The sequence below is a fragment of the Streptomyces sp. NPDC048255 genome (assembly GCF_040652415.1).
Taxonomy (GTDB): domain Bacteria; phylum Actinomycetota; class Actinomycetes; order Streptomycetales; family Streptomycetaceae; genus Streptomyces.
In genome coordinates, this window is sequence record NZ_JBEZMA010000014.1 from 103,478 (window position 1) to 156,309 (window position 52,832).

The 52,832-nt window shown below is 73.1% G+C and carries 50 protein-coding genes and 1 tRNA gene; 30 read left to right on the forward strand and 21 right to left on the reverse strand.

Features of this window, described 5'->3' with window-relative positions:
* Positions 1–352 precede the first annotated feature (352 nt).
* The 6 genes from AB0D94_RS14545 (at position 353) to AB0D94_RS14570 (ending at position 9,274) form a co-directional block, all read left to right on the forward strand.
* The gene (locus AB0D94_RS14545) at positions 353–1,663 is read left to right on the forward strand and encodes a hypothetical protein (protein ID WP_362051129.1); all 1,311 of its coding nucleotides are present in this window, start codon (positions 353–355) and stop codon (positions 1,661–1,663) included.
* Between the two features lie 35 nt (positions 1,664–1,698).
* The gene (locus tag AB0D94_RS14550; protein ID WP_362051017.1) at positions 1,699–2,319 is read left to right on the forward strand and encodes a TetR/AcrR family transcriptional regulator; all 621 of its coding nucleotides are present in this window, start codon (positions 1,699–1,701) and stop codon (positions 2,317–2,319) included.
* Between the two features lie 263 nt (positions 2,320–2,582).
* A complete protein-coding gene (locus AB0D94_RS14555) occupies positions 2,583–4,877 on the forward strand; it encodes a molybdopterin oxidoreductase family protein (RefSeq protein ID WP_362051132.1) in 2,295 nt (764 codons plus the stop codon).
* Between the two features lie 73 nt (positions 4,878–4,950).
* Positions 4,951–6,453 (forward strand): citrate:proton symporter, encoded by a 1,503-nt coding sequence (locus tag AB0D94_RS14560; protein ID WP_362051019.1) that lies wholly within the window; start codon positions 4,951–4,953, stop codon positions 6,451–6,453.
* A 97-nt stretch (positions 6,454–6,550) separates the two neighbouring features.
* The gene (locus tag AB0D94_RS14565; RefSeq protein ID WP_362051021.1) at positions 6,551–7,963 is read left to right on the forward strand and encodes an aldehyde dehydrogenase family protein; all 1,413 of its coding nucleotides are present in this window, start codon (positions 6,551–6,553) and stop codon (positions 7,961–7,963) included.
* A 231-nt stretch (positions 7,964–8,194) separates the two neighbouring features.
* Positions 8,195–9,274 carry a Zn-dependent alcohol dehydrogenase gene (locus AB0D94_RS14570; RefSeq protein ID WP_362051023.1) on the forward strand — a complete coding sequence of 360 codons (1,080 nt, stop codon included), beginning with the start codon at positions 8,195–8,197 and terminating at the stop codon, positions 9,272–9,274.
* Between the two features lie 145 nt (positions 9,275–9,419).
* Here AB0D94_RS14570 and AB0D94_RS14575 read toward each other — a convergent pair whose 3' ends face one another.
* Positions 9,420–10,118 carry a TetR/AcrR family transcriptional regulator gene (locus tag AB0D94_RS14575; protein WP_362051025.1) on the reverse strand — a complete coding sequence of 233 codons (699 nt, stop codon included), beginning with the start codon at positions 10,116–10,118 and terminating at the stop codon, positions 9,420–9,422.
* A gap of 87 nt (positions 10,119–10,205) precedes the next feature.
* Here AB0D94_RS14575 and AB0D94_RS14580 point away from each other — a divergent pair, with 87 nt between their 5' ends.
* The 3 genes from AB0D94_RS14580 (at position 10,206) to AB0D94_RS14590 (ending at position 12,518) form a co-directional block, all read left to right on the forward strand.
* Positions 10,206–11,357 (forward strand): acyl-CoA dehydrogenase family protein, encoded by a 1,152-nt coding sequence (locus tag AB0D94_RS14580; RefSeq protein WP_362051027.1) that lies wholly within the window; start codon positions 10,206–10,208, stop codon positions 11,355–11,357.
* Positions 11,358–11,496: 139 nt separating this feature from the next.
* Positions 11,497–11,802 (forward strand): YiaA/YiaB family inner membrane protein, encoded by a 306-nt coding sequence (locus AB0D94_RS14585; protein ID WP_266937623.1) that lies wholly within the window; start codon positions 11,497–11,499, stop codon positions 11,800–11,802.
* Between the two features lie 59 nt (positions 11,803–11,861).
* Positions 11,862–12,518 (forward strand): TetR/AcrR family transcriptional regulator, encoded by a 657-nt coding sequence (locus AB0D94_RS14590; RefSeq protein WP_362051030.1) that lies wholly within the window; start codon positions 11,862–11,864, stop codon positions 12,516–12,518.
* On the opposite strand, the gene AB0D94_RS14595 is transcribed toward AB0D94_RS14590, so the two are convergent.
* Positions 12,519–12,980, reverse strand: coding sequence for a MaoC family dehydratase (locus AB0D94_RS14595; RefSeq protein ID WP_362051032.1), 462 nt, complete (start codon positions 12,978–12,980; stop codon positions 12,519–12,521). It lies immediately after the preceding gene.
* A gap of 150 nt (positions 12,981–13,130) precedes the next feature.
* Between AB0D94_RS14595 and soxR the strand changes: the two genes are divergently transcribed.
* On the forward strand, positions 13,131–13,574 hold the full coding sequence (gene soxR, locus AB0D94_RS14600) for a redox-sensitive transcriptional activator SoxR (RefSeq protein WP_362051034.1): 444 nt from the start codon (positions 13,131–13,133) through the stop codon (positions 13,572–13,574).
* On the opposite strand, the gene AB0D94_RS14605 is transcribed toward soxR, so the two are convergent.
* From AB0D94_RS14605 to AB0D94_RS14620, 4 genes are all read right to left on the reverse strand, one after another.
* Complete coding sequence (locus tag AB0D94_RS14605) at positions 13,555–14,367, reverse strand: 3-keto-5-aminohexanoate cleavage protein (RefSeq protein WP_362051036.1); 813 nt, start codon at positions 14,365–14,367, stop codon at positions 13,555–13,557. The genes soxR and AB0D94_RS14605 overlap by 20 nt on opposite strands.
* Positions 14,368–14,429: 62 nt before the next feature.
* Positions 14,430–15,077, reverse strand: coding sequence for a hypothetical protein (locus AB0D94_RS14610; RefSeq protein WP_362051038.1), 648 nt, complete (start codon positions 15,075–15,077; stop codon positions 14,430–14,432).
* A 97-nt stretch (positions 15,078–15,174) separates the two neighbouring features.
* Complete coding sequence (locus AB0D94_RS14615) at positions 15,175–16,515, reverse strand: serine-threonine protein kinase (protein ID WP_362051040.1); 1,341 nt, start codon at positions 16,513–16,515, stop codon at positions 15,175–15,177.
* A gap of 237 nt (positions 16,516–16,752) precedes the next feature.
* The gene (locus tag AB0D94_RS14620) at positions 16,753–18,048 is read right to left on the reverse strand and encodes a DUF1343 domain-containing protein (RefSeq protein ID WP_362051042.1); all 1,296 of its coding nucleotides are present in this window, start codon (positions 18,046–18,048) and stop codon (positions 16,753–16,755) included.
* A gap of 102 nt (positions 18,049–18,150) precedes the next feature.
* Here AB0D94_RS14620 and AB0D94_RS14625 point away from each other — a divergent pair, with 102 nt between their 5' ends.
* Genes AB0D94_RS14625 through AB0D94_RS14635 form a run of 3 tightly spaced genes read left to right on the forward strand, consistent with a single transcriptional unit; the run spans position 18,151 to position 21,559 of the window.
* Positions 18,151–18,924 (forward strand): SDR family NAD(P)-dependent oxidoreductase, encoded by a 774-nt coding sequence (locus AB0D94_RS14625; RefSeq protein ID WP_362051044.1) that lies wholly within the window; start codon positions 18,151–18,153, stop codon positions 18,922–18,924.
* Positions 18,921–20,894, forward strand: a complete 1,974-nt coding sequence (locus AB0D94_RS14630) for an AMP-binding protein (protein WP_362051046.1) — start codon at positions 18,921–18,923, stop codon at positions 20,892–20,894. The genes AB0D94_RS14625 and AB0D94_RS14630 overlap by 4 nt, the downstream gene beginning before the upstream one ends.
* Before the next feature lie 59 nt (positions 20,895–20,953).
* Positions 20,954–21,559, forward strand: a complete 606-nt coding sequence (locus AB0D94_RS14635; RefSeq protein WP_031146825.1) for a TetR/AcrR family transcriptional regulator — start codon at positions 20,954–20,956, stop codon at positions 21,557–21,559.
* Positions 21,560–21,641: 82 nt separating this feature from the next.
* On the opposite strand, the gene AB0D94_RS14640 is transcribed toward AB0D94_RS14635, so the two are convergent.
* The 8 genes from AB0D94_RS14640 to AB0D94_RS14675 form a co-directional block, all read right to left on the reverse strand.
* The gene (locus tag AB0D94_RS14640; RefSeq protein WP_362051049.1) at positions 21,642–22,280 is read right to left on the reverse strand and encodes an acetate uptake transporter; all 639 of its coding nucleotides are present in this window, start codon (positions 22,278–22,280) and stop codon (positions 21,642–21,644) included.
* Positions 22,281–22,523: 243 nt separating this feature from the next.
* Complete coding sequence (locus AB0D94_RS14645; RefSeq protein WP_362051051.1) at positions 22,524–23,744, reverse strand: acyl-CoA dehydrogenase family protein; 1,221 nt, start codon at positions 23,742–23,744, stop codon at positions 22,524–22,526.
* A gap of 12 nt (positions 23,745–23,756) precedes the next feature.
* A complete protein-coding gene (locus tag AB0D94_RS14650; RefSeq protein WP_362051054.1) occupies positions 23,757–24,791 on the reverse strand; it encodes a phosphotransferase family protein in 1,035 nt (344 codons plus the stop codon).
* 142 nt (positions 24,792–24,933) lie between these two features.
* A complete protein-coding gene (locus AB0D94_RS14655) occupies positions 24,934–25,845 on the reverse strand; it encodes an MBL fold metallo-hydrolase (RefSeq protein ID WP_362051056.1) in 912 nt (303 codons plus the stop codon).
* Between the two features lie 359 nt (positions 25,846–26,204).
* Positions 26,205–26,501, reverse strand: a complete 297-nt coding sequence (locus tag AB0D94_RS14660; RefSeq protein WP_362051058.1) for a hypothetical protein — start codon at positions 26,499–26,501, stop codon at positions 26,205–26,207.
* A 145-nt stretch (positions 26,502–26,646) separates the two neighbouring features.
* A complete protein-coding gene (locus tag AB0D94_RS14665) occupies positions 26,647–26,970 on the reverse strand; it encodes a DUF202 domain-containing protein (protein WP_362051060.1) in 324 nt (107 codons plus the stop codon).
* The gene (locus tag AB0D94_RS14670) at positions 26,967–27,365 is read right to left on the reverse strand and encodes a DUF202 domain-containing protein (RefSeq protein ID WP_362051063.1); all 399 of its coding nucleotides are present in this window, start codon (positions 27,363–27,365) and stop codon (positions 26,967–26,969) included. Before AB0D94_RS14670 ends, AB0D94_RS14665 begins: the two co-directional genes overlap by 4 nt.
* Before the next feature lie 9 nt (positions 27,366–27,374).
* Complete coding sequence (locus tag AB0D94_RS14675; protein WP_362051065.1) at positions 27,375–27,896, reverse strand: NUDIX domain-containing protein; 522 nt, start codon at positions 27,894–27,896, stop codon at positions 27,375–27,377.
* Positions 27,897–27,979: 83 nt separating this feature from the next.
* Between AB0D94_RS14675 and AB0D94_RS14680 the strand changes: the two genes are divergently transcribed.
* On the forward strand, positions 27,980–29,635 hold the full coding sequence (locus AB0D94_RS14680) for an FAD-binding dehydrogenase (protein ID WP_362051068.1): 1,656 nt from the start codon (positions 27,980–27,982) through the stop codon (positions 29,633–29,635).
* 151 nt (positions 29,636–29,786) lie between these two features.
* On the opposite strand, the gene AB0D94_RS14685 is transcribed toward AB0D94_RS14680, so the two are convergent.
* The gene (locus AB0D94_RS14685; protein ID WP_362051070.1) at positions 29,787–30,212 is read right to left on the reverse strand and encodes an ASCH domain-containing protein; all 426 of its coding nucleotides are present in this window, start codon (positions 30,210–30,212) and stop codon (positions 29,787–29,789) included.
* A 290-nt stretch (positions 30,213–30,502) separates the two neighbouring features.
* Here AB0D94_RS14685 and AB0D94_RS14690 point away from each other — a divergent pair, with 290 nt between their 5' ends.
* From AB0D94_RS14690 to AB0D94_RS14715, 6 genes are all read left to right on the forward strand, one after another.
* Positions 30,503–31,450 carry a hypothetical protein gene (locus AB0D94_RS14690; protein ID WP_362051072.1) on the forward strand — a complete coding sequence of 316 codons (948 nt, stop codon included), beginning with the start codon at positions 30,503–30,505 and terminating at the stop codon, positions 31,448–31,450.
* Positions 31,451–31,519: 69 nt separating this feature from the next.
* Complete coding sequence (locus tag AB0D94_RS14695) at positions 31,520–33,064, forward strand: APC family permease (protein WP_362051074.1); 1,545 nt, start codon at positions 31,520–31,522, stop codon at positions 33,062–33,064.
* A gap of 211 nt (positions 33,065–33,275) precedes the next feature.
* Positions 33,276–34,715, forward strand: coding sequence for an amino acid permease (locus AB0D94_RS14700; RefSeq protein ID WP_362051076.1), 1,440 nt, complete (start codon positions 33,276–33,278; stop codon positions 34,713–34,715).
* Positions 34,716–34,898: 183 nt separating this feature from the next.
* Complete coding sequence (locus tag AB0D94_RS14705) at positions 34,899–35,615, forward strand: TSUP family transporter (RefSeq protein ID WP_362051078.1); 717 nt, start codon at positions 34,899–34,901, stop codon at positions 35,613–35,615.
* Positions 35,616–35,652: 37 nt separating this feature from the next.
* On the forward strand, positions 35,653–35,931 hold the full coding sequence (locus AB0D94_RS14710) for a hypothetical protein (protein ID WP_362051080.1): 279 nt from the start codon (positions 35,653–35,655) through the stop codon (positions 35,929–35,931).
* A 41-nt stretch (positions 35,932–35,972) separates the two neighbouring features.
* A complete protein-coding gene (locus tag AB0D94_RS14715) occupies positions 35,973–37,190 on the forward strand; it encodes a hypothetical protein (RefSeq protein ID WP_362051082.1) in 1,218 nt (405 codons plus the stop codon).
* 78 nt (positions 37,191–37,268) lie between these two features.
* Here AB0D94_RS14715 and AB0D94_RS14720 read toward each other — a convergent pair whose 3' ends face one another.
* Both AB0D94_RS14720 and AB0D94_RS14725 read right to left on the reverse strand, forming a co-directional pair.
* Positions 37,269–38,501, reverse strand: a complete 1,233-nt coding sequence (locus tag AB0D94_RS14720) for an MFS transporter (RefSeq protein ID WP_362051084.1) — start codon at positions 38,499–38,501, stop codon at positions 37,269–37,271.
* Between the two features lie 56 nt (positions 38,502–38,557).
* Positions 38,558–38,645, reverse strand: a tRNA-Leu gene (locus AB0D94_RS14725).
* A gap of 168 nt (positions 38,646–38,813) precedes the next feature.
* On the opposite strand from AB0D94_RS14725, the gene AB0D94_RS14730 reads away from it, so the two are divergent.
* The 3 genes from AB0D94_RS14730 (at position 38,814) to AB0D94_RS14740 (ending at position 41,491) form a co-directional block, all read left to right on the forward strand.
* Complete coding sequence (locus AB0D94_RS14730) at positions 38,814–40,139, forward strand: M20/M25/M40 family metallo-hydrolase (RefSeq protein ID WP_362051086.1); 1,326 nt, start codon at positions 38,814–38,816, stop codon at positions 40,137–40,139.
* A 130-nt stretch (positions 40,140–40,269) separates the two neighbouring features.
* Complete coding sequence (chpH, locus tag AB0D94_RS14735; RefSeq protein WP_266937666.1) at positions 40,270–40,503, forward strand: chaplin ChpH; 234 nt, start codon at positions 40,270–40,272, stop codon at positions 40,501–40,503.
* 157 nt (positions 40,504–40,660) lie between these two features.
* On the forward strand, positions 40,661–41,491 hold the full coding sequence (locus tag AB0D94_RS14740) for a chaplin (RefSeq protein ID WP_362051091.1): 831 nt from the start codon (positions 40,661–40,663) through the stop codon (positions 41,489–41,491).
* A 42-nt stretch (positions 41,492–41,533) separates the two neighbouring features.
* On the opposite strand, the gene AB0D94_RS14745 is transcribed toward AB0D94_RS14740, so the two are convergent.
* Positions 41,534–41,722: a DUF5703 family protein gene (locus AB0D94_RS14745; protein ID WP_031146791.1), complete on the reverse strand. Its 189-nt coding sequence runs from the start codon at positions 41,720–41,722 to the stop codon at positions 41,534–41,536.
* A 47-nt stretch (positions 41,723–41,769) separates the two neighbouring features.
* Between AB0D94_RS14745 and AB0D94_RS14750 the strand changes: the two genes are divergently transcribed.
* Positions 41,770–42,474: a hypothetical protein gene (locus tag AB0D94_RS14750; RefSeq protein WP_362051093.1), complete on the forward strand. Its 705-nt coding sequence runs from the start codon at positions 41,770–41,772 to the stop codon at positions 42,472–42,474.
* Between the two features lie 52 nt (positions 42,475–42,526).
* Here AB0D94_RS14750 and AB0D94_RS14755 read toward each other — a convergent pair whose 3' ends face one another.
* Both AB0D94_RS14755 and AB0D94_RS14760 read right to left on the reverse strand, forming a co-directional pair.
* Complete coding sequence (locus tag AB0D94_RS14755; RefSeq protein ID WP_362051094.1) at positions 42,527–44,884, reverse strand: helix-hairpin-helix domain-containing protein; 2,358 nt, start codon at positions 44,882–44,884, stop codon at positions 42,527–42,529.
* Positions 44,881–45,864 (reverse strand): aldo/keto reductase, encoded by a 984-nt coding sequence (locus AB0D94_RS14760; protein WP_362051096.1) that lies wholly within the window; start codon positions 45,862–45,864, stop codon positions 44,881–44,883. The genes AB0D94_RS14755 and AB0D94_RS14760 overlap by 4 nt, the downstream gene beginning before the upstream one ends.
* Before the next feature lie 101 nt (positions 45,865–45,965).
* Between AB0D94_RS14760 and AB0D94_RS14765 the strand changes: the two genes are divergently transcribed.
* Together AB0D94_RS14765 and AB0D94_RS14770 are read left to right on the forward strand one after the other, a co-directional pair.
* Positions 45,966–47,015 carry an LLM class F420-dependent oxidoreductase gene (locus AB0D94_RS14765; protein ID WP_362051098.1) on the forward strand — a complete coding sequence of 350 codons (1,050 nt, stop codon included), beginning with the start codon at positions 45,966–45,968 and terminating at the stop codon, positions 47,013–47,015.
* Between the two features lie 215 nt (positions 47,016–47,230).
* Positions 47,231–48,019: a ferritin-like domain-containing protein gene (locus AB0D94_RS14770; protein WP_362051100.1), complete on the forward strand. Its 789-nt coding sequence runs from the start codon at positions 47,231–47,233 to the stop codon at positions 48,017–48,019.
* 60 nt (positions 48,020–48,079) lie between these two features.
* On the opposite strand, the gene AB0D94_RS14775 is transcribed toward AB0D94_RS14770, so the two are convergent.
* A complete protein-coding gene (locus tag AB0D94_RS14775; RefSeq protein WP_362051102.1) occupies positions 48,080–49,072 on the reverse strand; it encodes a magnesium and cobalt transport protein CorA in 993 nt (330 codons plus the stop codon).
* Between the two features lie 151 nt (positions 49,073–49,223).
* Here AB0D94_RS14775 and AB0D94_RS14780 point away from each other — a divergent pair, with 151 nt between their 5' ends.
* The 4 genes from AB0D94_RS14780 to mshC all read left to right on the forward strand — a co-directional run bounded on the left by AB0D94_RS14780 (position 49,224) and on the right by mshC (position 52,754).
* Positions 49,224–49,925 carry a histidine phosphatase family protein gene (locus AB0D94_RS14780; RefSeq protein ID WP_362051104.1) on the forward strand — a complete coding sequence of 234 codons (702 nt, stop codon included), beginning with the start codon at positions 49,224–49,226 and terminating at the stop codon, positions 49,923–49,925.
* A 92-nt stretch (positions 49,926–50,017) separates the two neighbouring features.
* Positions 50,018–50,608: a DUF3090 domain-containing protein gene (locus tag AB0D94_RS14785; protein ID WP_362051106.1), complete on the forward strand. Its 591-nt coding sequence runs from the start codon at positions 50,018–50,020 to the stop codon at positions 50,606–50,608.
* Positions 50,572–51,414, forward strand: a complete 843-nt coding sequence (locus AB0D94_RS14790; protein WP_362051108.1) for an SCO1664 family protein — start codon at positions 50,572–50,574, stop codon at positions 51,412–51,414. Before AB0D94_RS14785 ends, AB0D94_RS14790 begins: the two co-directional genes overlap by 37 nt.
* 110 nt (positions 51,415–51,524) lie before the next feature.
* Positions 51,525–52,754 carry a cysteine--1-D-myo-inosityl 2-amino-2-deoxy-alpha-D-glucopyranoside ligase gene (mshC, locus tag AB0D94_RS14795; protein WP_362051110.1) on the forward strand — a complete coding sequence of 410 codons (1,230 nt, stop codon included), beginning with the start codon at positions 51,525–51,527 and terminating at the stop codon, positions 52,752–52,754.
* Positions 52,755–52,832: the final 78 nt, after the last annotated feature.

The window sequence follows — 52,832 nt, forward strand, 5'->3', positions numbered from 1 at the left end:
CGACCCAGACCCAGACCCAGACCCCGGCCCCGGCCCCGGCTCCGACCCCGGCTCCGATCCCGCCCCCGGAGGCGGCCAGGCTCACGACCCCGGCTCCAGCCAGGCCCCCGCTCGCGCCCGCGACCCCGACCGCAGGCACGCCCCTGCCTCCGGCAGCCTCCGGCAGCCCTGCGTCCCTGGTGCGGGCGGCCGTGCCTCGTGTCGGCCTCGGGCGGCGGCCGCCCGGGCTCGGGCCCGAGTCCGGGACGCCGGCTCGAGGCCGCCGTGAGACACCGCCCCTGGCGGGCCGGTGGTGAGCCCGATCGGGCTCGGTCCCGCTTCCGGCGTCGGCGGTGGCGGCGGAGGCCAGGGCGTGGTCCCGTACCCGGCCGAACCGCTCACCGCACTCGCGCATGGGATCGGGTCCCAGCACGATCTGCCGATCTCTCCCTTCTATGCCTTCGCAGGTGCCTTCACCGCACTGTTCGTCTCCTTCCTCGCCCTCGGACTGCTCTGGTCCACCTCCCGCTTCCGCGGCGACCGCTCCGGGATCGCCCTGCCCGCCGCCCTCCAGCGGGCCGCCGACAATCCCGCCACCCGCACCGGCCTGCGCGGGCTCGGCCTCGCGGCCGCGCTGCTGCTCCTCCTGTACCTCCTCCTCGGTCCCGACGACCCCGCGCGCAACCCCGCTCCCGGCGCCGTCTACGTCCTCTTCTGGGTCGGACTCGTCCCCGCCTCCCTCCTCCTCGGCCCCGTCTGGGGCCTACTCAACCCGCTCCGCACCCTGCACCGCCTGCTCGCCCGGGTCCTGCCTCGCCGCAGCCCCCAGCGCGCCCACCGCCCCCTCCCCGCCCGGCTGGGGCAGTGGCCCGCCGCCGCCGGACTGTTCGCCTTCACCTGGCTCGAACTCGCCGCTCCTGATCCCGCATCCACCACCACCCTCCTCATCGCCCTCGTCACCTACGCCACCGTCCAACTGCTGCTCGCCGCCCGCTTCGGCGAGAGCTGGTTCGCCGACGGAGACGCCTTCGAGGCGTACAGCGCGCTCCTGGCCCGGCTGGCCCCGCTCGGCCGGCGCAGCGACGGCCGCCTGGTCCTCCGTAACCCCTTCCACGGACTCGACGCGACGCCCGAGCGGCCCGGACTCGTCGCCACCGTCTGCGTCCTGCTCGGCTCGACCGCCTACGACGGCTTCTCCGACAACCCTTCGTGGATCAACGCCATACAGACCTCCCCCCTCGGCCGCACCCCCACGGCCACGCTCGGACTCCTCGGCTCCGTCGCCCTCGTCGCCGCTCTGTACTGCCTCTGCGCGGCAGCCACCCGCCTCGTGTGCGGCCCGCACCCCGGCCCGCTCACCGCCTTCGCGCACTCACTGGTGCCCATCGCACTCGGCTATCTGATCGCCCACTACTTCTCCCTCCTGGTAGTCGAAGGACCACGCACAGTAAGCATGGCACTCGGCACTGACAACGCCCCCGAGCCCGTGCCACCACTGGGTCCCGGCGCCCTCGCCGCCCTCCAGGTCATCGCCGTCGTCACCGGTCACGTCCTCGGTGTCATCGCGGCACACGACCGCTCCGTACGCCTCTTCCCGCCCGCCAGAGCAGTGGCCGGCCAACTGCCCCTGCTCGCGCTGATGATCACCTACACCATCGGGGGGCTGAGCCTCCTGCTGAACTGAGGCCCCCGCCGACGACGGAAGCGAAGAGCGGCATGATGGACCCCGTGCCCCCCGCCCACCCCATGCGCCGAACGCCCATCCAGCAGCGCAGCGCCGACCGGCTCGCCCGGATCCTCGACGCCTGCGCCGAGCTGCTGGACGAGACCGGGTACGAGAACCTCAGCACCCGCGCCGTCGCCCTGCGCGCCGGTGTGCCGATCGGCTCGGTCTACCGGTTCTTCGGCAACAAGCGGTCCATGGCCATCGCCCTGGCCCACCGCAACCTCGAGCGCTACGCCGACGGCATCGCGGGCCGGCTCGCCGGCCTCCCGGCCACCGACTGGCGGCCGGTCGTGGATGCGGTGCTGGACGAGTACCTGGCCATGAAGCGCAGCGTCCCCGGCTTCGCGCTCGTCGACTTCGGGGTGCCCGCGCCGCCGCCCGAAGGCCCCGCGGCCGACCCCAACCACCTGGTCGCCGCCCGCCTCACCGGGCTGCTGTGCGGGCACCTCGGCCTCACGCCGGACGCCGCCCTGGAACGCGCCGTCCTGGTGGCGGTCGAGGCCACGGACGCGCTGATCCAGCTGGCCTTCCGGTCCGATCCGGCCGGGGATCCGGGCATCGTCGCCGAGACCCGCGCGATGATGCAGGCCTACCTCGCGCGCGTCCTGGACTGAAGCCGCGCCGCCTCCCTCGGCTGCGCCGATGCCCCCGGCCCGGCAGCCCCGGCCCGCCCGCCTCGGACCGTCTGCCCTGGACCGGTCAGAACCATCCGCCCCGCACCGCTCGCCACCTCGCCCCGCACCCCAGAACCGCCCCACCCCTGAACCGCCGCACCCCGGAACGTGGTCGCGCACGCCCCTCCCCGACGTCCCTACCGGTCGGTATGCTCAGTGCGCCCCGCATGCCCGTGCCGCAGCCTGCCGCCCTGGAGCGCCCCATGCCCCGCACCGCCCTGCGCATCTGCCCCCTCTGCGAGGCCACCTGCGGTCTCACCCTCACCATCGAAGGCACCGCCGTGACCGGCGCCCGCGGTGACCGCGAGGACGTCTTCAGCCACGGCTTCATCTGCCCCAAGGGCGCCGCCTTCGGAGCGGTCGACTCCGACCCCGACCGGCTGCGGACGCCGCTCGTCCGCCGGGACGGCCGACTCCAGGAGGCCACCTGGGAGGAGGCGTACGAGGCCATCGCCGCCGCCGTCCCCGCCCTCGTGCGGGAGTACGGTGCCCAGTCGGCCGGCGTCGTCCTCGGGAACCCGAACGTCCACACCATGGCCGGGGCCCTCTACCCGCCGCTGCTCCTCAAGGCCCTCGGCACCCGCAACCTCTTCACCGCCAGCACGCTCGACCAGATGCCCAAGCACGTGTCCAGCGGGCTGCTCTTCGGAGACCCCTTCGCCATCCCGGTACCCGACCTGGACCGCACCGACTTCCTGCTCCTCCTCGGGGCCAACCCGTTGGAGTCCAACGGCTCCTTGTGCACCGCCCCCGACTTCCCCGGCCGGCTCAAGGCCCTGCGCGCCCGCGGCGGCACCCTGGTCGTCGTGGACCCGCGCCGCACCCGCACCGCCCGCCTCGCGGACCGCCACCTCGCCCCGCGCCCCGGGAGCGACGCCCTGCTCCTCGCCGCCCTCGCGCACACCTTGCTCGCCGAGAAGCTCGCAGCCCCCGGCGTACTGGAGGAACAGAGTGAAGGACTCGGGGAACTCGCCGCCGCCCTCGGGAGTTTCACTCCTGAGGCCGTAGCCCCCGCCTGCGACCTCCCGGCCGACGAGATCCGTGTCCTCGCCCGCGAGCTCGCGGCCGCGCCCACCGCCGCCGTCTACGGGCGGATCGGCAGCTGCACCGTCGAGTACGGCACGCTCGCCAGCTGGCTGGTCGACGTACTGAACATCCTCACCGGCAACCTCGACCGACCCGGGGGAGTGCTCTTCCCGCTCCCGGCCACCGGTTCCCGGCCACGCCCGGCCGGACCCGGCAAGGGGTTCGCCCTCGGGCGCTGGCACAGCCGGGTCAGCGGCCACCCCGAGGCCAAGAGCGAGCTGCCCATCACCGCCCTGGCCGAGGAGATCGAGACCCCGGGTGAGGGGCGGATCCGCGCCCTGATCGCCATCGCCGCGAACCCCGTGCTGTCCGCCCCCGACGGTCGGCGCCTCGACGCGGCCCTGGCCGGGCTGGACTTCATGGTCAGCATCGATCCGTACCTCAACGAGACCTCGCGCCACGCCCACGTCGTGCTGCCCCCGCCGCCGCCCTCGCGGAGCGCGCACTTCGACTTCGCCTTCAACGCCTTCGCCGTCCGAAACCAGGCGCGCTACACCCGCTCCGCCGTCCCGCTCGAAGCGGGCCTGCTCGACGAGTGCGAGATCCACGCGCGTCTCGTCCTCGCCGTCTCCGGCATGCACGGATCGGCCGGCCCGGCCGACGTGGACGAACTGGCCGTCCAGGCCATGCTCGCCAGGGAGACCGCCGACCCGCACTCCCCGCTGCACGGCCGCGATCCGGCGGACCTCGCCGGCCTGTTGACCGGCGAGAGCGGCCCCGAGCGCCGGCTCGACCTGATGCTCCGACTCGGGCCGTACGGAGACCAGTTCGGCCTCGCCGGCGCCGACGCCGACGCCGGCGCCGACGCCGGCGCCGACGCCGGCGCCGATGCCAGCGTCGGGGACGCGGCCGAGCTCAGCCTGGAGCGGTTGCTGGCGCACCCGCACGGCATCGACCTGGGCCCGCTGCGGCCCCGGCTCCCGGGCGTGCTGAGGACGCGCAGCGGCAGGATCGAGCTGCTCCCGGACCCGATCGCGGCCGAGCTCCCCAGGCTGCGCGCGGCGCTCGCCGACCGCCCCGCCGCCCTGGTGCTCGTGGGCCGCCGCCATCTGCGGTCCAACAACAGCTGGTTGCACAACGTCCCGGCCCTCGTCGGAGGTTCCAACCGGTGCACCCTCCAGGTCCACCCGGAGGACGCGAGCCGCCTGGGCCTCGCCGACGGAGGCCGCGCGCGTGTCACCGCGGAGGGCGGCAGTCTGGACGTTCCCGTCGAGGTCACCGATGCCGTCCGCGCCGGCGTGGTGAGCCTCCCGCACGGCTGGGGCCACGACCGCGCCGGGTCCCGGCTCTCCGTGGCCTCGGCCCAGCCCGGCGTCAACGTCAACCAGCTGCTCGACGGCACCCGGCTCGACCCGCTCTCCGGCACCGCGGTGCTCAACGGATTCCCCGTCGAACTGGCACCACTGCCCTGAGCTGGGGTTTTGCTCGTATTGCTCACGCGTAGACGTCTTGTTGGCCCCCGGAGGAGGCACCTACGTTCCCTGCATGCTGACCTTCCTCGGCTTCGCCATGATCGCGACCTTCCTGGTCCTGATCATGATGAAGAAAATGTCGCCCATCGCGGCGCTCGTCCTCATCCCCGCACTCTTCTGCGTGTTCGCCGGGCAGGGGGCGCACCTCGGCGACTACGTCATCGACGGCGTGGGCAAGCTCGCCCCGACCGCCGCCATGCTGATGTTCGCCATCGTCTACTTCGGCGTGATGATCGACGTCGGCCTCTTCGACCCGATCGTGCGGGGCATCCTGCGCTTCTGCAAGGCCGACCCGATGCGCGTCGTGGTCGGCACGGCCGTCCTCGCCGCGATCGTCTCGCTCGACGGGGACGGCTCGACCACCTTCATGATCACGGTCTCGGCCATGTACCCGCTGTACAAGCGGCTCGGCCTGAGCCTGGTCGTGATGACGGGTGTCGCCGCCACCGCCAACGGCGTCATGAACACCCTGCCCTGGGGCGGTCCGACGGCTCGCGCCGCCACCGCGCTCAAGCTCGACGCCGCCGACATCTTCGTCCCGATGATCCCGGCCCTCGCGGCGGGTCTGCTCTTCGTGTTCGTCCTCGCCTACGTCCTCGGGCTGAAGGAGCGCCGTCGGGTCGGGGTCCTGGCGCTGCCCGGCGAGAAGGAGCAGGCGGAGCAGGACGCGGAGAAGAGCACGGAGACGAGCGCTGAGGAGGCTCCGGCCACCGAGGAACGCCTGGTCGCGGCCGTACCCGGAGCCGGGGCAGGCGCCGGTGCGAGCGCGGCCGGCAGCCGCCCCGCCGCCTCCGCCGGGGCCGCGGTCGGCCCGGGATCCGGTACCGACCCGCAGGGGGACGCCGACGCCACCCCCCAGTACGCTGAGGACGGCTTCCAGGGCCTCGACCCCCACCGGCCCACGCTGCGCCCGCGCCTCTACTGGTTCAACGCGGGCCTCACAGTCGCCCTCCTCACCGCGATGATCATGGAGCTGCTGCCCATCCCGGTGCTGTTCCTGCTCGGCGCCGCCCTCGCCCTCACCGTGAACTTCCCCCACATGCCCGACCAGAAGGCCCGGATCGCCGCCCACGCCGACAACGTTCTCAACGTCGCCGGCATGGTCTTCGCCGCCGCCGTCTTCACGGGCGTCCTCTCCGGCACCGGCATGGTCAAGCACATGGCCGACTGGCTCGTCGGTGCCATCCCCGAGGGCATGGGCCCGCACATGGCGCTCGTCACCGGCCTGCTGAGCCTGCCGCTCACCTACTTCATGTCGAACGACGGCTTCTACTTCGGCGTGCTGCCCGTCCTGGCCGAGGCCGGCGCCGCCCACGGCGTGTCTCCGCTCGAGATCGCCCGCGCCTCCCTCGTCGGGCAGGCCCTGCACATGTCCAGTCCGCTGGTTCCGGCCGTCTACGTCCTCGTCGGCATGGCCAAGGTCGAGTTCGGCGACCACACCCGTTTCACCGTGAAATGGGCGGCCCTGACCTCCCTGGTGGTGCTCGGAGCAGGGATGCTTTTCGGCATCATCTGAGCCCCGCGACCCTGGCGGGCCGAAAACTACCGACGCTAGTTTGTAGGGTGTCCGCGAGGTCAGGTCTACGCGCTGGTGCGTGCTCGGGAGGATTGCCATGAAGGCCCACGACGGGATGTACATCGGCGGCGAGTGGCGGCCCGCCGTCGGACGCGACCGGATCGAGGTCGTCAATCCGGCGGACGAGCAGGTCATCGCCGGTGTCCCGGCGGGCACCGCCGAGGACGTGGACGCGGCCGTACGCGCGGCCCGTGCGGCCCTCCCCGGCTGGGCGGCCGTGCCCGCGGCCGAGCGGGCCGCCCTGATCCGGGCCCTGCGCGACGTGCTGGTCACGCGCAAGAGCGAGATCGCCGAGACCATCACCGCCGAACTCGGCTCCCCGCTGGGCTTCTCGGAGATGATCCACGTCGGGGCGCCGATCGCGGTCGCCTCCTCCTACGCCGAACTGGCGGCCTCCTACGCCTTCGAGGAGCGGATCGGCAACTCCACCGTGCTGCTGGAGCCGGTCGGCGTGGTCGCGGCCATCACGCCCTGGAACTACCCGCTGCACCAAGTCGTTGCAAAGGTGGCGCCCGCTCTCGCCGCCGGTTGCACCCTCGTCCTCAAGCCGGCCGAGGACACCCCGCTGACCGCACAGCTCTTCGCCGAAGCCGTGCACGAGGCGGGCATCCCGGCCGGAGTCTTCAACCTGGTGACCGGGACCGGCCCGGTCGCCGGCCAGGCCCTGGCCGCGCACGAAGGCGTCGACCTCGTCTCCTTCACCGGCTCGACCGCTGTCGGCAAGCAGATCGGCGCCACCGCCGGCGCCGCCGTCAAGCGGGTCGCCCTCGAGCTGGGCGGTAAATCGGCCAATGTCATCCTGCCCGGCGCCGACCTCGCCAAGGCCGTCGCGGCGGGAGTGGGCCACGTCATGAACAACTCCGGCCAGAGCTGCAACGCGCTGACGCGCATGCTCGTTCACCGGGACCAGTACGAGGAGGCCGTCTCGCTCGCGGCCGCCGCCGTCGCCGGCTACCCCAGTGGCGACCCCACCGATCCGGGCACCCGCCTCGGCCCGGTCGTCAACGCCAAGCAGCGCGACCGCGTCCGCGGATACATCACCAAGGGCATCGAGGAAGGCGCGCGCCTGGTCGCGGGCGGCCCCGACGCACCGCACGAGCGGGGGTACTTCATCGCCCCGACCGTGTTCGCCGACGTCACACCCGACATGACCATCGCCCAGGAGGAGATCTTCGGCCCCGTGCTGTCGATCCTCCCGTACGAGGACGAGGAGGAGGCCCTGCGCATCGCCAACGGCACGGTCTACGGCCTGGGCGGCGCCGTCTGGGCCGCGGACGAGGAGACGGCCGCGGCCTTCGCCCGCCGCATGGACACCGGGCAGGTGGACATCAACGGCGGCCGCTTCAACGTGCTCGCGCCCTTCGGTGGCTACAAGCAGTCGGGCGTCGGCCGCGAGCTGGGCCCGCACGGTCTGGCCGAGTACCTCCAGACCAAGTCCCTCCAGTTCTGAGCCCTGCCGCCCTGAGCCCTGCCGCTCTGAGCCCTGCGGTTCTGAGCCCTCCAGTTCTGGGCCCTGCCGCTCCGAGCCCTGCGGTTCTGAGCCCTCCAGTTCTGGGCCCTGCCGCTCGGAGCCCCTGGGGTTCTGGGCCCTGTCGCACCAGGCACCGCCGGTCCCCCGGCAGTGCCGCAGCCCCCGCAGTGCCCCCTGCCTGCTGAGCATCGGAAAACGGAGACGACGACCATGGTCCGCGCCGCCATCCTCCCCGCCGTCGGAGCCCCGCTGGAGATACGGGAGATCGTGCTGCCCGATCCCGGCCCCGGGCAGGTCCGGGTGCGGCTCGCTGCCGCCGGGGTCTGCCACTCCGACCTCTCCCTCACCGACGGCACCATGAGGGTCCCCGTCCCCGCCGTCCTCGGCCACGAGGGCGCGGGTACGGTCATGGCCGTCGGGGAGGGCGTCACCCATGTCGCCCCCGGCGACGGGGTGGTGCTCAACTGGGCCCCGTCCTGCGGGGAGTGCCACCACTGCTCCATCGGCGAGGTCTGGCTCTGTGCCAAGGCCCTCAGCGGGGTCGGGGCCGTCTACGCCCACGACGCGCAGGGCACCGAGCTGCACCCCGGGCTCAATGTGGCGGCCTTCGCGGAGGAGACCGTCGTCGCGGCCAACTGCGTGCTGCCCGCGCCCGCCGGGATCCCGCTCGCCGAGGCGGCTCTGCTCGGCTGCGCCGTCCTCACCGGCTACGGAGCCGTCCACCACAGCGCCCAGGTCCGCCCCGGCGAGTCCGTGGCCGTCTTCGGCGTCGGCGGGGTGGGCCTCGCGGCGCTTCAGGCCGCCCGGATCGCGCAGGCGGGCCCGATCGTGGCCGTCGACGTCTCCCCGGCGAAGGAGGAGCTGGCGCGGGCGGCCGGGGCCACCGAGTTCGTGCTCGCCTCCGACACCACCGCCAAGCAGATCCGTGCGCTCACCGGCGGGCAGGGCGCGGACGTCGCCGTCGAATGCGCCGGCCGGGCGGCGAGCATCCGCGGAGCCTGGGAGTCCACCCGGCGGGGCGGCCGCACCACGGTCGTGGGCATCGGCGGCAAGGAGCAGCAGGTCACCTTCCACGCCCTGGAGATCTTCCACTTCGCCCGCACCCTCACCGGCTGCGTCTACGGCAACAGCGACCCCGCCCGCGATCTCCCGGTCATCGCCGAGCACGTCCGCGCCGGCCGCCTCGACCTCGGCGCCCTGGTCACCGACCGCATCACCCTCGACGGCATCCCGGCCGCCTTCGAGGCCATGCTCGCGGGCAAGGGCGGCCGCTCTCTGATCGTGTTCTGAGCGGCGCCGGGGGAGCACCCGCCGCCCCCGCTGCCCGCAGCCGCGCCCCTGTACCGGTACCGTCCCGCACCCGTACCGTCCGCGCCAGTACCCGTACTGTCCCGCGCCCGGATCCGTACCCGCCCCGGATCCGTACCCGCACCCGCTACGCGGGCCCGCGCAGGGCCTCGTACTGGAGGGCCAGGCCGTCCAGGAGCGCCGTCAGGCCCGTCTCGAAGGCGCCGTCGTCCACCTCGCGCCGGCGTTCGGCCAGCAGGTGGGCCTGGCCCAAGTGGGGGTAGGCCGACAGGTCGTAGGCCGTCTCGTCGTCCACGAAACCCCCGGCGAAGGAACCCACCGCCGCGCCCAGGATGAAGTACCGCATCAGCGCGCCGATCCGGGTCGCGTGGGCCGGCGGCCACCCGGCGGCCGTCATCGCGCCGAACACCGCGTCCGCGACCCGCAGTCCGGCCGGCCGCCGCCCCGGCCCCCGCGCCAGTACGGGCACGATGTTCGGATGGTCGGACAGGGCCTCCCGGTAGGAGTGCGCCCAGTCGTGCAGGGCCGTACGCCAGTCCCCGCCGCCTCCGCCTCCGCCTCCGCCCCCGACCCCGCCCGCGGCCCCCGGCCCGGAGGCCGGCGCCTCGAACATCGACAAGTCGACCCGCGCGCTCACCGCGTCCGCCACCGCGTCCAGGATCTCGTCCTTGGTGCGGAAGTGGTTGTACAGCGAAGGCCCGCTGACCCCGAGCGCGGCCGCCAGCCTGCGCGTCGACACCGCCTCCAGCCCCTCCGCGTCCACCAGCGCGCCCGCAGCCTCGACGATGCGGGCTCGGCTGAGGAGGGGCTTGCGCGGTCTGGCCATGCGCCACATAGTAGGGCCTGCCCGCCGTAAACTACCGGTGCTAGTTAAAGGCGCCGGACCCCGCCACGAAGACCCCGGAGGTGCCCGGTGAACCTGGAGCTGAGCGAGGAACAGGCCGCCGTCCGCCGGCTCGCCCGCGAGTTCACCCAGCGCGAGGTCACCCCGTACGCCGCCGAGTGGGACCGCGCCGAGAGCGTGGACCGGGCCATCGTCAAGAAGCTCGGCGACCTGGGCTTCCTCGGCCTGACCGTCCCCGAGGAGTACGGCGGCTCCGGCGGCGACCACCTCTCCTACGTCCTGGTCACCGAGGAGCTCGGCCGGGGCGACTCCGCCGTGCGCGGCATCGTCTCCGTCTCCCTCGGCCTCGTCGCCAAGACCATCGCCGCCTGGGGCACCGAGGAGCAGAAGAACGCCTGGCTGCCCCGCCTGTGCTCCGGCGACGCGCTCGGCTGCTTCGGCCTGACCGAGCCCGGCACCGGCTCCGACGCCGGGAACCTGACCACCCGCGCCGTGCGCGAGGGGGACTCGTACGTCCTCGGCGGCAGCAAGATGTTCATCACCAACGGCACCTGGGCCGACGTGGTGCTGCTCTTCGCCCGCACCGGCGAGGAGCCCGGCCACCGCGGAGTCTCCGCCTTCCTCGTCCCCACCGACACGCCCGGCCTCACCCGCCGCGAGATCCACGGCAAACTCGGCCTGCGCGGCCAGGCCACCGCCGAACTCGTCCTCGACGAGGTCCGCGTCCCCGCCTCCGCGATGCTCGGTCCCGAGGGCAAGGGCTTCTCGGTGGCCATGTCGGCCCTGGCCAAGGGCCGGATGTCGGTCGCCGCCGGCTGCGTCGGCATCGCCCAGGCGGCGCTGGACGCGGCCGTCTCCTACGCCGCCCAGCGCGAGCAGTTCGGCAGGCCCATCGCCCACCACCAGCTGGTCCAGGAGCTGATCGCCGACATCTCCGTGGACGTGGACGCCGCCCGGCTGCTGACCTGGCGGGTCGCCGACCTCATCGACCGCGGCCTGCCCTTCGCCACAGAGTCCTCCACCGCCAAGCTCTTCGCCTCCGAGGCCGCCGTGCGCGCCGCGAGCAACGCCCTCCAGGTGCACGGCGGCTACGGCTACATCGACGAGTACCCGGCCGGCAAGCTGCTGCGCGACGCCCGCGTGATGACCCTGTACGAGGGCACCAGCCAGATCCAGAAGCTGCTCATCGGGCGCGCCCGTACCGGGGTTTCGGCCTTCTGAGGCTGAGGCTGAGGCGGGGCCGGGCCGGGGCCGGAGCCTGGGCCGGCAGGGGGCCGGGGCCGGTCGGGCACGGGGGCTGAGTACGCACCTGAGTACGCGAGCGGATGTGGCCCCGGTCACCCCGCCCGATGCTGGGCCCATGAACGAGACACCGGTCAAGCAGCAGAGCACAGGGGCGTACTACGGCCAGGCCGTTGCCTCTTTCGGTATCGCCCTCGGCTCCGTGGCCCTGGGGATCTACAACCTGGAGGTGGACGGCTGGGTCCGGGCCTTCCTCGGCATCGCCGTCCTCTACCTCACCACCTCGGCCTTCACCCTGGCCAAGGTGATCCGCGACCGCCAGGAGGTCACCCAGATCGTCAGCCGGGTGGACCAGGCCCGGATGGAGAAGATGATGGCGGAGTACGACCCCTTCGCCCCGAAGCAGCCCGCCCGCGAACACTAAGCGCTTGCTCACCCTCCGGTAGGGTGTCACTCCCACACGGTGAAGAGGGTGAGTGAGCGATGGACAGCGCGGAGGAGACGGCCGGCGGCTATCAGCCCTGGTCGGAGGTCATCCCCGACGCGGCGCGGCGGCTGCTGGTCGCCGCCGTCGAGGCCTTCGCCGAGCGCGGATACCACGCCACCACCACACGTGACATCGCGGGGCGGGCCGGGATGAGCCCGGCCGCCCTCTACATCCACTACAAGACCAAGGAAGAGCTGCTCCACCGGATCAGCCGGATCGGCCACGACAAGGCGCTGGAGATCCTGACGACGGCGGCCGAAGGCCCGGGTTCCGCCGCCGAGCGGCTCGATGCCGCCGTGAAGTCCTTCGTACGGTGGCACGCGGCACATCACACCACCGCGCGGGTGGTCCAGTACGAGCTCGATGCTCTCGCTCCGGAGCACCGCTCCGAGATCGTGGCACTGCGCCGCCGGAGTGACGCCGCCGTGCGCGGCATCCTCGCCGACGGGGTCGCGGCGGGGGAGTTCGACGTGCCCGACGTGCCCGGCACCACCCTCGCCGTGCTGTCGCTCTGCATCGACGTGGCCCGCTGGTTCAACGCGGCCGGACAGCGCACGCCCGACGAGGTCGGCGCGCTCTACGCCGACCTCGTGCTCCGCATGGTGGGCGCGCCGGGCACGGCGGCCCCGGCGCGCCCGGCGCGGGAACGGTAGCTAGAAGTAGTAGCGGGACACCGACTCGGCCACGCACACCGGCTTGTCGCCGCCCTCGCGCTCCACCGTGACCGTGGCCGTGACCTGCACGCCGCCGCCCGCCTCGGTCACCTCCGTGATCACGGCGGTGGAGCGCAGCCGCGACCCGACCGGCACCGGGGCCGGGAAGCGCACCTTGTTCGTCCCGTAGTTGATGCCCATCTTCATGCCCTCGACCCGCATGATCTGCGGTACCAGACTGGGCAGGAGGGACAGGGTCAGGTAGCCGTGCGCGATCGTGGTCCCGAAGGGTCCGTCCGCCGCCCGCTCCGGGTCCACGTGGATCCACTGGTGGTCGCCGGTGGCGTCCGCGAAGAGGTCGATCCGCTTCTGGTCCACCTCCAGCCACCCGCTGGGCCCGAGCGCCTCCCCGATCCCGGCGCGCAGTTCCTCTTCGGACGTGAAGACCCTCGGCTCGGCCATGCCTGCTCCTGCTTCTCGCGGACGACTCACGACGACTGTGACGGACGACTGATGAGCGACTGACGGACGACTTGATGAGCGAATAAGCGCTTGCTCAGCATGCTGGGACCGCATGTGTATGTCAACGGACCTCCGACTACCCTCGGCGGGGTGCCGCAGATTCCCGAGAACATCCACGAACTCACCGTCGGCCAGCTGTCCGCCCGTAGCGGCGCAGCCGTCTCCGCGCTCCACTTCTACGAGGCCAAGGGCCTGATCAGCAGCCGCCGCACCTCCGGGAACCAGCGCCGCTACAGCCGCGACGCGCTGCGCCGGGTGGCCTTCGTACGCGCCGCGCAGCGCGTGGGCATCCCGCTGGCCAGCATCCGCGAAGCACTCGCCCAGCTCCCCGAGGAGCGCACCCCCAACCGCGAGGACTGGGCCCGGCTCTCCGAGGCCTGGCGCGCCGAGCTCGACCAGCGGATCCAGCAACTCGGGCGCCTGCGGGACCATCTGACGGACTGCATCGGATGCGGCTGCCTCTCGCTGGAGAACTGCGCCCTGTCCAACCCGGACGACGTCTTCGGCGAGAAGCTCACCGGTTCGCGGCTGTAGGCCGTGTCGTCGAAATGGGCCGTGTCGTCGAAGTGGGCCGGGCCGTCGAAGTGACGCCGGAGGGGGCCGTCCGCTCCCAGACCGTCCGCGCGGCCGCCACCAGTTCGGCGTTCGAGGGCGCCGGACGCCCGTCCGGCAGGTGCAGCACGTCCCCTACGCCGATCCGCGTGCCCGTCCCGCACCGCGCGGCCAGCCGCAGCACCGGCCAGGCGGCGGCCTCCCGCCCGTACAGCAGCACCGGCACCGGCGGCAGCCCGCGCAGCCCGGCCACCAGCGCCGGATCGGCCGACGCGAGCTCGGCCACGAGCCGGACCCGCCCGGGTGTGCGTACGGGCCAGGCGAGGAACCGCGCCATCGGCTCCGCCCCGGCCCGCCCGCCCAGCGGAACGACCGCGTCCACCGCGATGCCGCGCGCCAGCAGGGCCTGCGCCAGTTCCTCGGCCCCCGGTTCGGCGAAGTGCACCGCCGCCCGGTCGGGCAGCACCGTCCAGGACCGCACCCGCGCCAGCCGCCCCGCCGGATCGGGTTCGGCGCCGATGCTCGCGCACACCGCCAGGGGTACGCCGACCCCGGCGCCCCGCACCGCCTCCAGCAGGGGGCCGACCACGCGGGGGGAGAGGCTCTCGCGCCCGCACGGGGTCCGCGGGTGCACCAGTACCTCCCCGGCCCCGGCGGCCACCGCCCCCAGCGCCGCATCCGCCAAGGCGTCGGGGGACATGGGCACGGCCGGGCCGTCGGCGGCGGTCCGCGAGCCGTTCAGCGACACCTGAGGCCGCTGTGACAGCGGGGGCACCTGAGGCACCTGAGGCCGCTGCGACACGCGCGACACGCGCGACACCTCAGGCAGCGCATGGTTCATGCCGCCCCCGCCGAGGGCGTGTCCACCAGCGCCGGTCTCGGCACCACGATCCCGCAGCCCGTGCAGAGCGGCCCGTCCCAGGCCCACGCCCCCTCCCAGGGCCCGGCCAGCTGCCGCCCGGCCCCGCCGCGCTGCCCGGCCCCGCCGCGCTGCCCGGCCCCGCCGCGCTGCCCGGCCGGCGGTGCGGGCCAGTGCAGTTCCCGGTCCCCGCAGACCGGGCACACCGTCCCCGGCGCCGATTCCAGCGCCTTCACCAGCCGCCTCAGCACCTCGCCCAGCGCCCCCTCCGGCCGCACCCCGGGGTCCGCGCACCGCACCACCGCGTCCCCGCTCCCGCCCCACGCCCACTCCGGCCGGCGCAGCCCGTGGTGCTTCTCGCGCCGCCGCCGCTCCGCGAACTGGCGCTCGTACTCCAGCCAGACCGCCCGCGCCTCCTCCAGCTCCTCCAGCGCGGCGACCAGCCGCAGCGGGTCCGCCCCCCGGTCCTCGGGGGCGATCCCGTGCCGGTCGCACAGGTGCCACCAGGTGGCCCGGTGCCCGTACGGGGCGAACCGCTCCAGGCAGCGGCGCAGGGAATGGCGCCGCAGGGCCCGGTCGTTGCGCGCATCACGCACCTGGTAGGCCAGACTCCGGAATCCCGCCATGACATGTCACCGCCTCCGCCGATGTGCCCAACATGCCCGGCCCGGTGCGGGCGCATGCGGGGGCGGTCGAGGCGTACGGGTGGCACGTGGCCGGAACTCAGCGCCCCAGGCGCCCCGCGGAAACCACCACCCTGGCCAGCTCCTCGTGGCAGATGTCGCTGTGCGCCCCCGACGGCGCGCCGCCGCGCCGCACCACGGATCCCGCGTCCACGCTGACGCATCCGGCCGGGGGCAGCCCCTCGCGCAGGGCCGCGTCCAGGCTCAGCCGGGGCGCGCCCGGCACCGCCCGTACCCCGTCGTGCCCGATCGCGCCCCACCGCTCGTCGAAGCCCAGCAGTCCGGCCGAATCCCCCGCCATCCGGGAGGCCAGCGGGTAGAACACCTTCAGCGCCGAGTCGTGCGGGGAGTGACAGGCCACCACCGGCCCGTCGACCTTGCGCTGGAGGCCGGGCAGCGCGCCGCCCCGGCCCTTGTCGTGCGGCAGCCGGTCGGCGAACGCGTAGTGGGAGAAGGCGCCTTGGAGCAGGGTCAGGGACTTCACGAAGCGGGCACCGTCCGGCACGGCGCGCAGCGAGAACGACACCACCCTGGCCCCGAAGCTGTGCCCGAGCAGATGGACGCGCAGGGCCGGGCGCGCGGCCGCCAGCCCCGCCAGTACCGGACCGAGCCCGCGCTCGCCGACCACCCCCGCCCGCTTCTTCATCCGGTAGTACGTGGCCTGCCGCAGGAGCTCCTTGGCGCCGCCCCACAGGGCGCGCAGCCCGCCGCCCACCAGGCCGGCCCCGAGGGCCGAGGGGTCCTGCCCGACGGCGCTCCCGGGCAGTGCGGCGCCCGTTTCGACGAGCGCGCGGGTGAAGGCCCGGCACACCTCCAGCACGTCCTCCGTGAAGATCAGGGGCACGGCCGGCGGCGCCACCGCGGTGACCGTGTTCACCCCGGCCAACTCCCGTACGAGTGCGCCGAACTCGATGAAGGCGGCCTCCGACTCCGGCCTTTCCTCCAGCAGTTCGGCCACCCGGTCCAGCTCCGCCTGCCGCCCCGGCCAGAACTCGCCGAGCGCCCGCCGGGTGCCGTGGTCCAGCGCCGTCCCGAAGCCGGGCTCCGCGAGCGCCCCCGAGGGCTCGAAGTCCGGGATCGGCTCGTCCGCGAACCGAATCGAGGGCCATACGACACCCACGTACCCCAGCCGTACCCCTGGCCCCACCAACCCCGGGAACGGGGCGAAGAACCGGTCGTACAGCCGGGTCGAGGTGCCCCGGTCGCTGTTCCAGCCGTGCGCGAAGACCAGCAGGTCGGTGGCCTCCATCCGGGCCACCGCGCCCTGCCCGGCCGGATCCGCGTCCCCCTCCGCGTCGAAGACCAGCTCCGCGTACGGACCGACGCCGATCCCGGCTGCCGCCCAGGCGCCCATCCCGTTCCCGGCACCGCTGTTCGCCATGACGTCCCCCTCCACGCCGTGCCTCAGGTGCGGTCCAGCATCCTGCGCCACCGCCCATCCGGCTAGGCCCTGTCCGGGCGATCTTCGCGGGCCCGCGCCGCCTGGCACGGCACCTCGCCGCGTTGTCGGACCGCGCGAGTACGGCCGAGTACGAGCTGCGATCCTCCGCCTTGCGATGCACCGCACCAGACGACGCGGGCTGATCCACGAAGATCGCCCGGACAGGACCTAGGGGTGTCACCGGTACAGCAGGTACTGCTCCCGCACCGCCGCGAACCGGGCGAGGCCCGCCGCCCAGTCGCCGACCACCTCCTCCACCCCGGCCCCCGCGTCGATCGTCTTCCGCACCCGGTCCGAGCCGGTCAGCCGGTCGATCCAGTGGTCCGTGCGCCAGCCGAAGCCGCTCCAGGTCCGCCGCGCGGTCACCAGCAGCCCGATTCCGGCGCGCACCGGATCGAAGGCCTCCCGGTCGTGCACGATCAGCCGCACCCCGCCGCAGACCTTGCCCACGTGCTTGGAGAAAGTCGGCGTGAAGTACGCCTCCCGGAACCACACACCGGGCAGCTCCAGCGCGTTCGCCGCCTCCGCCCACTTCCGGTCGATGCCCTCCGCGCCGAGCACCTCGAAGGGGGTGGTCGTCCCGCGCCCCTCGGACAGGTTCGTCCCCTCGAAGAGGCAGGTCCCCGCGTACGCGAGGGCGGTGTCCGGGGTCGGCATGTTCGGGCTGGGCGGCACCCAGGGCAGCCCCGTCTCCCCGAAGAACGACTCCCGCCGCCACCCGCTCATCGCCACGGTCCGCAGCCTGACCGGCCCCTTGGGCACTGATCCGTCGGTCAGGAACTCGCCGTTGAAGAGCAGGGCCAGCTCCGCCGCCGTCATCCCGTGGGCGAGGGCGATCGGCTCCCGGCCCACGAAGCTCGCGTACGGCCGCTCCAGTACGGGTCCGGCAGCCGCGCGGCCGCCCACCGGGTTCGGGCGGTCCAGCACCACCACCGCCTTGCCCGCGAGCGAGGCCGCGCGCATGCAGTCGTAGAGGGTCCAGATGTAGGTGTAGAAGCGCGCCCCGACGTCCTGGATGTCGAAGACGACGGTGTCGATCCCGGCCGCGGTGAACACGTCGGCGAGCCGCTGCCCGCTCTTGTCGTACGTGTCGTAGACGGGCAGGCCGGTCGCCGGATCGCGGGACGCGCCCTCGGAGTCGCCCGCCTGGGCCGTCCCGCGGAAGCCGTGCTCGGGGCCGAACACCGCGACCAGGTCGACCCGTTCGTCCGCGTGCAGTACGTCGACCAGGTGCTGGGCGTCGGCGGTGATGCCGGTGGGGTTGGTGACCACCCCGACCTTCTGCCCCGCGAGTACGCCGTACCCGTCCGCGGCGAGCTGCTCGAACCCCGTACGCACCCGGTCCGCGCGGCCCGCCGCCGCTCCCGGAGGCGCGGCGGCGGCCGCCGGTCCCACCCCTCCCGCCGTTCCCAGGGCGCCCGCGGCTCCCACGGCCCCCGCCAGTCCCAGTACCCCGCGTCGCGACAGAGTCATCCGGCCACGCTAGACGTCAGGCCCCTTCCGCCCGGACATACCGACTGGTTAGTCTGCCCGCCATCGGTACATGAGCCAGGCCGGCATCCGGCCGGACGAAAGGTGATTCCCGTGAGCGCGTACCAGGACCAGCGAGTCGTCGTCACCGGTGCGGGCGGCGGCATCGGCGCCGCCCTCGCGCAGCGGTTCGCCGCCGAGGGCGCCACCGTGGTGGTCAACGACATCGACGCCGCCAGGGCCGCCGCGGTGGCGGGCGCCATCGGGGTCCGGGCGATCCCCGTGCCGGGCGACGCCTCCGAGATCGTCGCCGAGGCCCGCGAGGCCCTCGGCGGCGGGATCGACATCTACTGCGCCAACGCCGGACTCGCCTCGGGCGGGGACGCGTTCGCCGACGAGGCCGTCTGGGAGGCGGCCTGGGAGACCAACGTCATGGCGCACGTCCGGGCGGCGCGGCTGCTGCTGCCGGACTGGCTGGAGCGGGGGGAGGGCCGCTTCGTGTCCACCGTCTCCGCCGCCGGGCTGCTGACGATGATCGGAGCGGCCCCGTACAGTGTCACCAAGCACGGTGCGCTCGCCTTCGCGGAGTGGCTCTCGCTGACCTACCGCCACCGCGGGGTCCAGGTGCACGCCATCTGTCCGCAGGGAGTGCGCACCGACATGCTGACCGCCGCGGGCTCGGCGGGCGAACTCGTCCTCGCGCCGACCGCGATCGAGCCGGAAGCGGTCGCGGACGCGCTGTTCGACGGCATGGAGAAGGGCCGGTTCTTGATCCTCCCGCACCCCGAGGTCGCGGACTTCTACGCCGCCCGCGCCACCGAGCCTGACCGCTGGCTGAGCGGTATGAACCACCTCCAGCAGAAGTGGGAGACCAGGTGACGCCCGGCGCCCGCCCGATTCCCGCCGCCGAGGCCGCCGAGGCGCTCCGGACGGCCCAGGCGCCCCGGACTGCCGAGGACTCCGGGACGGCCGAGGCTTCTCGGACCGTCGAGTCCCGGACTGCCGAGGCCCCCCGGACCGTCGAGGCTTCCCGGTACGCCGCGCGGCCCTGGCTCGGGCGGCTCAGCGAGGCTCAGCGGGCGCCCGTCGCAGCGCCGCCGTCCGTGCTGCACGCCTTCCGCGAGGCCGTGGCCCGGGCCCCCGGGCGGACCGCCCTGGCGTACTTCGACGGCCGGATCTCCTACGCCGAGGCCGAGGCCCTCTCCGACTCCGTCGCCGGGCACCTGGCCGCGCACGGGATCCGCCGCGGGGACCGGGTCGCCGTGATGCTGCAGAACACCCCGCAGTTCGTGCTCGCCGTGCTGGCCGCCTGGAAGGCCGGGGCAGCGGTCGTCCCGGTCAACCCGATGTACAAGACCGCCGAGGCCGGACACGTCCTGCGCGACTCGGGGGCCGCCGCGCTGGTCTGCGAGGGCCGCGCCTGGACGGCGTACTTGCGCGAGGCCGCGCAGGGCAGCGCCGTACGGACCGTCCTGACCGCCTCCGAGCTGGACTTCCAGACCCGCAACGACCCGCGCCTGCTCGCCGCCCTCGCGGCCGGGCCCGCCCCGGGGCCCGTACCCGCGCCCCGGCCCGACCTGGCGCCCGCGCCGGCGCCCGAGCCCGGCCCCGCTGCCCGGCCCGCCCTCGCGTCCGAGCCCGCGCCGGCGCCCGTATCCGAGCCCGCCGCCGCGCCGCAGCCGGCACCCGCCCCGGCCGGACCGGGTGCGGCGGGTGCCGGGCAGGCCGTCGCCGACCTCACGGCCGTGGCCCGCCGCGGCGACCGGGCACCGGACGACCCCCGCCTCACCGCCGCCGACACCGCCCTCATCAGCTACACCTCCGGCACCAGCGGCACCCCCAAGGGCGCGATGAACCCGCACGGCGCCCTCACGTACAACGCCGCCCGCCAGGTCGCCGGCCACCCCCTCGCCGAGGGCGCCGGCTACTTCGCCCTCGCCCCCCTCTTCCACATCACCGGCATGGTCTGCGAGCTCGCCGCCTGCTTCGTCAACGCGGGCACCCTCGTCCTCGCCCACCGCTTCGACGCGGGGCTCGTCCTCGACGCCTTCCTCGAACACCGCCCCGCGTACGCCATCGGCCCGGCCACCGCCTTCATGGCCCTCGCCGCCCACCCCGAGGCCACCCGGGACCACTTCGCCTCCTTCCAGGTGCTCTCCTCGGGCGGCGCCCCGCTCCCGCCCGCACTCGTCGAGCGCCTCCGCGCCGCCTTCGGCTTCTACCTCCGCAACGGATACGGCCTCACCGAGTGCACCGCCCCCTGCGCCTCCGTCCCCGCGCACCTCGAAGCACCCGTCGACCCCGCCTCCGGCACCCTCTCCGTCGGCGTCCCCGGCGCCGAGACCGTCGTCCGCATCCTCGACGAGCACGGCGCCGAGGTCCCCTTCGGCGAGACCGGCGAGATCGCCGTACGCGGCCCCCAGGTGGTGCCGGGCTACTGGGGCCTGCCCGCCGACACGGCCAAGGCCTTCCCGGACGGCGAGCTGCGCACCGGGGACGTCGGGTTCATGGACACGGACGGCTGGCTCTACGTAGTCGACCGCAAGAAGGACATGATCAACGCATCCGGCTTCAAGGTCTGGCCGCGCGAGGTCGAGGACGTGCTCTACACCCACCCCGCGGTCCGCGAGGCGGCCGTGGTCGGCGTCCCGGACCCCTACCGGGGGGAGAGCGTGAAGGCCTACGTCAGCCTCCGCCCCGGCGCCTCGGCCGAACCGGCGGAGCTGTCCGCCCACTGCGCCGCGCGCCTCGCCGCGTACAAGTACCCGCGCCGAGTGGAGATCCTGCCTGTCCTTCCGAAGACGACCAGTGGCAAGATCCTCCGACGGGAACTGCGCGACCGCGGCTGAAAACATTCGGACGGACGCACAGTCGGCGACTCGATGAAATGGAAGGGAAGGCCAGCGCCATGGCGGCCAGAACCACGGTGCCCGAGGGCACGCACGAAGCCCCGGTGCCGCAGCGGCTGCTGGCCGTGGCCACCCGGCTGTTCGCCGAGCGCGGCTACGACCGCACCTCGGTCCAGGAGATCGTCGAGGCGGCCGGGGTCACCAAGGGCGCGCTCTACCACTACTTCGGGTCCAAGGACGACCTGCTGCACGAGGTGTACGCGCGCATGCTGCGCCTCCAGCAGCAGCGCCTGGACGCGGTGGCCGACTCCGACGCGCCCGTCGAGGAGCGGCTGCGCACGGCGGCCGCCGACGTGGTCGTCACCACCATCGAGAACCTCGACGACGCGATGATCTTCTTCCGGTCGATGCACCAGCTCAGCCCGGAGAAGTTCAAGCAGGTCCGGGCCGAGCGGCGGCGCTACCACGAGCGCTTCCGGGCGCTGGTCGAGGAAGGCCAGCGCACCGGGGTGTTCTCCACCGCGACCCCCGCCGACCTGGTGGTGGACTACCACTTCGGGTCGGTGCACCACCTGTCCACCTGGTACCGCACGGACGGCCCGCTCACGCCGCAGCAGGTCGCCGATCACCTGGCCGACCTGCTGCTGCGCGCACTGCGCCCGTAGCCCGCAAGGCCGCAGGCCAGGAAGCCAACAAGCCCGCAGCCCGCGGCCGCCCGTGCCCCTGGCCAGGCGGCCCGTACGGTCCTCAGCCCAGCGGAAGGACCTTGCGGCCCCAGGTCTCCTCGGTCACCACGGCGAAGGAGATGTACCAGGCGATGCCCGCGCAGAGCAGGCCGAGCCAGCCGCCGACGTGGCCGAGGGCGGTGACCTGGGACAGGTCGCCCAGCGCCAGGAACAGGAAGGTCAGCGCCAGCACGGCGAAGAGCAGCCGGTGCGCGAGGTCCAGCTTCATGGCGGCGACGGACATGTACGCGGTGAAGACGAACCAGGCCACGAGGAACCAGCCGGTGGCGATGTGCGCCTGGTCGGCGGGCAGCGTCGGGACGACGAACTTCACGTAGCCCGCGAAGGACATCCAGAACGCGCCGTACGAGACGAACGCCGTGGTCCCGAAGGTGTTGCCGCGGCGGAACTCCAGCACGCCGGCGACGAACTGCGCGAGGCCGCCGTAGAAGAGGGCGAGCGGCAGGACGACGGCGCTGAGCGCCGCGTTCTCGATCAGGCCCGAGTTGAAGAGGCTGAGCACGAAGGTGGTCAGGGCGAAGGCGGCCAGACCGAGCGGCCCGGGGTTGGCCACGCGGACTGCGGAGGCCTGCGGCGCGGTGGCGGGGGAGGGCTCGGGGTGCGGGGCCTGAGAAGCGGGGGCCAGGGTGGAGCTGGGCATGGCGAAGGGCACTTTCGGTGGAGGGATATCCCGAATATATCGGACTTCCCGACTGGTCTGGACCACCGAAGGTCCGCCCGTCCGGGGCCGAAGTCCCGAAGTCCCGTAGCCCTGTGGCCACGTTGCTCCGGAGGCCCGGAGTCATGTGGCCGGGAGGCCGGGAGGCCGGGAAGCCGGGAGGCCCGGAGGCCCGGAGGCCCGGAGCCCCGCGAGGGCCCCGTCCGGCCCCCGAGCCGCCGGCCGCTACATGTACTGCTTCAGCTCCCGCCGCGCCAGCGAGCGCTGGTGCACCTCGTCCGGCCCGTCCGCCAGCCGCAGCGTCCGCGCCGCCGCCCACAGCTCGGCGAGGGGGAAGTCCTGGCTCACCCCGCCCGCGCCGTGCAGCTGCACCGCCTGGTCGAGGATCCCCACCACCGCCCGAGGGGTGGCGATCTTGATGGCCTGGATCTCGGCGTGCGCACCCCGGTTTCCGACGGTGTCCATCAGCCAGGCCGTCTTGAGCACCAGCAGCCGCAGCTGCTCGACTGTCACGCGGGCGTCCGCGATCCAGTTCTGTACGACGCCCTGCGCGGCCAGCGGCTTGCCGAAGGCCGTACGCTCCACCGCCCGCCGGCACATCAGCTCGATGGCCCGCTCCGCCATGCCGATCAGCCGCATGCAGTGGTGGATCCGGCCCGGGCCGAGCCGGGCCTGGGCGATGGCGAAACCGCCGCCCTCCTCGCCGATCAGGTTCCCGGCCGGAACGCGCGCACCGTCGAAGACCACCTCGGCGTGACCGCCGTGGTCGTGGTCCTCGTACCCGTACACCGTCATGGCCCGGCGCACCTCTACCCCGGGGGTGTCCCGGGGGACCAGGACCATGGACTGCTGGCGGCGCGGATCGGCGCCCTCCGGGTCGGTCTTGCCCATCACGATGAAGATCTTGCAGTCCGGGTTCATGGCACCGGAGATGAACCACTTGCGCCCGGTGACCACGTACTCGGACCCGTCGGCGGACCGCTCGATCCGGGTCTCGATGTTCGTCGCGTCCGAGGAGGCCACCTCGGGCTCGGTCATCGCGAACGCGGAGCGGATCTCGCCCGCCAGCAGCGGGTGCAGCCACTGCTTCTTCTGCTCCTCGTTCCCGAACTGGGCGAGCAGCTCCATGTTCCCGGTGTCCGGAGCGGCGCAGTTGGTCGCCGTCGGGGCCAGGTGCGGACTGCGGCCGGTGATCTCCGCCAGCGGGGCGTACTGGAGGTTGGTCAGCCCCGCGCCGTACTCGGCGTCCGGCAAGAAGAGGTTCCACAGCCCCTGGTGGCGCGCCTCCGCCTTCAGTTCACCGAAGACGGCCGGGGTGTCCCAGGGCGAGGCCAGCCGTGCGCGCTGCTCGGCGGCGACCGGTTCCGCCGGGTAGACGTACTCCTCCATGAACGCGAGCAGCCGCTCGCGGAGTTCCTCGGTCCGGGCGTCGAATGCGAAGTCCATGGGTGGGATGCCTCAGCCTTCCTGCGGTTCCTGAAGAGTGGTCAGTCCGTGCTCGATGAAGACGGGGACCAGCTCGCCGATGCGGTCGAACCCCGCGCCGACGGTCTGCCCGAGCGTGAAGCGGTAGTGGATGCCTTCGAGGATCACCGCGAGCTTGAACCAGGCGAACGCCGTGTACCAGGCGATGGCCCCGGTGTCCCGGCCGGACCGGGCCGCGTACCGCTCGATCAGCTCGGCGGGGCTCGGATGACCCGGTGCGCCGCTCGTCGTGCTGACCGGAGATTCGGTCAGGCCGAGGTCCGAGCTGTACATCACCAGCAGCCCGAGGTCGGTCAGCGGATCGCCGAGCGTGGACATCTCCCAGTCGAGCACTGCCCGGATCCTGTCGTCCGGGCCGCCGATCAGGACGTTGTCCAGCCGGAAGTCCCCGTGCACGACGGTCGGGGCGGGGGAGTCGGGCAGCGCCCGGCCCAGTGCGCCGTGCAGCTCGTCGATCCCGGGGAGCTCCCGGCCGCGCGAGGCCGCGAGCTGCTTGCCCCAGCGGCGCAACTGGCGGTCGAGGAAGCCCTCGGGCCGCCCGAAGTCCGCCAGGCCCACGGCCTGCGGATCCACGGCGTGCAGCTCGACCAGGGTGTCGACGAGGCCGAGCACGGCCCGCCGGGTGCGCTCGGGGCCGATCGCCGCGAGCTCGCCTGCCGTCCGGAAGGGGACCCCGTCCACGTACTCCATGACGTAGAACGGCGCCCCGAGCACGGACTCGTCCTCGCAGAGCAGCAGCGGCTCGGGCACCGGCACGGCCGTACCGTGCAGCGCCTCGATCACCCGGTGCTCGCGCCGCATGTCGTGCGCGGTGGCCAGTACGTGGCCGAGCGGCGGCCGGCGCACCACCCAGCGGGCGGTGCCGTCGGTGATCTCGTACGTGAGGTTCGAGCGGCCGCCTTCGATCAGCCGGCCGCGCAGCGGCCCGGCCGCGAGTCCCGGGAGCGCTCGGTCGAGATGACCGCGCAGCCGCTCCAGATCGAGGCCCGGCGGTTCGGCTGAGCTCATGGTGCTTACCTCCGTGCTGGGTCGACATCCGATGTCCTGAGCCATCATGCCGACCAGTCGGTATGTCGTCCAGAGTGTGGACCGAAGGAACTGCTCGGTCCGGCCGCCGATCCGCCGCTGATCCGCGGGAACCGGGCGGGGATCAGGCGTGGCAGAGGATCGGCGTGCCGCCGTTCATCACCGTCATGTCCCTCAGTACCGCGAGGATGTCCAGCGGGACGCCCTCCGGCTCGCCGGCCAGCTCCGCGTACGCCCGGTGCAGGTTCGCCACCAGCCGCTCGCTCTCGCGCCAGGCGGCGAACTCGCCGAGATCGGCCTGGCGGGCCACCTCCAGCGGGGTCCGGCCCTTCGCCCGGCCCTCCCGGGCGAGCTCGTCCACGTAGCGCAGGTACCGCTCGGTGGCCTCGTAGGCTGACGGATCGGTCAGCGGCCCGTGCCCCGGTACGACGGTCTCCGCGCCCAGTGAGCGCAGCAGCTCCAGGGCGCGCAGCGAGCCGGCCAGGGAGCCCATCGCCAGGAAGGGCGTGCCCTCGGCGAAGACCAGGTCGCCGGTGAACACCACCCGCTGCCGGGGCAGCCACACGATGGAGTCCCCGGTGGTGTGCGCGACGCCGGGGTGGATGACCCGCACCTCCGTCTCGCCGACGTGCAGGGTCATCCGGTCGCTGTAGGTCAGGTCGGGCGGGGTGATCTCTATCGGGCCGAAGTCCGTCCCGGGCCAGATCATCTCCAGCTGGTGCCCGGCGGCGAGCTGTTCGGCGCGCGCGTTGTCGTGCCCGAGGACCAGCGCCTCGGGGGCGAACACGCCGTTGCCGTAGGTGTGGTCCCCGTGGTGGTGGGTGTTCACCACCGTGCGGGGGAGCGGCACCCCGGCCGCCAGGACGGCCTCGCGCAGGGCCAGCGCCCGCCGCGCGGTGGCGGCGGTGTCGACGAGCAGCGTCCGGCCGCCGTCGCTCACGAACCCCGCGTTGTTGAGGCACCAGCCGCCGTCCGGCTGGACGTAGGCGTACACCCCGGCCGAGGGCTGGACGAGGTACGGCTCCGCGACGGTCATCTGCGCTCTCCCCGGGTCGCTGTGACGGACGGTCAGCATCTTGCCAGTCGTCGCGGGGCCCGGGGGAGGGCGGGTGGTCCCTGACCGGTCTTTCGGTCAGGCGCCGGCCGCCGGACCGGCGGCCGGCCAACCGCTGACCGAAAAGCCGGTCAGCCGCCGGTCGGTGGCCGCGGGCCGGGGCATGGCCGGTCGGTGGCCGCGGGCCGGGGCATGGCCGGTCGGTGGGCGCGGGCCGGGGCATGGCCGGTCGGTGGGCGCGGGCCGGGGCGTGGCCGGTCGGTGGCGCGGGCCGGGGCGTGGCCGGTCGGTGGGCGCGGGCCGGGGCCGGTCAGTGGCCGCGGGCGCCGGGGTGCGGCCGGTCAGTGGTCGTCGTAGTGGCCGTCGTGCTGGGCGTGCCGGTGGCCGTCGTGGAGGTAGTCCAGGTGGTCGCCGTGCGGGACCGCGTCGTGCCCGCAGTCCGAGCCGTGGTCGTGCGTGTGCGCCTCGTGCGGGGTGTGGCCGGCCTTCTCGCACTCGTCCCAGTGGCCGGAGTGCTCCCGGTGGAGGTGGCCGTCGTGCGCGTAGTCGACGTGGTCGCCGTGGGAGACCGCCTGGTGCCCGCAGTCGGGGCCGTGGGTGTGGGCGTGGGTGGGGTGTTCCAGGTGCTGGGTCGTCATGAGGCCGAGGCTAGTGCGGATCGTCCTGGATCGCCCGTTGTGTCCTGGGTCGTGTCGTCAAAGTCGCGTCTGGCCGGCGGGTTCTGGCACGCAGGCTTGCCGCGTTGCCACCTTGCCGCCGTCGCCGGATCAACCGACCATCCGCTCAGATGATCACGGCCACCGCGAGCACCGCCAGTGCCACCGTGCAGGCCACCACCGCGAGGGCCGCCCGCGGCGCGAGCCCCCCTGGCCGGTGCGCCGCCAGCTCCCGGATGCGCCGGTGCGCCACCCCCAGGAACACCAGCCAGATCAGCGTGGTCACCGCCGCCCCGGCCACCTCCACCGGGCTGCCGGACCCGCGCAGGGCCTGCCGCAGGGCCAGCACCGCCACCACCGAGCAGGCCAGCGTCGTACGCCGCCACGCGAGCCGGGTCCGCTCGGGCTGGAGCCCGGCATCGCGCACCTCGGCGTCGCCGGAGGCGCTCACCGCCCCGTCGTCCAGCCCAGCAGCACCACCAGGACCATCGCCACCGCGACCAGGGCGACCCCCAGGCTGAGCACCACCGGGAACCGGGACAGCGGCAGGTCCTCGCCCCGCCGCATCGCCCGCTCGCACCGCACCCAGTGGTTCACCGCCCGCAGGGCGCAGGCCCCGCCCACCGCCAGCAGCGCGAAGGCCATCCCGACCCGCACCCCCCAGCGCAGGTCCGGCAGGAACTGGTCCACGGCGAAACCGCCGCCCACCAGGGCCAGCGCGGTCCGGATCCAGGCCAGGAAGGTCCGCTCGTTGGCGAGCGAGAACCGGTAGTCGGGGGTCTCGCCCTCGTCCTTCACCCGCTCCGGCGCGAACCAGAGGCGCACATCTCTGACGAAGTCGATCACCTGGCCAATCTACTGGCGCGACTCCCGGTACGCGCGCAGCCGCCGGTACGCCTCCAGCCCGTCCGGCACCCACGCCCACGAGCCGTCCGCGACCCGCCGCTCCAGCTCCGCCTCCGGGAGCCACGCGTGCCAGTCCACCTCGGACGCCTGCGGATCCACGGGCAGCTCGCACCGGACCTCGTGCACGTACGACCACCAGGCCCCGCCCGGACCCTCGTACAGGAACTTGAACAGCGGCACGGGCTGCGGAAGCCCGGACACCCCCAGCTCCTCCTCGGCCTCCCGCAGGGCCGCCGACGCGTAGCTCTCCCCGGCGCCGAGCACCCCGCCCACGAACATGTCGAAGTGCGCGGGGAACACCAGCTTCGACGCGGTCCGCCGGTGGACGAAGACCCGCCCCTCCGCGTCCCTGGCCTGCACGAACACACAGCGGTGGAGGAGCCCGCGGGCGTACACCTCGCCGCGCCGCGCCCGCCCCGTCACCCGGTCGTCCCGGTCCACCACGTCCAGTACTTCATCAGCGGCACTCACCCGTTCATCCAACCACCGCTGTTGACTGGTTACCGCTCCGTAGCCAAGGATCTGCCCCACCACCGACGGAGGACGGGTAGCGCATGACGTACGACGCAGACGTGATCGTGATCGGGGCCGGGCTCGCGGGTCTCGCGGCCACCGCCGAGCTCGTCGACGCGGGCCGCAAGGTCATCCTGCTCGACCAGGAGCCCGAGCAGTCCATCGGCGGCCAGGCGCACTGGTCCTTCGGCGGGCTCTTCTTCGTGGACTCGCCCGAGCAGCGCCGGATGCGCATCAAGGACAGCCGCGACCTCGCCCTCCAGGACTGGATGGGCACCGCCGGCTTCGACCGCGAGGAGGACGCCTGGCCACGCCGCTGGGCCGAGGCCTACGTGGACTTCGCGGCGGGCGAGAAACGGCCCTGGCTGCACGCCCAGGGCGTCCGCTTCTTCCCGGTGGTCGGCTGGGCGGAGCGCGGCGGCTACGACGCCGACGGCCACGGGAACTCCGTCCCCCGCTTCCACATCACCTGGGGCACCGGCCCCGGCCTGGTGGAGCCCTTCGTCCGGCGGGTCCGCGCCGGGGTGGCCCGCGGGCTGGTCCAGCTGAGGTTCCGCCACCGGGTCACCGGCCTGTCCCGCACCGCGGGCGCCGTGGACACCGTGACGGGCGAGGTCCTGGAGCCCTCCGACGCCGCACGGGGCACCGCGAGCAGCCGCGGGACGACCGGGGAGTTCTCCCTCCGGGCCCAGGCCGTGATCGTGACCAGCGGCGGCATCGGCGGCAACCACGACCTCGTGCGCGAGCAGTGGCCCGCCCGGCTCGGCACCCCGCCCGAGCGGATGCTCTCCGGGGTCCCCGCGCACGTGGACGGCCTGATGCTCGGCATCGCGGAGGCGGCGGGCGCCAGCCACATCAACAAGGACCGGATGTGGCACTACACGGAGGGCATCCAGAACTGGGACCCGATCTGGGCCCGGCACGGCATCCGCATCCTGCCCGGCCCCTCCTCGCTCTGGCTGGACGCGACGGGCAAGCGGCTGCCCGTACCGCTCTTCCCGGGCTTCGACACCCTCGGCACCCTCGACCACATCATGAAGACCGGCCACGACCACACCTGGTTCGTCCTCAACCAGCGCATCATCGGCAAGGAGTTCGCGCTCTCCGGCTCCGAGCAGAACCCCGACCTCACCGGCAAGTCGGTCCGCGACGTCATCAACCGTGCGCGGCTGGCCGTACCGGCCCCGGTCAAGGCCTTCATGGACCACGGCGCGGACTTCGTCGTCGAGCGCGACCTGTCCGCGCTGGTCCGCGGCATGAACGCCGTCACCAAGGAGGACCTGATCGACGAGGCCGCGCTGCGCCGCGTGATCACCTCGCGGGACCGGGAGATCGCCAACCCGTTCACCAAGGACCTCCAGGTGACGGCCATCCACGGCGCCCGCAAGTACCTCGGCGACAAGCTGATCCGCACCGCCGCCCCGCACCGGATCCTGGACCCCGCGGCCGGGCCGCTGATCGCGGTCCGGCTCTCGATCCTGACCCGCAAGTCCCTGGGGGGCCTGGAGACCGACCTCTCCTCGCGCGTCCTGACGGCGGACGGCGAACCCCTGCCGGGCGTCTACGCGGCGGGCGAGGCGTCCGGCTTCGGCGGCGGCGGGGTGCACGGCTACCGTGCCCTGGAGGGCACGTTCCTCGGCGGCTGCCTCTTCTCGGGCCGTACGGCCGGCCGCGCCGCGGCCCGGGCGGTCGGCTGACACCGTCCCCCCGCCGGGCCGGCCGCCTCCGCGCGAGGCGGCCGTACGGCGGGGACGCGGGGCCGGGCCCCGGTACCAGTCCGGCCCCCCGGCCCCGGCACGAGCCCGGCCCCTGGCCCAGCCCAGCCCGGCCCCGGCACCCCAGTGGATTTCAGGCCAGCCGCTCCACGACGCGGAACCGCTCCGCCACCACCAGCGTGTCGTCGTCCACCGTGTAGTGCGGATCCCCGAGGATCTCCCGGAGCGGAGCGCTGTGCCAGAACTCCTCGTGCCCGGCACGCCATTCGGCCACTGACGCGAACCCCTCGCCCTCGTCCAGCGCGTGCTGCAGGTCCACGTCGGCCAGCCGCACCACCCGGACCTCCGTCATCTCCAGGACGGCCACCGGGCGCTCCTGCGAGTCCACCATCGCCGCCCGCTGCCCCACCTCGGGAAGCGGCTCACCATCGGCCTCGTACACGGGCAGCAGCCCGGTCGTCGAGGACTTCGCCCCGCTCAGTACGGCCGCCACCAACTGGTCGCGCAGCGGCCCGGGGAAGGCGAACTGGTAGGGAGGAAGATCATCTATAGAGGCCATGATCCGACCCTACGCGACCCGGCGGCGGCCTCCCCGGCCTTTTCGGTCCGGCCCTCCGCCCCCGCCTTGCCGCCCCAACTATGACCCCCCGGCACCCAGTTGAAACCCGCCACGCAGTGGACTGGACCTTGACTCGGAGCTGTGCGTACCGCTTTGCTGTCCGTGATCACCGGTTCGCTCACCGGCACGGTCCCCCGACGACCCGACCGACCGCAGCAGGCACGTGCACCATGCATGTTTTCAGGCCATCGTTCGCCCCGTCCGCCCGCGTCCTGGAGGGAAATCCGCGGATGTCCCCGCCTCCGCCGCCCCTCGGCCGCAGCCGCAAGCGGGACGCGCAGCTCTTCGACCCGGCCCTGTGCGATACCGAACTGGTCGACGTACGCGCCCAGTTCAGCCAGGGCCGCTGGGCCAGGGCCCGCTCCCTCCTCGTCGGCACCGGCGACGACTGGGACCGCCGCGGCCACCGCGTCGTCGTCCTCGCCGAGACCCCGGCCGCCACCGCCTGGGCCCGCGAATGGCTGCTCGCCGAACCCGAGAGCGCCGACGCCGCCACCCTCCTCGCCTGCGCCGCCGTCTTCACCGCGCTGCGCCGCAAGGGTTCGCCCGAGGCCGCCGAGGAAGCCTGCCGCCGGGCCGCCCTGCTCCTCCCCGCCGACCCCACCCCCTGGCTCGGCCTGCTGCTCCTCTCCCGGGCCTTCGGCACCGAGGAGGAGTTCAGCCGCCACTTCGACCAGGTCCGGGCCCGCCACCTCGAGCACCACCACGCCCACCACCTGATGGTCGCCAAACTGGCCGAGCGCACCCCCGCCGCGGGCCACGACCCTCTCCACGAGGTCTACGACTTCGCCGCCTGGGCCGCCGAGGAGTCCCCGGCCGACTCCCCGCTCGCCGTGCTCCCCGTCATCGCGCACGCCGAGCGCTACCGGGTCCTCGCCGCCACGCACGGGCACACCTTCAGCAGCGCCGCCCAGCACTGGTCCGGCCGCCGCGCCCGCCAGGTCCTGCGCTCCGCCTTCGACTGGTGGCTGGAGTGGGAGCGCGAGGACCACCCCCGCAACCGGGTCGACCTCAACTTCCTCGCCCACGCCAAGCTGTGCGAGGGCCGCCCCGCCGAAGCCGCCGCCCTCTTCCACCGCATCGGCAGCCACGCCACCCGCGCCCCCTGGTCCTACCCGGACCTCGACCCGCACAAGGCCTTCCTCGCCGCGCGCAGCGCCGCTCTCGGCACCGCTTGACCCTTCCCCCCACCCTTCCCCCGAAGGGCCCGTAGACCCGCAGAACCCCACCCCCGAAAGGACGGCGTCATGCCGACGGGCAGATCCACCACGCTCCACGCCGCACCCGAGATCAGCACGTACAAGGGCCAGGACCGGGCCCTGCGGGCCGACCGCCTCGGCACGGCCGGCCTGCTGCTCTCCGTACTCGCCGCCAGCGCGCCCCTGATGGTGGTCGCGGGTGTCATGCCCACGACTTTCGGTGTGATGGGAGTGGTCGGCCAGCCCTTGCTGTTCGTCGTCCTCGGCCTCGTCCTCGCGCTCTTCAGCGTCGGCTACGCCGAGATGAGCCGCCACGTCCACAACGCCGGCGCCTTCTACGCGTACATCGCCCGCGGCCTCGGCCCCACCGCCGGCGCCGGTGCCTCCCTCGTCGCCCTGGTCGCGTACAGCGCGATGCAGGTGGGCGTCTACGGCATCCTCGGCTTCGAGATATCCGGCCTCTTCGCCACCTACCTGGAGATCGAACTCGCCTGGTGGATACCGGCCCTGGTCGCGGTCGCCGTCACCGGCGCCCTCGGCTGGCTCAAGATCGACCTCAACGCCAAGGTCCTCGGCGTCCTCCTCCTCATCGAGTGCGCCCTCGTCGTCGTCTTCGACGTCGCCGCCCTCTCCGAGCCCGGCCCCGAAGGCCTCTCCCTGCACGCCTTCAACCCCGAGACCCTCGGCGGAGCCGGCCTCGGCACGGCCCTGTGCTTCTGCATCGCCGCCTTCGTCGGCTTCGAGCAGTCCCCGGTGTACGCCGAGGAGACCAGCAAGCCGCACATCGTCGTCTCCCGGGTGATGTTCCTCGCCGTCGGCTTCGTCGCCCTCTTCTTCGCCTTCAGCGCCTGGGCCCTCACCGTGGCCACCGGCCCCGCCGAGGTCGTCAGGACCTCCGCCGAGGCCGGCCCCGGCCTGCTCTTCCAGCTCACCGAGAGCCGGCTCGGCGCCACCTTCACCGACGTCCTGCACGTCCTCTTCGTGACCGGCATGTTCGCGGCCATGCTCAGCTTCCACAACGTGGTCGCCCGCTACGCCTTCGCCATGGGCCGCGAGGGACTGCTCCCCTCCGCCTTCGGCCGGACCAACGCCGGCACCGGCGCCCCCGGCACCGGCTCCCTCCTCCAGACCGCCGTCGCCACCCTCGTCGTGATCGCCTTCGCCGTCACCGACGACATGCCCGCCGGCGACCCCACCGCCCCCGTCCTGCACCTGTTCACCTGGATGGGCAGCGTCGGCGCCCTCGGCGTGACCCTTCTCATGGCCGCCGCCTCCTTCGCCGTCATCGCCTTCTTCGTCCGCCGCGGCACCGCGGGCGCCCAGATCTGGCGGCTCGTCGCCGCCGGCGCGGCAGGCCTCGCGCTGCTCGGCATCGCCGTCTACACGGTCAAGGACTTCGGCGTCCTGGTCGGCGCCGAGGAGGGCTCCGCGCTCAGCTGGGTCCTGCCCGGCATCATCGGGGCCGCCGCGGTGACCGGCCTGCTCTACGGAGCGGTGCTGCGCAGCCGCCGCCCGGAGGTGCACGCCCGCATCGGCCTGGGCAACGAAGCCTTCCGCCTCGACCAGGCCGCAGAGGCCACTTCGCGCGACTGACCTCGCTTTCCAGCCCCTACGAAGCCCCCGGCGCCCGTTTCCAAGGTCGTCGGGGGCTTCGGCGCGCAGGGGGCTGATTTTGGCGGGTAGCGGAGGCTCATGGTCTCCTGGGTCGACAAATCACCGGACCGCGGCACAGGGGACACCACCCAGCTTCCCTGCGGCGCGGTCCGGACCTGCCTGTCCGACCCCCACGAAGGCGAAGTCATACATGAGTGACCGCACCTTGACCGAGGCTCCCGCCCCGGCGTCTTCCCGCCATGTCGACGCCGGTGACGAGGGCTACAGCAAGGACCTCAAGTCCCGCCACATCAACATGATCGCGATCGGCGGGGCGATAGGCACCGGCCTCTTCCTCGGCGCCGGAGGCCGCCTCGCCGGAGCCGGCCCCTCCCTCGCCATCGCCTACGCGGTGTGCGGTGTCTTCGCCTTCTTCGTCGTCAGGGCCCTCGGCGAGCTCGTCCTGTACCGCCCCTCCTCCGGAGCCTTCGTCTCCTACGCCCGCGAGTTCATGGGCGAGAAGGGCGCCTACACGGCCGGCTGGCTGTACTTCCTGAACTGGTCCACGACCACCGTGGCCGACATCACCGCCGCCGCGACCTACGCGCACTTCTGGTCGATGTTCACGGACGTCCCCCAGTGGGTGCTCGCCTTCATCGCCCTGGCCGTCGTCCTCACCGCGAACCTGATCTCGGTGAAGTACTTCGGTGAGATGGAGTTCTGGTTCTCCCTGGTCAAGGTCGCCGCCCTGGTGATCTTCCTGCTGGTCGGCATCTACCTCGTCGCCACCAGCCACGAGATCGGCGGCCACACCCCGGGCCTGTCCACGATCACGGACAACGGCGGCATCTTCCCCTCCGGCATGCTCCCGATGCTCCTGGTGATCCAGGGCGTGGTCTTCGCGTACGCCTCCGTCGAGCTCTGCGGCGTCGCCGCCGGCGAGACCGAGAACCCCGAGAAGATCATGCCGAAGGCGATCAACTCGATCATGTGGCGCGTGGGCCTCTTCTACGTCGGCTCCGTCGTCCTGCTCGCCCTGCTGCTCCCGTACACGGCGTACTCCTCCGACCAGAGCCCCTTCGTCACGGTCTTCGACAAGCTCGGCATCCCCGGCGCCGCCGGAGTCATGAACCTGGTCGTCCTGACGGCCGCCCTCTCCAGCCTGAACTCCGGCCTCTACTCCACCGGCCGGATCCTGCGCTCGATGGCCATGTCCGGCTCCGCCCCGAAGTTCACCGGAGTCATGAACAAGGGCAAGGTGCCGTACGGCGGCGTCCTCTTCACCGCCGCCTTCGGCGTCGCGGGCGTCGGCCTGAACTACTTCATGCCGAAGGACGCCTTCGAGATCGTCCTGAACTTCGCCTCCCTGGGCATCCTCGGCACCTGGGGGATGGTCATGATCTGCTCGCTCTTCTTCTGGTACCGAGCACGCGAGGGCAAGGTCGAACGCCCCGGCTACCGCCTGCCCTGGGCCCCGTACACCCAGATCGTCACGCTGGTCTTCCTCGCCACGGTCCTGGTGCTGATGTGGTGCGACGGCGGAGTCGGCCGCACGACGGTCATGTGCGTCCCGCTCATCGCCGCCGCCCTGGTAGGCGGCTGGTTCCTGGTCCGCGGCCGAGTCGCCGAACTCGCCGCCGCCCGCGACTGACCGTCCCCGACCGCGCAGAAGGACCCCGCCGAGGCGGGGTCCTTCTCTGCTTTCCCCGCCCTCCGGTGCGGCGGCCCACCGTGCGCACGGGCGAGCCGGGTGGCGGATCCCGGTGGGCCACCTCATGGTGGAAGAGGCGGCCATCGCTGCCGACTTCGCGGTCCGACCGACCGAGGATCACTGATGGAGCCGTATCTGCTTCCCGTCGTGTTCTTGGCAGTGGCTGCCGCGTTCACCCTCTCGGCGTCGGCGGGGTTCGGCGGCAGCCTGATCCTCGTTCCCACGCTGGCGCTCGTACTCGGCACCAAGTCCGGGGTCGCGCTGGCCGCGCTGCTCCTGGCCGCCAACAACCTGGTCAAGGTCTGCGCCTACCGGGCGACGCTCCCGTACCGGAAGGCCCTCGTCGTCATCGTCATGGTCGGCCTGGGAACGTTCCTGGGGGCCAAGTTGCTGGTTTCGGCGCCCGATCGCGCCGTGACCGTTGCGGTCATCATCAGTTTCGCCGCCGCGTTCCTGATCGAATCGCTCGGTCTCACCCGCTGGCGGAGGACGAGCTCCCCGGTGCTGGCGTTCGCGGCGGGAGCGACGTCCGGATTCAGCGGTACGTCCGGACCGCTCAAGGGGCTCGCGGTCCGCGGACTCGCCCTGGACCGCCTCCACCTCGTCGGCGCGCTCTCCCTGGCCTCGCTCGTCGGGGACGCCACGAAAACAGCCGTCTGGACGGACGCCGCGCTGCTCCAGGGCGGTGACTACCTCGTCGCCCTGGCGTGTCTGCCCCTGATGTTCGGCGCGACGTTCCTCGGCCGGCGCTTCAACACCAGAATCGGCGAGCGCGGATACACGGGCCTGTTCTGGACCGTCATGGTGGGCTACACCGGCCGCCTGCTGACCGGTCTGTGATTTCAATTGTTCACAACCGAGATTGAGGGGATGACACATGTCGAACGAGATCCGTGGCAACCGCCCCCAGTACAGGGCGGAGGACGCCGCCCTGGCTCATGCCGGAACGGCCCAGTCGCTCCCTGGCCCGGGAGAACCGAGGGCGATGGAGGAGTCGGACCGCAAGAGCAAGAAGGCGGCCAGGAGGCCGACGGACAAGCAGCTCGACGCACGTGAGAAGAAGCTGACCAGCGGCCGTCGCAAGGCGATGGGCCCCACTCCGGACAACGTGCCCGAAACCGTCCCCGACGAGCCGTCACCGAGGCCCCCGCGCTAGCGCGGGGCGCACCACCGCAGCTCTCCAAGGAGCGCAAGGTCATGGCGAACGTCAACGTCATCAAGAGCGTCGGTCTCGCGGACTCGGCCACCGGCACCCGGACCAGCACCATCAACGAGACCACCGTCGCGACGTCCAACAGCAATATCTTCGTCACCGGCAACTGGTTCGCCGCCAGCAGTACCACCAACGGCAAGAGCTGGACCACGATCGATCCGTTCACACTGCTGCCGCCGGCCGCCGACGGCTTCTGCTGCGACCAGATCGTCGCCTACGAGCCCGGCCGGGACATCTGGATCTGGATCCTCCAGTACGCCGCGGTCCCCGGTGGCAACAACGTCTTCCGCATCGCCATCGCTCCCGGGGCGAACCCGAGCGCGTGGCACTGGTGGGACATCAGCCCAACGGACCTCAACACCTCTTGGACGAACCTGTGGTTCGACTATCCCGACGCGGCAGTCAGCACGAACCACCTGTACGTCACCTTCAACGTGTTCGACGCGGCCGACGACTGGGAGCGCGCGGTCGCCTTCAAGGTGCCCCTCGACACGCTGAGCGCGGGAGCCGACCTGACGTACCAGTGGTTCACGACGACCAAGAACGGTTCCCTGCGACTCACCCAGGGGGCCACGGACAGCATGTTCTTCGCCAGCCACAAGGGAGGGACGACCCTGCGGGTCCACGGCTGGCCGGACGCCTCCCCCACGGTGGGCACGTTCGACGTCCAGGTGAGCCCGTGGAGCCCCGGCCCGTACAGCGCCCCGGGTCCCGACGGGGCGGAGTGGCTCGACAGGCTCGACTCGCGCATCACGGGCGCCTGGGTGACCGGTACCAGGGCGGGCTTCCTGTGGTGCGCCGCGCCCAGGTCCGGCCGGCCGATGACCTACGTGAAGGGCGCGGTCGTCGATGTCACCACCCAGGCGCTGGTGGAGGAACCCGACATCTGGAACGCGGACTCGGCCTACGCCTATCCCTCGGCCTGTCCGAACGCGGCAGGGGTCGTGGGCCTGTCGATGTTCATGGGCGGCGGGCCAAGGCATCCCTCGCACGTGGTCGGCTTCCGCGACGGCGGCGACTGGCGGCTGGCCATCACCCGGACCAGCACCAACGGACCGGTCGAGCCGAAGTGGGGCGACTACCTCAGCTGCCGTCGGCACAGCCCGAATTCGGCGGAATGGGTGGCCTCTGGTTACACCCTCCAGGGCGGCACCGGCCGAAAGAACGTCGAGCCCCAGTACGTGCACTTCGGCATCGGCTGACCGGCCGACCCCATCCGGCCCGAGCGCCGGAGCCCGCGGACCGACCACCCGCGGGCTCCGGCGCTCGTCGGGCGCCGCTCAGCGCCGAAGGCTGCGGGAGGTGACGACCAGCCCGGCCAGCGCGAGGAGCATCCAGCCCGTCAGGTAGCCGAAGGCGGCGGTGGACGAGAACGCGGTCCACAGGACGCCCGCGACGGTGGAGGCGGCGAGGTTGCCGAAGGACTGGACGGTGGCGAGCATGCCGAATGCGGAGCCGCGCAGGTCTTCGGGTGCGAGAGCCGCGACCGCGGAGTGCTGGGCGGTCTCGACCGCGCCGATGCCGATCCCGGCCAGAACGAACGGCACGGCCAGCAACGCGACGGCGGTGGTGTCGACCATGAACAGGCCGTAGGAGAGGGCGAAGCCGGCGACCCCGCCGGCGAGGACGAGGACCGGGCCGCGGCGTCCGAGCCGGTCGGCGAGCCGGCCGGCGGGCACGGAGGCGACCGTGGCGGCGACGTTGTACGCGGTGTAGAGGCCGAGCGCGACGACGGTCGCGGTCTTCGCGCCGTGCTCCGGTGTCAGCAGGTCGGACGCCCGCAGGATCAGCAGAGTGGCGGCGACATTGCCGACCTCGAAGGCCGCCACCGCCGCCATCAGCCTGCCGAGGTCGCCCCGGAGGACCGGCTTGATCCGGATCTTGAGGGGCACCTTGGCCCGGCTCGTGGGACGAGGAGTGCGGCGGATCGCGTAGACGATCGCGGCCGCGGCCAGCAGGCCGGGGACGACGGAGAGGCCGATGGCCCAGGAGACTCCGAGCCAGGCGACCAGGCCCAGGGCCAGCAGAGGGCCGAAGATCGCGCCCAGGTTGTCCATCATCCGCTCGAACCCGTAGGCGCGGCCGTAGGCCCCGGCGGGGACCATGTCGGCCAGGAGGGCGTTGCGGGCGGGGACGCGCAGGCCCCGGGCGGTCCAGGCCGCGGCCCGCAGCAGGCCCACCTGCCAGACCGTGGTCGCCCCGGCGGTTGCGGCGCCGAGCACGGCGGTGGCCGCGTACCCGCCGACGGCGACCTTGCGGCGCCGGGAGGGGTCGTCCGCCAGCACGCCGCCGCCGAACCTGGCCGCCCCGGCCAGGGCATCGGACACTCCCTCGATCGCGCCCAGGGCCGCCGCGGGGGCCCCGAGCGAGGTCAGCAGGGACGGCAGCAGGGCGGTGGGGATCTCGTGGCCGACATCGGCGAGGAAGCTGGCGGAGCCGATGCCTTTGACGCCCGGGGTGAGCCAGGGGATCTTGTTGCGGCCGGTACCGACGGGCGGAACGATCTCGTTCATGCCCGGCAGTCTGCCCGGTCAAATGCAAAAGACCCCACGTGAAGTGGGGTCTCAGCTGGTGTCCGAGGGGGGACTTGAACCCCCACGCCCGATAAAGGGCACTAGCACCTCAAGCTAGCGCGTCTGCCATTCCGCCACCCGGACAAGGTGTCTGTCTCGCGTCCCTCGCGGGCCGTTCCGACGTGGAAAACATTACCAAACATTCCGGGGTCCTCGATCACACCCCCCGACGGCCGGGGATCGCCCTTGGGGAGAGCGGCCCGGAGCGGGAGGATGGGAGCAGTTCGGTACTGATCAGTGGGAGGAAGCAGCGTGAGCGAGTCGAGCGCGGGCAGGACCGTCTCCGGCGAGGACGAGGTCGTCGACCTCTGCCGGGACCTCATCCGGATCGACACCAGCAACTACGGGGACCACTCGGGCCCTGGCGAGCGCAAGGCCGCGGAGTGGGTCGCCGAGAAGCTCGCCGAGGTCGGGCTGGAGCCGCAGATCTTCGAGTCGCACAAGGGGCGGGCCTCGACCGTCGCGCGGATCGAGGGGGAGGATCCGTCGCGTCCGGCGCTGCTGATCCACGGGCACACCGACGTGGTTCCGGCCAACGCGGCCGACTGGACGTACGACCCCTTCGCGGGCGAGATCGCCGACGGCTGCGTGTGGGGCCGGGGCGCCGTCGACATGAAGGACATGGACGCGATGACGCTGGCCGTCGTACGCGACCGGATGCGCAGCGGCCGCAAGCCCCCGCGTGACATCGTGCTGGCCTTCCTCGCCGACGAGGAGGCCGGCGGCCTCTACGGGGCGCGGCACCTGGTGGACAAGCACCCCGGGCTGTTCGAGGGCGTGACCGAGGCGATCGGCGAGGTCGGCGGCTTCTCCTTCACGGTCAACGAGAACCTGCGGCTCTACCTCGTGGAGACCGCCCAGAAGGGGATGCACTGGATGCGGCTCACGGTGGAGGGCACCGCGGGCCACGGCTCCATGACCAACAACGACAACGCCATCACGGAGCTGTGCGAGGCCGTGGGGCGCCTGGGCCGCCACCAGTGGCCGGTGCGCGTGACCAAGACCGTACGGTCCTTCCTGGACGAGCTCTCGGACGCGCTCGGGACCCCGCTGGACCCGGACAACATGGACGCGACGCTGGCCAAGCTCGGCGGCATCGCCAAGATGGTCGGCGCGACCCTGCGCAACTCGGCGGCGCCGACCATGCTGGGCGCCGGCTACAAGGTCAACGTCATCCCCGGGCAGGCCACCGCGCACGTGGACGGCCGCTTCCTGCCGGGCTACGAGGACGAGTTCTTCGCCGACCTCGACCGGATCCTCGGCCCGCGCGTGAAGCGCGAGGACGTGCACGGGGACAAGGCCCTGGAGACGGACTTCGACGGGAAGATCGTCGACGCCATGCAGAGCGCCCTGAAGGCGGAGGACCCGATCGCGCGGGCCGTCCCGTACATGCTCTCGGGCGGTACGGACGCCAAGTCCTTCGACGACCTCGGCATCCGCTGCTTCGGTTTCGCGCCGCTCCAGCTCCCGCCGGAGCTCGACTTCGCCGGGATGTTCCACGGGGTGGACGAGCGGGTGCCGGTGGACGGGCTCAAGTTCGGTGTACGGGTGCTCGACCGATTCATTGACAACGCCTGAGATTCGGATCGGTGTGCGCATTCCACTGAGAAGAGTGAATGCACTCATACGCTCGTAGCCCCGGTGATGCCTCCTCGTTACAGGTGGTGCGGTCCGCGGCTGGGACCGCATTTGCCTACTAGGAGGAACAATGATCAAGAAGGTTGTAGCCGCTGCGGCTGCCACGGGTGGCCTGGTTCTCGCGGGTGCGGGCCTCGCCCACGCCGACGCGGGTGCGCAGGGTGCGGCCGTCGGTTCGCCCGGTGTCCTGTCGGGCAACGTGCTCCAGGTCCCCGTCCACGTGCCGGTGAACGTCTGCGGCAACACCGTGAACGTGATCGGCCTGCTGAACCCGGCCTTCGGCAACACCTGCATCAACGCCTGACGCGTCTGAAGTTCTGGCCCCGGAGCGCATTCCAGCGCTCCGGGGCCGTCGGGCTTTCCGGCCCGGCTCTCACTTTTCGGCGTACCAGGCGGGGGAGCCTGGAGGCCAGGCCGCCTGGCGACGGCCGAAACACGTACACACCAGGGGACGAGTACAGATGCGACGACCGGCACAGGTCACCAGGAAGACCCTGATCACCATGGCTGCCGCGGGGGGTGTCCTCGCACTGGGCGGGGGCTACGCCCACGCGGACGCCGACGCTTCGGGGCATGCGGCCAACTCACCGGGCCTGCTGTCCGGGAACGCGCTGCAGGCACCCGTGGACGCTCCGGTGAACGCCTGCGGGAACACCGTCACGGTGGTGGGAGGCCTCAACCCGGCCTTCGGGAACCACTGCTCCAACATCTCGCACAAGCCGGGCAAGCCCAGCAAGCCCAGCAAGCCGAGCGAGCCGCGGCACCCCGGGCACCCGGGCCACCCCGGGCACCCGGGGCATCCGGGCCACCCCGGGCACCCGGGGCACCCGGGCGGCGGCGGGGACGAGCCGTGCGACGACCACCCGGGCAACCCCGGGAACCCCGGCAACCCGGGCACCGAGAACCCGACCACACCCGGCAACCCCGGCACCCCGGGCACGGAGAACCCGACCACTCCCGGGACCCCGGGCACGCCTCCGGGCGGAAGCAACCCCGGCACCCCCGCGACCCCCGGTACGCCGGGTGCGGAGAACCCGGGCACGCCGGGCGGCGGCAACCCCGGCACCCCGGGCAGCCCCGGCACCGGCACCGGTACCGGTACGCCGGGCACGCCCACCCTCCCCGGCCAGGGTTCCGTCACTCCCGTGACCCACCCCGGCCCGGGTACCGGCGGCGTACCCGGACTGGCCGCCACCGGCTCCGGTGACGTCCTCACGGCAGGCCTCCCGCTCGCCGGCGGCCTGCTGCTGGCCGGCGCCGTGCTCTACCGGCGGGCCCGCGCCGCAGCCTGACGGACGGCTCTCACGACGCGGGTCCCGCCCCAGGGGCCCGCGTCACCACGTCGCGCGGACCTGGCGGATGATCCGGCGGCGCAGGCGCACGCGGCGGCTGCCGTCCCGGTGCAGGGTCAGGCGGTCGAGCTCCCAGTTCCCGTACTCGGCATGATCGGTCAGCAGGCGGGTCGCCTCCTTGCGAGGAACGCCGCGGGGCACGTACACGTCGACAAATTCGTATTCCGGCATCGCATCTATTGTGCAAGCAGAGCCCTGCTACGGATAGCGTCTGCTCTATGTCTGATGCCGCTCTGCCCACTGTTGCCGAGGTACGCGCCGCCGCCGAGGCGGTCAAGGCCGCGCTCGACCGTCACCTCGCCGCGGTCGAGAGCAGGACCGGGGACGAGGACCCGGAGGTCTACGCAGCGTTCAACGAACTCGCCGCGGCGGCCGAGGAGTACGACGAACTCCTCTACGACCGGTACGACGAGGTCACCCCCTTCGAGATCCCCACGCCCGAGGACGGTGTCCCGTACACCGGGCCCGCCGATCCCACCGCGTTCAGCGTGCTCATCCGCCGCGACTACGCCGTGGTCGAACCGCCGCGGCTGATCGCCCAGGCCGAGCGCGTAGCCGCGCACGACCGGGACGCCGAACTCGTCCAGGACGGTGGCACCGCCGGCGCGCTGGGCGTGCTCTTCGGGGAGTACGAGCCCGACGAGATCGCTTCCCGCTACAAGGAGTTCGGCCTGGAGGAGGGCGATTCCACGCTCTGGATCGCGGCCTCGGAGGAGGTGGCGGAACCGGGGGAGTGGCTCAACTCGCCCTTCGCGCACACCGACCCGGAAGACGTGCTCCACCGCTTCGACGTCAGCTCCGTCTTCGACGAGGAGAGCGACGAGTTCGACGAAGAGGCGGAGGAAGAGGAAGGCGAGGAAGAGGAAGGCGAACAAGGCGAGGACGAGGACGAGGCCGCGCAGCCGGGGCTGGCCCCGGCCTGACCCGCGAGCCGGACACCGCGGCCCCCGCCCCTCCGGGCGGGGGCCGCGGCCGTCACTCCGGCTGCTCCGAGGCCGAGGCCACCAGAGCCTTCAGCAGGCCCGTCAGCCGCGTCGTACGGGGCTTCGGCAGGACCTCCGCCACCGCGCGCGGCAGGGCCTGGTCGACGCCGTGCACCACGGACAGGTGCCGCTGCGCCCGCCCGAACGCCGTGTACACCCACTCCCGCGACAGGGCCTGGGCCGCGTCACCCGGCAGGACGACGACCACCGCGGGCCAGCGCGCGCCCACGGCCTGGTGGGCCGTGACCGCCCAGCCGTGCCGGACCCGCGACTCCACCTGCTCCTTGGGTACGACGATCCGGCCGCCCGCACGTTCCAGGTGCAGCCCTTGTGCGTCGGCAGACACCACCCGGGCCGGCTCGGCCCGCCCGGGGGAGGGCACGTGGACGACCCGGTCGCCGGGATCGAAGCCGCCGAACCGGCCCGGACCGGGGTTCAAGCGCTCCTTGAGGGCGGCGTTCAGCGCCCGGGTGCCCGCCGAGCCGCCGTGGCCCGGGGTGATGACCTGCACGCCGTCCGCCGGGATCCCGAAGGCCCGCGGCACCGACTCGGCCACCAGCTGCACGGTGCGGTGCACGGCCTCCGCCGCGTCCCGTACGGGGACGATGACGACCTCCTTGCCGGGGGCGTCGACCTGGTTCAGCTCCCCGATGCCGACCCCCGAGACCAGCTCGCCGACCGGGCCCGGATCAGGGGTACGGGAGACCACCTGGGGGCAGGCGCGGGCCGCCAGCACATCGGCGAACACCCGCCCGGCCCCGGCGGATCCGAGGACGCCCGGATCCCCGGAGAGCACCAGCCGGGCCCCGTCCGGGACCGACTCCACCAGGGCGGCGGCGGTCTCCACGTCCAGCTGCGGCGCGTCCAGCACCACGAGCAGGTCCAGCGCGAACTGCCCGTCCGCGTCCCGGCCCGGCCCCTCGGCCCCGGACAGCAGGCCCGCCACCGTCACGGAGTCCGGACCGCCGGGGACGTGCGCCGCCAGGCAGGTCCGCAGGCCGAGCTCCCCGGCGGCCTCGACCAGGGCGAACGCCTCGGCGCGGGCGGCCTCGCCGCCGGTGTGGGCGGTCAGGCCGTGGCCCGCGACCGTGCGGATCAGCTCGGCGGCGGACGGGTTCGGCGCGGCCCCGGCGGCCTTCTCCCAGTCCGCGGGGGCGTCGAAGGTGTTGGCCAGCCGGGCCAGGCCGTCGGCCAGGCTCTCCTCGGCCATCGCGGCGCCCTCCAGGCCCACCAGGATGCGTACGGGCTCCTCCTCGCCCTCCTCGCCCGCGTCGCCCTCGGGCCGCTGGGCGCCCGGCGGACCCAGCGGCTCCTGGAACACCAGCACCGCGCCCTCCGCGATGGCCGTTTCCAGCGCCTCGGCCGGATCCGGTACGGAGTACTGGGCCAGCGCCGACCGCAGGACCGGCGCCTCCAGGGCGGTGTGCCCCTTGAGCGCGGCCTGCGCCAGCAGCCAGCCCACCAGGGCTCCGGTGCGCCGCTCGTCGCCGGGGCCGGCCTCGGGGCCCAGCAGGGCCCGCGCGAAGCCGTCCGCCTGGGTCGGGCGCACCGCGGCTACGGAGAGCAGCCGCCAGGGGTTCTCGGCGAGGGCCTCGGCGGCGCCCTCGCCCAGGGCGGCGGCGGCCTCGGCGGCGAGTGCCTCGGGGGCGCCGCCGCGGGTCAGGACGGCCCGTACCTCCTCGACCGCGCCGGGCGAGACCGCCGCAGGCGCGACCGGGGCGGCCGGGGTGCGCGGCTGCGGAGCCGGGGCGGCGGGCCGGCGCGGCGCGGGGGCCTCGTCGAAGTAGCCCGCGGGGGGCTTCGCACCGCTCTCCACGGCCCGTACGGCGGCCAGCAGGTCGGCGGCCTTGCCGCTGAGCTTCGCCCCGGCCTCGACGGGCGCCTCCCGCTCGGCCTTGCGCCGGGCGATCCGCTCCCGCTCGATCCGCTGCGCGGCGAGTTCGGCCGCCGCCTCGCTGAGCGCGGGCTTCGCCGGGTCGGCGGCCTCGGCCTCGGAGGCGGGCGCCCCGCCGTCCTCCGCGGCAGCGGCCGACTCGGGCTCCGCCGCCTCGCCCTGGGCCCCGCCGTCCTCCGCGGCAGCGGCCGACTCGGGCTCCGCCGCCTCGCCCTGGGCTCCGCCGGGCTTCTGGGCAGCGGCCGGCTCGGGCTCCGCCGCCCCGTCCCCGGCTTCGCCGGCCTCCGCGGCAGCAACGTCCCCGGCTTCGCCGGTCTCCGCGGCAGCGGCCGGCTCGGGCCCCTCGGCCTCGGCTCCGTCGGGCTCCTGGGCAGCGGCCGGCTCGGGCCCCTCGGCCTCGGCTCCGGCTTCGCCGGTCTCCGCGGCAGCGGGCTCGGCCTGACGGTCCGTACTCACAGCGTGCTCCAGTCCTGATCGGGATAGCGGTGCACGGGCGCCGAAACATCGTCCAGCGCCCGGCAGATCTCCTCCGGAAGACTAAGGGCCTCCACCGACAGTGCCTCCGCGAGCTGCGCGGACGTCCGCGCGCCGACGATCGGCGCGACCACCCCCGGCCGGTCCCGGATCCACGCCAGGGCCACCTGGAGGGGGGTCACGGCCAGTCCTTGGGCCGCGGTCGCCACCGCGTCCACGATCCGGCCCGCCGCCTCGTCCAGGTACGGCTCCACGAAGGCGGCCAGGGTCTCCGAGGCGCCCCGGGAGTCCGCCGGCACGCCGTCGCGGTACTTGCCCGTCAGCACCCCGCGGCCCAGCGGAGAGGAGGGCAGCAGACCGATCCCGAGGTCGAGCGCGGCGGGCAGCACCTCCCGTTCCACGCCCCGCTGGAGGAGGGAGTACTCCATCTGGGTCGACGCCAGGCGGGTCCGTACCCCGGGGGCCGCCAGCTGCCAGGTCGCCGCCTTGGCCAGCTGCCAGCCGCAGTAGCCCGCGACCCCGGCGTACCGGGCCCGGCCGGTGCTCACCGCGAGGTCCACCGCCTGGAGGGTCTCCTCCAGCGGGGTCGACGGGTCGAAGGCGTGCACCTGCCAGAGGTCCACGTAGTCGGTGCCCAGCCGGTCCAGGGAGGCGTCCAGGGCGGCCAGCAGGTGCCCGCGCGAGCCGTCGAACCGGCGGTCCGGGTCGCGGACGCTGCCCGCCTTGGTCGCGATCACCAGGTCCCGGCGCGGGACCAGCCCGCCGACCAATTGCCCGAGGAGGTACTCCGCCTCCCCGCCGCCGTACGCGTCGGCCGTGTCGACGAGCGTGCCGCCCGCCTCCCAGAAGGTCTTCACCTGTTCGGCGGCGGCTTCCTCGCCGGTGTCACGGCCCCAGGTCAGGGTGCCGAGGCCGATCCGGGAGACGCGCAGTCCGGTGCGGCCGAGATGCCTCTGCTCCATGAGCGCTGAGACTACTGGGGCACTGACGCGGAGGACCCGGGCGCGCTACAGTCCCCCGCAGACCAACGTTACTGATCGGTAAACCGGTAAGGGGACGACACATGCGGCTCGGCATCAATCTCGGGTACTGGGGTGCGGGCATGGACGCCGACAACCTCGCCGTCGCACAGGAGGCCGACCGCCTCGGCTACGACGTGTGCTGGGCGGCCGAGGCCTACGGTTCCGACGCCCCGACCGTCCTGGCCTGGGTCGCGGCCCAGACCGAGCGCATCGACGTCGGCTCGGCGATCCTCCAGATCCCGGCCCGCCAGCCCGCGATGACCGCCATGACCGCGGCCACCCTGGACTCGCTCACCAAGGGCCGGTTCCGGCTCGGCCTCGGCGTCTCGGGCCCCCAGGTCTCCGAGGGCTGGTACGGCGTCAAGTTCGACAAGCCGCTGGCCCGGACCCGCGAGTACGTGGAGATCGTCCGCAAGGCCATGAGCCGCGAGCGCCTCTCGTACGAGGGCGAGCACTGGACCCTGCCGCTGCCGGACGGCCCGGGCAAGCCGCTCAAGCTGACCGTGCACCCCGAGCGCGAGCACATCCCGCTCTACATCGCCGCCATCGGGCCGAAGAACCTGGAGCAGACCGGCGAGATCGCCGACGGAGCCCTGCTGATCTTCCCGGCCGCCGAGCACCTGGAGGCCACCGCGCTCACCCACATCCGGGCGGGCCGCGAGAAGGCCGGACTGACCATGGAGGGCTTCGACGTCTGCCCGACCGTGCCGCTGGCCCTCGGCGACGACGTGAACGCACTCGCCGACGTGTTCCGGCCCTACACCGCCCTGTACGTCGGCGGCATGGGCAGCCGGAAGCAGAACTTCTACAACCAGCTGGCCCAGCGCATGGGTTACGAGAAGGAAGCCGCCGAGATCCAGGACAAGTACCTGGCGGGCGACAAGACCGGCGCCGCCGCGGCCGTACCGCACTCGCTGATCGACTCGACCACGCTGCTCGGTTCCGTGGAGCGGATCGCGGACGGCATGCGGGCCTACGCGGACGCCGGGGTCACCACGCTCACGCTGGCCCCGGCCGGGTTCACCCTGGACGAGCGGGTCGCCGCGCTGCGCGCCGGTACCGAGGCGATGGAGCTCGCCGGACTGGCGTAGGGGGCGACCCCGCCGGAGGGATCCGGCGTCGGGAAAAGGGTTCTGCGGCCGTGGTGGGGGCTCGGGGGGTCTTCCCCGCCACGGCCGACACAGCCAACAACGCCGGGAACGCCCGCCGGGTTACGCATACGGGGCCATCCCCCCGGTTCGTTCATTCGGACGAGTAGTGCGACCTATCGGTTGCCCGCCCCCGCCACCGGCGTTTGACTCGAGGCATGCTCTCTGCCCGCAGCCTGTTCCAGGAGATCGTCGACAACGACGACTCCTTCCAGCTGTTCTGCTCCATCGCCGCCAGCGGGGAGTCCCAGGGCGGCTGGGAGAACGCCCGCATCGCGGCCCTGGTGCCCCACGCCATGCGCGGTCTCGCCCCGAAGATCACCCGGCACGGTGCGGACGAGGACAAGCACGGGCGGATCTTCAACGCCCTGCTCCGCAAGCGCGGACTGCAGCCCGTCCCCGTACCGCCCGAGACCGACTACACGATGCTGCTGGAGCGCGGCGGAATCGGGCTGGCGCACGACAAGCTGCGCCGCGAGGAGCCGCTGACCGAGGAGGACATCGTCGTCTACCTCGCCCACAGCCGCGTCACCGAGCAGCGAGCCGCCGACCAGATGGACATGCTGGTCAGGAACTTCGGGGACCACCCGGAGGTCGGCAAGGCCATCCGCCTGATCAGCCACGACGAGGACAACCACCTCGCCTACTGCCACGAGGAACTGCTGCGCCTGGCCCGCGCGGGCCACGGCCGCACCATCCACCGGGTGCTGCGCGAGAGCGCGCTGACGGAGATCGGCGTATACCGCGACGTGAGCCTCGCCGTCATGGGCCACATGGGGCGGCTGCTGCACTGGCCCGCGCCCAAGGCGGCCGCGCTCGCCGCGGGCATCCGCGGGATGTACGCCTACGAGCGCTTCAGCGGCTGGCACCGGATGGTGAGCCTGCGCATGCCGGAGCGGCGCGACGCGCTCGGCGGCGCACCGGTCACCGCCCCCGAGTTCGCGTAGGGCCCGCGACGGTCCCCGGCCGCGCAATGGCCCCGCAGGCGCTGCTCCGGACTCGCTCGTCTACAGCCAGCCCCGGCGCTTGAACAGCCGGTGCAGGCCCAGGCACACGCCCGCCATGAGCACCAGCAGGGCCGGGTAGCCCCAGGTCTGCCTGAGCTCCGGCATGTGGTCGAAGTTCATCCCGTAGATCCCGGCGAGCATCGTGGGGACCGCCGCCATCGCCGCCCAGGCGGAGATCTTGCGCATGTCGTCGTTCTGCCGGACGCCCATCTGCGCGAGGTGCGCGGCCAGGGCGTCCGACAGCAGCCGGTCCAGGCCCTCGACGTACTCGTTCGCCTTCGCCAGGTGGTCGGCAACGTCCCGGAAGAACGGCTGGGAGTGCTGGTGGACGAAGGGCACGCTCCCGAAGGCGAGGCGGTCCATCGGCTGGAGCAGGGGGCTGGTCGCCCGGCGGAACTCCAGGACCTGCCGCTTGAACCCGTAGATCCGCGCGGCGGTGTTCTTGGTGTCCGAGCCGCTCGGGGCGAAGACCTCCGCCTCCAGCTCCTCCAGGTCCGCCTGGAGTTCGGAGGCCACCTCGATGTAGTGGTCCACCACGGCGTCGGACACCGCGTACAGCACCGCCGTCGGGCCGTGCCGCAGGACGTCCGGCTCGTGCTCCAGCCGGCGGCGTACGGCGGCCAGCGGGGCCCCCTCGCCGTGCCGGACCGTGACCACGAACGAGTCGCCGATGAACACCATCAGCTCGCCCGTGGTCACCGTGTCGGTGTCGTCGTCGTACAGGACGGGCTTGAGGACCACGAACAGGGAGTCGTCGTACACCTCCAGCTTCGGGCGCTGGTGCGCGGTCAGCGCGTCCTCCACCGCCAGCGCGTGCAGCCCGAACTCCTCACGGACGTAGTCGAACTCCTTCTCCGTCGGCTCGTACATGCCGACCCAGAGGAAGGCGTCACCGCTCGCCCGCGCCTGGTCGAGGGCGTCGGAGAAGTCCTCGGGTCCCTCGGTGCGGCGGCCGTCCCGGTAAATCGCGCAGTCCACAATCACGCGGCGCATTCTCCCCTGCCCGCGGCCCGCCCACACGCGACGGCCGACGCCCAGGACCTCGGCCGGTCCCGCCGGCCTCGCGGGGGCCGGCACGCACGCCCGCACCGGCCCCCGCTCCCTTTTCCGGCGCGACCGGCCGGACAGGTCCTACGCTGAAGCCATGGCCACGCTGATCCTCGTACGACACGGGCGGTCCACCGCCAACACCGCCGGGCTGCTCGCCGGATGGACTCCGGGAGTCGCCCTCGACGAACGCGGCGCCGAGCAGGCGGCCGCGCTGCCCGGGCGCCTCGCGGGGGTGCCCATCGCAGCCGCCGTCACCAGCCCGCTGCAGCGCTGCCGGGAGACCCTCGCCCCCCTGCTGGCCGCCCGCCCGGAACTGGAACTGCACACCGACGAGCGGATCGGCGAGTGCCACTACGGGGACTGGTCGGGCCGCAAGCTCTCCGAGCTGTCCGACGAACCCCTGATGAAGATCGTCCAGCAGCACCCCTCGGCCGCAGCCTTCCCCGGCGGGGAGTCCATGCGCGCCATGCAGGCGCGCGCCGTGGAGGCCGTCCGGGACTGGAACGCGCGGGTGGAGGAGGCACACGGCGGCGACGCCGTCTTCCTGATGTGCTCGCACGGGGACATCATCAAGTCCCTTGTCGCGGACGCCCTGGGGATGCACCTGGACCTCTTCCAGCGGATCCACGTCGACCCGTGTTCGGTGACCGCCGTCCGGTACACGCCGACCAGGCCCTTCGTGTTCCGGCTCGGCGACACCGGGGACTTCGGCTCGCTGGTGCCGCGCGCGCCGAGCGACAAAGCGGCAGAAGACGGCGGCAACGCCGTAGTGGGGGGCGGCGCGGGCGCGGCGTGATCGAACGGCGCAGTAGGGTGGACTGGCCCTACCAACGCGCGCAGTCATGCGCGGGCAGCCCTGCCCCTGCCGCCGAGACTTGGAGACTGGACGTGCCCCGTCAGGTGTTCCTCTACGACCCGCCGGACCGCTTCGTGGCCGGCACGGTCGGTCTGCCGGGACGCCGTACGTTCTTCCTGCAGGCCTCCTCCGGCCCCCGGGTCACCAGCGTCTCCCTGGAGAAGACCCAGGTCGCGGCGCTGGCCGAACGGATGGACGAGCTGCTGGACGAGGTCGTGCGGCGCACCGGGGGCAACGCCCCCGTGCCGGCCATGGCCCCCGCCGAGGCCGCCGACACCGCGCCGCTGGACGTCCCCGTCGAGGAGGAGTTCCGCGTCGGCACCATGGCCCTGGCCTGGGACGGCGAGGAGCAGCGCATGATCGTCGAGGCGCAGGCCCTGGTGGAACTCGAAGCCGACTCGGACGAGGACCTCGCCGAGGCCGAGGAGCGGCTGCTCCAGGACGAGGAGAACGGGCCGCCGATGCTGCGGGTCCGCCTCACCGGCGCCCAGGCCCGGGCCTTCGCCAAGCGGGCCCTGGACGTGGTCAACGCGGGCCGCCCGCCGTGCCCGCTGTGCAGTCTGCCGCTGGATCCGGAGGGTCACGTATGCCCGCGTCAGAACGGCTACCGGCGCCAGGTGTGACCGCCACGGGGGATCTTGAGGAACTGCTCGCCAAGGGTGAGCTCACCGTCGTCGGCCGGATCCGCGAGGCGTCCAACGCCGTCCTGCTGTGCACGGTCACGTACCAGGGCGTGAGCGCCGACTGCGTGTACAAGCCGGTCAAGGGCGAGCGCCCGCTGTGGGACTTCCCCGACGGGAACCTCGCCCAGCGCGAGGTCGCCGCCTACCTGGTCTCCGAGGCCACCGGATGGGGCCTGGTGCCCACCACCGTGCTGCGCGACGGGCCCTACGGCGAAGGCATGGTCCAGCGCTGGATCGAGACCCCCGAGGGCGAGGCGCCCGGCGCCGCGCTGCTCGCGCTCGTCGAGGGCGACGAGGCCGGGGAGGGCTGGAAGCCCGTGGCCTTCGCCGAGGTCGGAGAGGGCCGCACCGCCCTGCTCGTGCACGCCGACGACCCGCGGCTGCGCCGGATGTCCGTCCTCGACGCCGTGATCAACAACGGCGACCGCAAGGGCGGCCACCTGCTGCCCGCCCCCGACGGCCGGCTCTACGGCATCGACCACGGCGTGAGCTTCCACGCCGAGGACAAGCTGCGCACCCTCCTGTGGGGCTGGGCGGGGGAGCCGCTCACCGACGAGGCCCGCCGGGTACTGACCTCCCTCGCCGTTGGGCTGGCCGAGGGAGGGCCGCTCGCCACCCGACTGGCCGAACTGATCACGGAGGTCGAGCTGGCCGCCGTACGGGACCGGGTGGCGCACCTGCTGCGCACCGGGACGCACCCCCAGCCCTCCGGGCAGTGGCCGTCGATCCCCTGGCCGCCGGTCTGAACAGGCCACATCGGACACGCACAGTTCCGGCCAGAGCGCAAGAGTGCCGATCAAGACAACAGTGCAGGTCCGGTTCGTTTCCGGAACATCCGTCCGGTTAGGCTCGACACATGCATGCCTGGCCCGCTTCTGAGGTCCCCGCCCTTCCTGGCAAGGGCCGCGACCTCAAGATCCACGACTCCGCGACCCAGGGGACGATCACCCTCGCCCCCGGTCCCGTCGCCCGTATCTACGTCTGCGGCATCACCCCGTACGACGCGACCCACATCGGTCACGCGGCGACCTACAACGCGTTCGACCTCGTGCAGCGCGTGTGGCTCGACACCAAGCGGCAGGTCCACTACGTCCAGAACGTCACGGACGTGGACGACCCGCTCCTGGAGCGGGCGCTGCGCGACGGCCACGACTGGACCGAGCTCGCCGAACGCGAGACGGCCCTCTTCCGCGAGGACATGACCGCCCTGCGGATGCTGCCGCCGCAGCACTACATCGGAGCCGTCGAGGCCATACCCGGCATCGTGCCGCTGGTCGAGCGGCTGCGGGACGCGGGCGCGGCGTACGAGCTGGACGGCGACATCTACTTCTCGGTCGAGTCCGACCCGCACTTCGGGGAGGTCTCGAACCTCGACGCCGAGGCGATGCGGCTGCTCTCGGCGGAGCGGGGCGGCGACCCGGACCGGCCGGGGAAGAAGAACCCGCTGGACCCGATGCTGTGGATGGCCGCCCGTGAGGGCGAGCCGAGCTGGGACGGCGGCTCGCTGGGCCGCGGCCGGCCCGGCTGGCACATCGAGTGCGTGGCCATCGCCCTGGACCACCTGGGCATGGGCTTCGACATCCAGGGCGGCGGCTCCGACCTGGCGTTCCCGCACCACGAGATGGGCGCCTCGCACGCGCAGGTGCTGACGGGCGAGTTCCCGATGGCCAAGGCGTACGTACACGCCGGCATGGTCGCCCTGCACGGCGAGAAGATGTCGAAGTCCAAGGGCAACCTGGTCTTCGTCTCCGCGCTGCGCCGCGCCGGGGTCGACCCGGTGGCGATCCGCCTGGCCCTGCTGTCGCACCACTACCGGGCCGACTGGGAGTGGACCGACTCGGTCCTGGCCGAGGCGGTGGCCCGCCTGGAGCGCTGGCGCGCGGCCGTGTCCCGGCCGGACGGCCTGGCGGCCGACGCGCTGGTCGAGGAGGTCCGCGAGGCCCTGGCGGACGACCTGGACGCGCCTGCCGCGCTGGCCGCGGTGGACCGCTGGGTCGAGCGTCAGCTCGCCGACGGGGGCGACGACGAGTCGGCCCCTGGCCTGGTGTCGCGGACCGTGGACGCGCTGCTCGGCGTGGCCCTGTAGCAGCCTGCGGGCCGTCTGCCGGGGGCCCTGCCCCCGGACCCCCGCGCCTCAAACGCCGGCGGGGCTGGATCTTCCAGC

What these genes read in the sequence shown, in the direction of transcription:
- AB0D94_RS14680 (WP_362051068.1), top strand. Translation starts at nt 27,980, where the DNA reads ATGACGTACGACGCAGACGTGATCGTGATCGGGGCCGGGCTCGCGGGT.
- AB0D94_RS14720 (WP_362051084.1), bottom strand. Translation starts at nt 38,501, where the DNA reads ATGAACGAGATCGTTCCGCCCGTCGGTACCGGCCGCAACAAGATCCCC.
- AB0D94_RS14685 (WP_362051070.1), bottom strand. Translation starts at nt 30,212, where the DNA reads ATGGCCTCTATAGATGATCTTCCTCCCTACCAGTTCGCCTTCCCCGGG.
- AB0D94_RS14750 (WP_362051093.1), top strand. Translation starts at nt 41,770, where the DNA reads ATGTCTGATGCCGCTCTGCCCACTGTTGCCGAGGTACGCGCCGCCGCC.
- AB0D94_RS14575 (WP_362051025.1), bottom strand. Translation starts at nt 10,118, where the DNA reads ATGGCCAGACCGCGCAAGCCCCTCCTCAGCCGAGCCCGCATCGTCGAG.
- AB0D94_RS14615 (WP_362051040.1), bottom strand. Translation starts at nt 16,515, where the DNA reads ATGGCGAACAGCGGTGCCGGGAACGGGATGGGCGCCTGGGCGGCAGCC.
- AB0D94_RS14655 (WP_362051056.1), bottom strand. Translation starts at nt 25,845, where the DNA reads ATGACCGTCGCGGAGCCGTACCTCGTCCAGCCCTCGGCCGGGGTGTAC.
- AB0D94_RS14555 (WP_362051132.1), top strand. Translation starts at nt 2,583, where the DNA reads ATGCCCCGCACCGCCCTGCGCATCTGCCCCCTCTGCGAGGCCACCTGC.
- AB0D94_RS14695 (WP_362051074.1), top strand. Translation starts at nt 31,520, where the DNA reads ATGCCGACGGGCAGATCCACCACGCTCCACGCCGCACCCGAGATCAGC.
- AB0D94_RS14590 (WP_362051030.1), top strand. Translation starts at nt 11,862, where the DNA reads ATGGACAGCGCGGAGGAGACGGCCGGCGGCTATCAGCCCTGGTCGGAG.
- AB0D94_RS14790 (WP_362051108.1), top strand. Translation starts at nt 50,572, where the DNA reads ATGCCCGCGTCAGAACGGCTACCGGCGCCAGGTGTGACCGCCACGGGG.
- AB0D94_RS14585 (WP_266937623.1), top strand. Translation starts at nt 11,497, where the DNA reads ATGAACGAGACACCGGTCAAGCAGCAGAGCACAGGGGCGTACTACGGC.
- AB0D94_RS14635 (WP_031146825.1), top strand. Translation starts at nt 20,954, where the DNA reads ATGGCGGCCAGAACCACGGTGCCCGAGGGCACGCACGAAGCCCCGGTG.
- AB0D94_RS14760 (WP_362051096.1), bottom strand. Translation starts at nt 45,864, where the DNA reads ATGGAGCAGAGGCATCTCGGCCGCACCGGACTGCGCGTCTCCCGGATC.
- chpH (WP_266937666.1), top strand. Translation starts at nt 40,270, where the DNA reads ATGATCAAGAAGGTTGTAGCCGCTGCGGCTGCCACGGGTGGCCTGGTT.
- AB0D94_RS14645 (WP_362051051.1), bottom strand. Translation starts at nt 23,744, where the DNA reads ATGGACTTCGCATTCGACGCCCGGACCGAGGAACTCCGCGAGCGGCTG.
- AB0D94_RS14770 (WP_362051100.1), top strand. Translation starts at nt 47,231, where the DNA reads ATGCTCTCTGCCCGCAGCCTGTTCCAGGAGATCGTCGACAACGACGAC.
- AB0D94_RS14765 (WP_362051098.1), top strand. Translation starts at nt 45,966, where the DNA reads ATGCGGCTCGGCATCAATCTCGGGTACTGGGGTGCGGGCATGGACGCC.
- AB0D94_RS14660 (WP_362051058.1), bottom strand. Translation starts at nt 26,501, where the DNA reads ATGACGACCCAGCACCTGGAACACCCCACCCACGCCCACACCCACGGC.
- AB0D94_RS14740 (WP_362051091.1), top strand. Translation starts at nt 40,661, where the DNA reads ATGCGACGACCGGCACAGGTCACCAGGAAGACCCTGATCACCATGGCT.
- AB0D94_RS14620 (WP_362051042.1), bottom strand. Translation starts at nt 18,048, where the DNA reads ATGACTCTGTCGCGACGCGGGGTACTGGGACTGGCGGGGGCCGTGGGA.
- AB0D94_RS14560 (WP_362051019.1), top strand. Translation starts at nt 4,951, where the DNA reads ATGCTGACCTTCCTCGGCTTCGCCATGATCGCGACCTTCCTGGTCCTG.
- AB0D94_RS14570 (WP_362051023.1), top strand. Translation starts at nt 8,195, where the DNA reads ATGGTCCGCGCCGCCATCCTCCCCGCCGTCGGAGCCCCGCTGGAGATA.
- AB0D94_RS14550 (WP_362051017.1), top strand. Translation starts at nt 1,699, where the DNA reads ATGGACCCCGTGCCCCCCGCCCACCCCATGCGCCGAACGCCCATCCAG.
- AB0D94_RS14710 (WP_362051080.1), top strand. Translation starts at nt 35,653, where the DNA reads ATGTCGAACGAGATCCGTGGCAACCGCCCCCAGTACAGGGCGGAGGAC.
- AB0D94_RS14700 (WP_362051076.1), top strand. Translation starts at nt 33,276, where the DNA reads ATGAGTGACCGCACCTTGACCGAGGCTCCCGCCCCGGCGTCTTCCCGC.
- AB0D94_RS14690 (WP_362051072.1), top strand. Translation starts at nt 30,503, where the DNA reads ATGTCCCCGCCTCCGCCGCCCCTCGGCCGCAGCCGCAAGCGGGACGCG.
- AB0D94_RS14610 (WP_362051038.1), bottom strand. Translation starts at nt 15,077, where the DNA reads ATGGCGGGATTCCGGAGTCTGGCCTACCAGGTGCGTGATGCGCGCAAC.
- AB0D94_RS14595 (WP_362051032.1), bottom strand. Translation starts at nt 12,980, where the DNA reads ATGGCCGAGCCGAGGGTCTTCACGTCCGAAGAGGAACTGCGCGCCGGG.
- mshC (WP_362051110.1), top strand. Translation starts at nt 51,525, where the DNA reads ATGCATGCCTGGCCCGCTTCTGAGGTCCCCGCCCTTCCTGGCAAGGGC.
- AB0D94_RS14640 (WP_362051049.1), bottom strand. Translation starts at nt 22,280, where the DNA reads ATGCCCAGCTCCACCCTGGCCCCCGCTTCTCAGGCCCCGCACCCCGAG.
- AB0D94_RS14565 (WP_362051021.1), top strand. Translation starts at nt 6,551, where the DNA reads ATGAAGGCCCACGACGGGATGTACATCGGCGGCGAGTGGCGGCCCGCC.
- AB0D94_RS14780 (WP_362051104.1), top strand. Translation starts at nt 49,224, where the DNA reads ATGGCCACGCTGATCCTCGTACGACACGGGCGGTCCACCGCCAACACC.
- AB0D94_RS14650 (WP_362051054.1), bottom strand. Translation starts at nt 24,791, where the DNA reads ATGAGCTCAGCCGAACCGCCGGGCCTCGATCTGGAGCGGCTGCGCGGT.
- AB0D94_RS14705 (WP_362051078.1), top strand. Translation starts at nt 34,899, where the DNA reads ATGGAGCCGTATCTGCTTCCCGTCGTGTTCTTGGCAGTGGCTGCCGCG.
- AB0D94_RS14715 (WP_362051082.1), top strand. Translation starts at nt 35,973, where the DNA reads ATGGCGAACGTCAACGTCATCAAGAGCGTCGGTCTCGCGGACTCGGCC.
- AB0D94_RS14745 (WP_031146791.1), bottom strand. Translation starts at nt 41,722, where the DNA reads ATGCCGGAATACGAATTTGTCGACGTGTACGTGCCCCGCGGCGTTCCT.
- AB0D94_RS14775 (WP_362051102.1), bottom strand. Translation starts at nt 49,072, where the DNA reads ATGCGCCGCGTGATTGTGGACTGCGCGATTTACCGGGACGGCCGCCGC.